This is a genomic window from Paraburkholderia sp. SUR17, assembly GCF_029536165.1.
Classification (GTDB): domain Bacteria; phylum Pseudomonadota; class Gammaproteobacteria; order Burkholderiales; family Burkholderiaceae; genus Paraburkholderia; species Paraburkholderia kururiensis.
This window is the reverse complement of record NZ_CP120509.1, coordinates 1,896,787-1,954,457: the sequence shown is the minus strand read 5'-3', so window position 1 is coordinate 1,954,457 and position 57,671 is coordinate 1,896,787. Positions and strand designations below refer to the sequence as shown.

Sequence of the window (57,671 nt, the reverse complement as noted above, 5' to 3'; positions counted from 1 at the left end):
GCGAAGGCCGGTGTGGGCGAGATCAACGGCATCGGCGATGGCCTTGCGGCCTGGTACGGCCGCGACTTCGACGACGTGAACCGCATTCTGCGCGCACCGCAATCGGGCGCGACGCTCGACGAGCAGGCCCTCGCGTTTCGTCAGGTGCTGTCGCTCCTGATCGCGCAGCGCTCGCCGTCGCGCTTCCTCCTGCACGGCAACGCGGATCTGGAACGGCTCACGGACAGCTATCTGCGTCTGCTCGCGAGCGGCGGCGTGATTACGCCCGCGCTGCGCGACGCGGCACTGGCGGCGCATCTACAGCTGAGCACCGCGCGGCCCGCGCATACCGCACAGTCGTTCGTCGCGCGCAAGGCCGTGAACGCGGTGCGCACGTACTTGATGACCACGCTTGGTGTGAGCAACGTCTACGATCTCGACCGGCTCGACCTGACCGCCACCTCCACGCTCGACAACGCCGTTCAGCGCGCCGTGAGCGATCGCCTCGCGCAGGCCGCCACGCGCGACGGCGCGAACGCCGCGGGCCTCGTGGGCTTCGAGATGCTGACGCCGCGCGACGACCCCTCGAAGATCGCCTACAGCTTCACGCTGTTCGAAAAGCGCGGCGACTCCAACGTGGTGCGCGTGCAGACCGACAGCGTGAACCAGCCGTTCGACATCAATCAGGGCGCGCGCCTGAACCTCGGTTCCACGGCGAAGTTGCGCACGGTTGTGACGTACCTGCAGATCGTGAGCGATTTGCACGCGCGCTATGGCGCGATGACGCCCGCGCAACTGAAGCAGGTGAAGCCCGATCCGTCCGACGCACTGACACGCTGGGCCGTGGACTACCTCCAGCACACGCCGGACCATTCGCTGCGCGCCATGCTGGACGCCGCGGTGGAGCGCAAATACTCGGCGAACCCCGGCGAAACCTTCTACACGGGCGGCGGCGCGCAGAGCTTCAACAACTTCGAGTCCAGCGACAACAGCCGCATCCTCACGGTCCACAAGGCGTTTCAGCACTCGGTGAACCTGGTGTTCGTGCGGCTCATGCGCGACATCGTCCACTACGAGATGATCCAGACCTCGGGGCCGCCGTCGCAATGGCTCGACGACCCTGCCGTGCGCCGCTCGTACCTCACGCGCTTCGCCGATCAGGAAAGCCGCGTGTACCTGAAGCGCTTCTACCTGAAGTACCACGGCAAGTCCGCCAGCGACTCGCTCGCCACGTTGCTGCACGACGTGCGCAAGTCGCCGCCGAAGGTGGCCACCGTGCTGCGCAGCGTGGCGCCTGACCAGCCGCCGGTCTGGTTCAACGCGCAGATGCGGGCGGCCCTGAAGGGCACGCCGGGCCAGTGGCTTACCGACGACGACCTCGCGAACCTCTACACGAAGTACGGCGTGGACCGCTTCAACCTGAACGACCGGGGCTACATCGCGCGCGTGCATCCGCTCGAACTGTGGAGCGTGGACTACCTGCGCACGCACCCGGACGCAACGCTTGCGCAGGCCCAGGATGCCAGCGCCCAGGTGCGCGCCTACACGTACTCGTGGCTCTTCAAGACGCGCTATCACGGCACGCAGGACCGGCGCATCCGCCGCATGGTGGAAGAACGCGCCTACGAGGCGATCGGCCAGTCGTGGCAGGCGCTCGGCTATCCGTTCGCGTCGATCACGCCTTCGTATGGCACGGCGATCGGCGCATCGGGCGACCGGCCCGCCGCGCTCGCGCAACTCATCGGGCTCATTGCGAACGGCGGCAACAAGCTGCCGACGCACAGCATCGAGTCGCTCGAATTCGCGCAGGGCACGCCCTACGAAACGCGCTTCGCGAGAACGGCGACGCCGCCGCAACCGTTGATCTCGCCGGAGATCTCGGCGGTCGTGCATGGCTTGCTGGGCGACGTGGTGCAAGGCGGGACGGCGCGCCGGCTGGCCGAGGGCATGACGTTCCCCGACGGCCGCACGCTACCGGTGTACGGCAAGACCGGCACGGGCGACCAGCGCTTCAATGTCTATGCGCGCGGGGCACGGCTCATCGAGTCGCGCAAGGTGAACCGTTCCGCAACGTTCGTGTTCGCGATGGGCGACCGCTTTTACGGCACGCTCACGGCCTGGGTGCACGAGCCGTATGCCAGCCGCTACTCGTTCACGAGCGCGCTGGCGGTGCAGTTGCTGAAGTCGCTGGCGCCGGCGTTGCAGCCGCTCGTGGATGCGCCGGCGAAGGCGGCGGGGAGTACGCAGGTGGCGAATGCAGCTGGGCAGAGTGAGCCGCTGCCGGGCGTGCCAGGCGATGCCGCAACGCTGCAACGTGTGGCGGCACCGGCCAATGCAGCGCAGCGGTAGCGCGGCGTCGCAGTCTCGCAGTTTGCATCGCAGCGCTGATCGAAGCGAGGCTTGAAGAGGCTAAAGAGGCTAAAGAGGCTAAAGAGGCTAAAGAGGCTAACGCCGAGGCATCTGGCACAAACGCCACATGCCTCGCGCCGCCGCCGTCAGTAGTCCGGCTGCGTAGCGGGCTTGAGAAACAGCTCGTGCGTGGGCGCGAAATGCGCGTAGAGCGGCAGAATCGCGCCGCCCATCGCACGCGCGTCGGCGCCGATGGTGCCTTCCAGCAGTTGCGGGCGCACCATGCCTTCCCATTCGAAACGGTCTAGCACGCGCTCGGTGCGGCGGATGATCTCGCGCAGCAGTTGCCGGTCGAGTTCGCCGTCTATCACCACGGCTTCCAGATCGAGCAGCGCCGCCGCGTTCGTGAGCGTCGCCGCGATGGCGGGGCAGGCGGTGTCGAGCCATTGTTCCGTCAGGCGCCACAACTCCGCGGATAACGCGCGGTGGTCGTGCGCGGCCGTGGGCGGCGCGCCTGCCGCAGCGAACAGACGTTCCAGTACGAAGCCCGAGGCGGCATGCAGCAATTGCCGGGCAGGATCGGCCGTTGCGTCCTGTGGGCCCGTTGCGCTGCCGGCCAGCGGAATCGAGCCCACCGCGCCCGCGTTGCCGTGCGGACCGCCGTGCAGGCGCCCGTCGATCACGAGCCCGCCGCCGATAAACGTGCCGACGAACAGATACAGGAAGTGATTGATGCCGCGCCCCTGGCCCATCACGAGTTCGGCGGCGCAGGCGGCCGTGGTGTCTTTTGCGAACTCGACGGGCAGGCCCGTCATGGTTTCGATGCGCGTGCGAATGTCGATATCGTTCCATGCCGCGAGCGCTTCGGGCGGCGCGCCGAGAAAGTCGCGCCAGCCGCCCAGCCACAGCGGCGCCGCCACGCCCACGCCCACAATCTTCTTCGCGTGCGCGCCCAGTTGCGCGTTCACGCGCGCGAGCTTGGCTTCGAGCGCCGGAAACAGCATGTGCGGATCCGGGTATTCGTACTCCAGCACGTCGCGTGTGCGCACGTTGCCCATGAAGTCCATGGCGAGCACGTCGAGGCTGCGCCGCCCCACCTTGATGCCGATGGTGAACGCGCCGTCGGGTGCAAGCGCGATAGGCACCGACGGCTGACCGATACGGCCGCGCACGCGCGGCTGCCGTGCAAGCAGGCCGTCGTCGATCAGCCGGTCGACGATCATCGAGACCGTCTGCATGGAAAGCCGCGTGAGCCGGCCCACGTCCGCCTTCGCGAGCGGACCGCGCAGCCGGATGGCCTGCAGCACGATGCGCTCGTTGAACTGCCGCATGCCGACCTGATTCGAGCCGACAGGTTGCCTGCCGGGCTGCATGACCGGTTGCTTGAGCGGGGTACGGTGGCCGTTTTCCATTGCGGGGGAGCGGGCTGGGCGTGCGGGAAATGAGAGCGAAGGGGCTGGCGCGCAAAGACGTTCAGGCAATTGCCTTCACGTCGGCTTCTTTCGCGCCCGTCATGATGGCCACTGCTTCGGACATATGAATGTCCTTCGTTTTCACGAGCGCCGCGCGCCGCCCCAGCCGCTGGATGTGGATGCGGTCGGCCACTTCGAACACGTGCGGCATGTTGTGGCTGATGAGGATCACGGGCAGGCCGCGATCGCGCACGCGCCGGATCAGCTCCAGCACCATGTTGCCTTCCTTCACGCCGAGTGCCGCGGTGGGCTCGTCGAGAATCACGACGTGGCGCGCGAAGGCCGCGCTGCGCGCCACGGCCACGCCCTGGCGCTGGCCGCCCGAGAGCGTTTCCACGGCCTGCTTCATCGAACGGATGCCGATCTGCAGGCCCTTCATGTGCGCCGTGGCTTCTTCGAGCATGCGCCGCTTGTCGATCATCTTGAGCAGCTTGCCGCGCCAGCCCGGCTTCACGAGTTCGCGCGCGAGAAACAGGTTCTCGGCGATGGTCATGGCCGGCGCCACCGCGAGGTCCTGGTAGACGGTTTCGATGCCGTGGTCGCGCGCGTCGAGCGGGCTGCGGAATTTCACGGCGCTGCCGTCCAGCAGGATCTCGCCTTCGTCGGGCACCGTGGCGCCCGAAAGCGCCTTGATGAGCGACGACTTGCCCGCGCCGTTGTCGCCGATCACGGCGAGAATTTCGCCGGGCATCACTTCGAAATCGCAGCCGTCGAGCGCCGTGACCTGGCCGTAGCGCTTCACGAGGCCACGCGCCGCGAGCACGGGCGTGGCGGCCGAAGAGGAGGGGAATGTCGACATCGCTTGCTCCTTGCTTGCGAGACGTAGGCTGAGGCTGAGACCGAGGCTGGACTCGTACCGTCGCGCGTCAGGCGCGGCGATGCGAGAGCTTGTCCGCGGCCACGGCGAGAATCACGAGAATGCCGGTGATCAGCACCTGGTACACCGACGACACGCCGATCAGCGTGAGCCCGTTGCGGAACACGCCCACGATCAGCGCACCCAGCAGCGTGCCGACAATCGTGCCGCGTCCGCCGAAAAGGCTCGTGCCGCCCAGCACCACGGCGGTGATGCTGTCGAGGTTTTCCGTCTGCCCGGCCTGCGGATCGCCCACGCCTGTGCGTGCCACCGAAAGCAGCGCCGCGATGCCGTAGATGGCGCCCGCGAGGCCGTAGACGGTGAGCAGGATGCGTTGCGACGAGAGCCCCATGAGCCGCGCCGCTTCGGCGTTGTTGCCGAGCGCGTAGAGATGCCGGCCCGGCACCGTGTCGCGCAACACGAACCACGTGAAGAGGTACATGAAGAGCGTGAGCACCGTGCCGTACGTCACCTGCGCGTGCCCCAGGCCGAACGTGTTGCCGAAGAACATGATCGCGTTGGGCAGGTTCGACACGCTCTCCGCGTTCGAGTAGATCTGCGTGAGCGCGAACGCGATGTTCAGCGTGCCGAGCGTCACGATGAACGGCGGCAGCTTGATACGCGTGATCAGCACGCCGTTCAAGAGCCCGAACAGCGTGGTGGCCGCGATGCCGCAGGCGATGGCGAGCACCGGCGGCAGGCCGAGTATCACGGCGAAGCGCGTCATCACGATGGAGCCGAACGCCATCACCATGCCGCAGGAAAGATCGATGCCGCCCGTCAGTACGATGAGCGTCTGACCGATCGCGATCACGGCGACCACCATCGTCTGCTGGAGAATCAGCGAAAGATTCTCGAACGAGAGGAAGCGGTTGCTCTGCGAGATAAAGAACGCGCACGCGAGCACGAGCGCGAGGAACGGCCCGACGTCGGCGATGGACGGCAGGTGGTCTGCGAAGTGATGCTGGCGCGGGCTCGGCGCCGGCGCGGTTGGAGTCGGCATGATGCACTCCTCTCAGGCAATGACAGCGGGAAGAACGGAAAGCGACACGGCGCCGGCGCTGCTTACTTGTTGCCCCAGCAGTTCTCCAGCCCGAACTTCGAGTCCTTGCTGTCGACGCCGGACATCGGCTTGTCGGTAATGAGCGTGACGCCCGTGTCGTGATAGCCGCTCGGCTTCTTGCCTGTCTTCGCGTACTCCACGCCCGCGTTCACGCCGAGTTCGGCCATCTTGAGCGGATACTGCTGCGAGGTCGCCGCAATGGCGCCGGCCTGCACGTTGCGCACGCCGTCACAGCCGCCGTCGATCGAGACGATCATCACGCTCTTGTCTTTGCCCGCGGCCTTCAGCGCGCGCCAGGCGCCCGCCGCGGCCGGTTCGTTGATCGTGTAGACGACGTTGATGTCCGGCGACTTCTGCAGGCAGTTCTCCATCGCCGTCTGGCCCTTCGCCTGGTCGCCGCGCGTGTCCTGGCTGCACACGATGGACGCGTCGCCTTCCTTGATGCCGAAGCCCTTCAGAAAGCCGTTGTGGCGCAGCACGCCCACCGAGATGCCGGGCGCGAGGTCGAGCGTCGCGATCTTCGCGGGCTTGCCGGCCATCGCCGCCTTCGCGTATTCGCCGATCAGCACGCCGGCCTTGAAGTTGTCGGTGGCGAAGAGGGCGTCGGTGGCGTCCTGCGGCTCGGTCGGCGTATCGAGCGCGATCACGATGGCTCCTGCCGCGCGCGCCTTCTTGATGCTCGGCACGATGGCCTTGGTGTCGCTCGGCGTGATCAGAATCGCTTTCGCGCCGGCCGTGAGCATGTTCTCGATGGCGGTGACCTGGCTTGCGTTGTCGCCGTCGAACTTGCCCGCCGCCGTGAGCAGCTTCGCGCCGTTCTTCTGCGCGGCGGCCTCGGCACCCTGACGCATCTTCACGAAGAACGGATTGGTGTCCGTTTTCGTGATGAGGCCCACCACGACCTGATCGGCGGCTTGCGCGGACGCCGCGCACCAGATGGCGGAAACGGCGACGCTCAAGGCGGCACACCGGGCGAAGACTCGCCGGCTGACGGGATGCAGATGAAGTCTCATGGAACGCTCCTCCGGTTTCTTGATTGACGGCTGTGGGGTGGCCGGCTGCGTGGCTCGGCTCTGCGGGAGTAAATCAATTGGTTTGATTTAGTACAGCAGTCCCATGCGGCGTCGTCAAGGAACGCTAAACGATGCAAGGCGTCAGGGATCGTTAGAACGAAGGGCGAGAAGCCTTGCGACACAAGGCCTCCGAAATGTCGTGCGTTGCAGCAGGACGAATGCCGGGATTGGGGTAAATCAGGAGGGCCTTGACGGTGCGTGGCCCGCTTTGGAACGGGCGTGCGGGCGAATTGGCGTGCCGTGTTTGTTGTCGGCTTTCGTTGGCTTTGGTTGGCTATCGTTGGCTTTCCTCAGCTTTTATCGGCGGCGGCCGACGCGTCGCGCGACTGCGTCTGCATAGGCCCGAACACGTCGCGCAGATCGACGTTGCCGTGCGAGGGCCGGTCGAGCATCTTCACCTCGACGCTGCGCAGATGGCGCGACATGAGCTCGGCGGCTTCGGCGGCGTGGCCGGCTTCGAGGGCGGCGACGATGGCGGCGTGGTCGTCGAAGGAGCACGGGCTGCGGCCCAGCGATTCGTAGAGTGCCGAGATCAGGGTGGACCGCGCGACGAGGCCATTGAGGCAGTCGCAGAGCACTTCGTTGCCCGTGAGCGTCGCAAGCTCGGTATGGAACTGGCCCGAGAGGCGAATCCATTGTGCGAAGTCGCGGCTCTCGAACGCCTTGCGCTCCTGGCCGATCAGGCTCTTGATCGTCTTGAGATGCCGCGGCATGCCGCGTTCGCCCACCACGCGCTCAATCACGGCCTGCTCGATGATGCGTCGCATCTCGAACACTTCATGCACTTCCTTCAGCGACGGACTCGCCACATAGGCACCGCGGTTCGGCTCCAGATCGACGAGCCGTTCGCTCGCCAGCTGGGCGAGGGCGAGGCGGATGGGCCCGCGCTTCACGCCGAAGATGTCGCACAGTTGCGCTTCGGTGAGCTTGGTGCCTGGCGCCAGGCGGTGTTCGAGAATGGCGGTGCGGATGTGAGCGGCAATCGCATCGGGTTTCAGATTGCCGGTTCCGTTGGTATTCGTTTCTGTCATGGCGGGCAGGGTTCGGATCGCGCTCCATCGTAGCGCGAATACAAAGACTGTCAACAATGTGGGATGCGGCGGAAACGCATCTTCGCGACCAGGATTGTTATCAATATAAAGTGCGAGTCATGCCACGTCGCGGTGCAAATGCACCGGAATAGCGCGGCATTCAGCATTTGTTTACCTTTTGACCCTGCCTTGAGGCGTCGAAATGATTCGATCTGCCAGGAAATTTGTTGACAATCTTTTTGGCCACTTTACGATGGGCCTCCAGCAACTCGGGTAATACGCGTCGGCCGCCGCGTGTGCCCCGCAGTCCATGCTTGCAGTCGTCGTTTGCAGATTGGCAGTGAATGCAGTCGCAGCGCCGCTCTACCTATTTTTCCAACCGGCAGCACCGAAGTACCCCCGCGCTTTCTTCGCCGAAGGCGCGGCGCTGCATCGTCCGTTCGCAGCGCCGCGCAGGGTGGCGGGAGAGTCCATTTCGATCCGGCGCGATCGAGGCCGCCCCTCTACGCAGGCCTCGCAGCGCGCTCCTTTCGACTGGAGGCCGTCATGGCTGATCTCATCAATTCCGCCGCTATTCCGGGGCGGCCTGCGGATGCGCAGGACGACATCGCGGCGCACGCCGGCTACAGCGAGCGCCTGTGCAACGACGACCTCGCGCCGCTCAAGGACCAGCACTGGGGCGCCTACAACATCTTCGCGTTCTGGATGTCCGACGTGCACAGCGTGGGCGGCTACGTGTTCGCAGGCAGCCTCTTCGCGTTGGGACTGGCAAGCTGGCAGGTGCTCGTTTCGCTGATCGTGGGCATTGCGATCGTGAACGTGTTCTGCAACCTCATCGCCAAGTCGAGCCAGAAGCACGGCGTGCCGTATCCCGTGATCTGCCGCGCCACGTTCGGCGTGCTCGGCGCAAACGTGCCCGCAGTGATTCGCGGGCTCATCGCCGTGGCGTGGTATGGCATCCAGACCTACCTCGCGTCGAGCGCGTTCGTGGTGGTCGTGCTGAAGTTCGCGCCTTCGCTCATGCCGTACGCGGACGTGCATCAGCACGGCTGGCTGGGTCTCTCGTACCTGGGCTGGGCCGGCTTCATGGTGCTGTGGCTCTTGCAGGCGCTCGTGTTCTGGAACGGCATGGAGACCATCAAGAAGTTCATCGACTTCGCGGGGCCAGCCGTCTACGTCGTGATGTTCGTGCTTGCCATCTACATGGTGGCGCGTGCGGGCGTCTCGAACATCGGGCTCAACCTGGGCCAGGTGAAATACAGCGGCTGGGACGGGCTGCCCGTCATGATCACCGCGATCTCGCTGGTGGTCTCGTATTTCTCGGGGCCCATGCTCAACTTCGGCGACTTCTCGCGCTACTGCAAGAGCTTCGGCAGCGTGAAGCGCGGCAACTTCTGGGGGTTGCCGGTCAACTTCCTGGCGTTCTCGGTGATCACGGTCATCACGACGTCGGCCACGCTGCCTGTGTTCGGCCAACTTATTACGGATCCCGTAGAAACGGTGAGCCGCATCGATCAGCCGTTCGCGGTGGTGCTCGGCGCGCTGACCTTCATGGTGGCCACCATCGGCATCAACATCGTTGCGAACTTCGTTTCGCCCGCGTTCGATTTTTCCAACGTTGCGCCCAGCCGCATCAGCTGGCGCGCGGGTGGCATGCTGGCGGCCGTGGCGTCGGTGTTCATCACGCCGTGGAACCTGTTCAACAATCCCGAAGTGATCCACTACACGCTCGACGTGCTGGGCGGTTTCATCGGGCCGCTGTATGGCCTGCTGCTGGTGGACTACTTCCTCGTGAAGCGCCAGCAGGTCGTGACGGACGAGCTTTACTCGATGTCCCCGCAAGGCGCCTACTGGTACAGCAACGGCGTGAACTGGCGCGCGGTGGGCGCGTTGCTGCCGGCCGCGGCGATTGCGGTGGCGTGCGCGTTCGTGCCTTCGCTGAAGGCGTTCGCGAACTTCTCGTGGTTTATCGGCGTGGCGTTGGGTGGGGTGTTCTACTGGGTGCTGGCGCGCCGTTGATGTTTGCGTGCGGCCGCGCGATTGCTCTCGCGGCCCGCGCGCATGAAAGCTTCCGCGCTGCGCCCCGTTTCGTGATGAGACGCGGGCGCAGCGCGCTTCGCGTCTACTTCGCGAACAGCGACGCCTTATCCGCGAACGCCTTGATTTCCAGTGCGTTGCCCGACGGATCGAGAAAGAACATCGTCGCCTGTTCGCCCACTTCGCCCTTGAAGCGGATATGCGGCTCGATGATGAAGTCGATGCCCGCCGCCGTCAGCTTTGCCGAAATCTGTTCCCACTCGGGCATGGAAAGCACGACGCCGAAATGGCGGACGGGCACGGCATCGCCGTCCACGGCGCTTGTCTTGCGATGCCCGACTTCCTCGGGCGCGAGGTGCGCAACGATCTGGTGGCCGTAGAAATTGAAGTCCACCCAGGCGTCCGAGCTGCGTCCTTCGGGGCAGCCCAGCAGCGCGCCGTAGAACTCGCGCGCGGCGGCGATGCTGTGAACAGGGAAGGCGAGGTGGAACGGCGGAATGGAGGTGGATGCGGCGTTGGAAGCGGCGGCAGTCTGGCTCATGGCGATGGGCGGCTGTGCGATGTGACCGGTTAGAAAACGCCCAGTCTACTCATGACGGAAATTGGCGAGAAACGATATATTTTCGTGCTCAGCACAAAATTTATCGATGAATTGCCATGCTTCGCGAACTCAAGACTTTTCTCGCCGTGGCCGAGCACGGCACGTTTTCTGCGGCCGGCGCGCGCATCGGGCTCACGCAGTCCGCGGTGAGTGCGCAGATGCAGCGGCTCGAAGAGGAACTCGGCGTCGCGCTGTTCGATCGCACGGGACGTTCGGCGCGGCTCTCGCCCGCAGGTCGCGAGACGCTCGCGCTAGCCGGCGAATTGATGACGCTCTACGCGCGCCTCGGCAAGCGTGGGGCGGCCGCGCAGAAGACCGGCGTGCTGCGCGTGGGCGCAATCGCTTCGGCGCAGACGTCGTTTCTCGTCGGCGCCATCCATGCCTTTTGCGGCCAGTGGCCGGGCTGGCGCATTCGCGTGGTGCCGGGCGTGTCGCTGAATCTGCTTGGGCAGGTGGACGCGGGCGAGATCGACGCCGCCGTCATCATTCGCCCGCCGTTTGCGCTGCCTTCCGAACTCGAGTGGCGCACGCTCGCGGTCGAACCGTTCGTGCTGCTCGTGCCCGATGCGCTTGCCGCCACGGACTGGCGCACCGTGCTCAAGACAGCGCCGTTCGTGCGTTACGACCGCAGTTCGTTCGGCGGGCGCGTGGTGGACCGCTTTCTACGCCGTACGCGGATCACGGTTCGCGACGTGGTGGAACTCGATGAACTCGACGCCATCGTGCAGGTGGTGGCGCATGGCGTGGGTTGCGCGCTGGTACCGAAGACGTTGGGGCTCACGGCATGGCCGCCGGGCGTGACGGCCCTCGATGTTGGCGACCCGTCGTTCTGCCGTGAGATCGGCCTGGTAGAGCGGGCGCCGCACAGCCGCAGCGAGGCCGCGCATGCATTTGCCGATGCGGTGAGCCTTGCGGCACAGTCGTGGCCGGCGCGGGCGGCGAGACTGGAGAAACCGGGCAGGGCGAAGAAGACGGCGCAGCCGCAGCCGCTGCCACGTGGGGTGAAGCCCCAACCCGCAGCCACACCGCGCGCCGCAAAGGCGCGGGGAGCACGCTAATCCCGCGCGCCCGCGGCGGACCTTTCTCTTACGCTTCGAGCGCCAGCGTCGCAAACGTGGCGAGCCAGTGCTCGCCCATGTAGTCGCCGGCCACGTGATCCAGTGCGGTCGCCAGATGCGTTTGTGCGGCGTCGAGCAGCACCGGCACGCGCGGGTCGGCGGGCGGCAGCACGCGCGCGAGCGACCGTTGGCACCAGGCGCGGCTCAGGTTGAGGCCATCGAGATGCGCAATCTTGCCGTCGCTGCGGTCCGTGACCGTCGCGGGCGTAAAGAGCGTGGCAGGCTCGCGTGCGTCGAGCTCAGGCAGGAAGCGTGTAAGCCACGACTCGAATTCGCGCGGCGTCAGTACGCGGCTCATCAACTCCGCTTCCATCAGCGCGGGCGAGAGGAACTCGTCGCCGGAGGGCTCCCATGCCTGGCACGCCGCGTCGTTCAGGTACCAGCGCCTCGCCGTCTCTTCGATCAGCGCGGCCAGCGAATCGCGCGACGTGCGCCGCGCGAAATCCAGCGCCAGCGCGAGCGCGAACGCCGTATTGAAGTGCGTGCCGACGCGCAGCGGATACGTCGCCTTCGGCAGGAATTCCTCGAAGCGTTCGACGAAGGCCTCCGTGAGCGGCGCGAGCGTCTGCGACCAGCGCGGCGCCTGCGGCACCCTCAATTCCGCGGCTTCGGCCGCGAGCGCCAGCAGCCATGCCCAGCCGTAGGGCCGCTCGAAGCCGCGGTTGTGCGGCAGGTCGAGGTAGGCGCGCTCGCCGGCCACTTTTTCCTCGGTGAAATGCTCATCCACCACGGCGACGATCTGCGGGGCTTCGGGCAGCCCCGGAAAGCGGTCGATCAAGCGCAGCACGAGCCAATAGCCATGCACGCACGAATGCCAGTCGTAGCTGCCGTAGAAGATGGGATGCAGCGCACGCGGCCCTTGCACGTCCTGCGGGCCCGCGAGCGAATGCGTGAGCTTGTTGGGGTACTCGCGCGTGAGGTGCCCGAGCGCGAGCGTGGCGAATTTCGATGCAAGGGCGGAGGTGAGTTGTGCGGACATCGGCGCCTCGTGGGGATTGGGGGATCGTGGGGAGCGGGTACGGGGAAGAGCGGAAGAGCAGCGGCGAATCTTACACGACAGATTATCGATAAATAATCGATAAAGTGAAGCGAGGGGAAACGCGGGTGGCGTGACGAGGCGGCTCGGGTGCTCGTTACCAGGCGCGGTCAGCTTCGCGCCCGGGCTAGCGTGGCCGGCGCCCAGGCACCCCCGGCCACGCTAGCCGCCAGGCGCCGCTACGGCAGACGAGGCGCAATCGGCGCAATCGGCCGCTGGGGCGGCACCCCGTCACCCGCACCGCTCAATCGTCCCGCACCGCTGCCGCGCCGTCGCGTTGAACGCTTGCCCGTCCGGACTGGGCCGCCCGCGCCGCCTCCAGCCGCTTCGCGGCTTCGCCCACCTCCTGGCTGAACTGCACGAGCGCCGCGACTGCCACGTCGGGCGGCTGCAAGGCGGCCCAGAGCACGTCGATGAGCCGCTCGGCGGTGGTTTCGATATCGATGCGGCGGTTCGCCAGCGTGGCGTCCCATAACACATGCTCCATCGGCCCGAACACAAGCGAGCGCAACAGCCGCAGCGGCATGTCGGCGCGCACCTGTCCACCTTGCTGGCCGCGCGCGAGCACGCGCATGAGCGGCGCCGTGTAGCGGCGTTGCAGGTCCGTGAGCGCTTCGGACAGATCGTGGTGGCGTGTGCGGCCTTCGGAGAGCACTAGCGCGCACAGGCCCGTGCCGTTCACGAGCATGAGCCGCAAATGCGTACGCACGATGAACGCAAACTGCTGGCGCACGGTGCCGTCGCGCGGCAGGCCTGTTTCGATGGCGTCGATGATTTCGTCGTACCAGTCGCCGATCACGCGTGCGCATAGCTCCCGCTTGCCGCGAAAGTAGCTGAACACGGTGGCCTCGGAAATGCCGAGCCGCTGCGCGATCTCCGCCGTAGTGGCGCGTTCGTAGCCTTTTTCCGAGAACACGTCGCGCCCGGCCTGAAGAATTTCCTTCACGCGCTGCTGCGACTTGCGTCCGGCAGGCTGCCGGCGCGAAGCGGGCGAGGGCTGGGCGGCTGGGGTGGCGGGCGACATATGAGTAAGGGTCACTTTTAGATAGGCAGTTCAGGCGGATGCGCGCGACTATCTGCGAAGGATAGCCCATGTTACAGGCCTGCAGAGATTGATCAAGAAATCTGAGTCTGGCTCAGAAATACCTATTGACGTATACGTAAATGTGGCGTGAAATTCGCGTTGACCGGCGCGCTCAACGTGCGCCCCAAGCGCCCCATGCGTCTTTACGGCGTCTTTGAGCGCCCTCACAAACACCAGGAGACATCGATGACCAACGTGCCCGGCCTGCAATTCCCGCTCGGTGAAGAAATCGAAATGCTGCGCGACAGCCTGGCCGGCTTCGCGGCGAAAGAGATCGCGCCGCGCGCCGCCGAAATCGATCGCACCGACCAGTTTCCGATGGACCTGTGGCGCAAGTTCGGCGACCTGGGCGTGCTGGGCATGACGGTCTCCGAGGAATACGGCGGCGCGAACATGGGCTACACGGCCCACATGGTCGCGATGGAGGAAATCTCGCGCGCGTCGGCGTCCGTTGGGCTCTCGTACGGCGCGCATTCGAACCTTTGCGTGAACCAGATCCACCGCAACGGCACCGAAGCGCAGAAGCGCAAGTACCTGCCGAAGCTGGTGTCGGGCGAGCACGTCGGCGCGCTCGCCATGAGCGAACCCAACGCGGGCTCCGACGTAGTGAGCATGAAACTGCGTGCCGACCGCAAGGGCGACCGCTACGTGCTGAACGGCACGAAGATGTGGATCACCAACGGCCCGGATTGCGACACGCTCGTGGTCTACGCGAAGACCGACCCCGAAGCGGGCGCGCGCGGCATGACGGCGTTTATCGTCGAGAAGGGCATGAAGGGTTTTTCGGTGGCGCAGAAGCTCGACAAGCTCGGCATGCGCGGTTCGCACACGGGCGAACTCGTGTTCCAGGACGTGGAAGTGCCCGAAGAGAACATCCTCGGCCAGCTCAACGGCGGCGTGAAAGTGCTGATGAGCGGCCTCGACTACGAGCGCGCCGTGCTGGCCGGCGGCCCCATCGGCATCATGGTCGCGGTGATGGACGCCGTGGTGCCCTACATCCACGACCGCAAGCAGTTCGGCCAGTCCATCGGCGAATTCCAGCTCATCCAGGGCAAGGTGGCCGACCTCTACACCACGCTCCAGGCTTGCCGCGCGTATCTCTACGCCGTGGGTCGTCAACTGGACACACTGGGCCGCGAACATGTGCGTCAGGTGCGCAAAGATTGCGCCGGCGTGATTCTCTACACCGCCGAAAAGGCCACGTGGATGGCCGGCGAAGCCATCCAGATTCTGGGCGGCAACGGCTACATCAACGAGTACCCCGTGGGTCGCCTGTGGCGCGACGCGAAGCTCTACGAAATCGGCGCGGGCACGAGCGAGATTCGCCGCATGCTGATTGGCCGCGAGTTGTTCGCGGAAACGATGTAACGCGCTACCGAACAAGGCGCGACCTGACAACAGGCACTCAAACAGCAACCCAGCGGAAAACTCACGCGATGCCGATCATCGAAACGAAGCTCAATCCGCGCTCGGACGACTTCCGGGCCAATGCGGCGGCGCTCGAAGCGCTCGTGGCCGACCTGCGCGAGAAGGTGGGCAAGCTTGCGCTCGGCGGCGGCGAGGCGGCGCGCGACAAGCATGTCTCGCGCGGCAAGCTGCTGCCGCGCGACCGGATCGCGCAACTGCTCGATCCGGGCACGCCGTTTCTCGAACTCTCGCAGCTCGCGGCGTACGGCATGTATCACAACGATGCGCCGGGCGCGGGCATCATCACGGGCATTGGCCGCATCGCGGGCCAGGAATGCGTGATCGTCTGCAACGACGCCACCGTGAAAGGCGGCACCTACTACCCGGTCACGGTGAAGAAGCACGTGCGCGCGCAGGAAATCGCGGCGGAAAACCGGCTGCCGTGCGTCTATCTGGTGGACTCGGGCGGCGCGAATCTGCCGAACCAGGACGAAGTGTTTCCCGACCGCGACCACTTCGGCCGCATCTTCTACAACCAGGCGAACCTCTCGGCCGCGGGCATTCCGCAGATCGCCGTGGTGATGGGCTCGTGCACGGCGGGCGGCGCCTACGTGCCGGCGATGAGCGACGAGTCGATCATCGTGAAGAACCAGGGCACGATTTTTCTGGGCGGCCCGCCGCTCGTGAAGGCCGCGACGGGCGAGGAAGTGAGCGCCGAAGACCTGGGCGGCGGCGACGTGCACACGCGCCTCTCGGGCGTGGCCGACCATCTCGCGCAAAACGACGCGCATGCGCTTGCGATTGCGCGCAGCATCGTCGGCAACCTGAATCGCTCGAAGGCGGCCGGACTCGCCTTGAAGCCACCGGTGCCGCCGCGCTTCGACGCAAAGAGCCTCTACGGCGTGATTCCCGCCGACACGCGCAAGCCCTTCGACGTGCGCGAGGTGATTGCGCGCATCGTGGACGACTCCGCCTTCGACGAATTCAAGGCCCGCTACGGCACCACGCTCGTCACGGGCTTCGCGCACATCTGGGGGCACCCGGTGGGCATCGTCGCGAACAACGGCATCCTCTTTTCCGAGTCGGCGCTGAAGGGCGCGCATTTCATCGAGCTGTGCTGCCAGCGCAAGATTCCGCTCGTGTTCCTGCAGAACATCACGGGCTTCATGGTGGGCCGCAAGTACGAGAACGAAGGCATTGCGCGCAACGGCGCCAAGATGGTGACGGCCGTGGCCACGGCGAAGGTGCCGAAGTTCACGGTGATCATCGGCGGCTCGTTCGGCGCGGGCAATTACGGCATGTGCGGACGCGCTTACTCGCCGCGCTTTCTCTGGATGTGGCCCAACGCGCGCATCTCCGTGATGGGCGGCGAGCAGGCCGCGTCGGTGCTCGCCACGGTGAAGCGCGACGGCATCGAGGCGAAGGGCGGCGCATGGTCCGCGGAAGAGGAAGAAGCGTTCAAGCAGCCCATTCGCGATCAATACGAGCGCCAGGGGCACCCGTACTACGCGAGCGCGCGCCTCTGGGACGATGGCGTGATCGATCCGGCGCAAACGCGCGACGTGCTGGGTCTCGGCCTTGCCGCCGCGATGAACGCGCCCGTGGAAGAGACGCGCTTCGGCGTCTTCCGCATGTGATGGCGCATGTAATGGCGCATGTGACGACCGATCTGACGGAGAAGCGGCGATGCAATACGAAACTCTCGGCGTAACGTTCGCGGGCCACGTGGCGACGGTCACGCTGAATCGCCCCGACGTGCGCAACGCGTTCAACGAGAAGATGATCGCGGAACTCACGGCCGTGTTCGGGCTGCTCGACACGCGCGACGACGTGCGCGCCGTCGTGCTCGCGGCCAACGGCAAGGCGTTCTGCGCGGGCGCGGACCTCAACTGGATGAAGAAGATGGCCGGCTTTTCCGACGAGGAAAACCGTGCGGACGCACTGCGCCTCGCGCACATGCTGGCGGCCATCTACCGCTGCCGCAAGCCCGTGATCGCGCGCGTGAACGGCGACGCCTACGCGGGCGGCATGGGGCTGATCGCGGCATGCGACATTGTCGTGGCCGTGGAAACGGCGCGCTTCTGTCTCTCCGAAGCACGGCTCGGGCTCATTCCGGCCACGATCGCGCCGTACGTGATCCGCGCGCTCGGCGAACAGGCCGCGCGCCGCTACTTCACCACGGCCGAGGCGTTCGACTGCGCGACAGCGCTGCGCCTCGGTTTCGTCAGCGAAGCGGTGCCCGAAGACCAGCTCGACGCCACAGTCCAGCAGATTGCCGATTCGCTCGCCACCAACAGCCCGAACGCGGTGCGCGAATGCAAGCGGCTCGTGCAGGACATGGCGGGCCGCACGATCGACGAAGCGCTGATCGAAGACACGGCCGCGCGCATCGCATGCATTCGCGCAAGCGAAGAGGGCCGTGAAGGCGTGGCGTCGTTTCTCGAAAAGCGCACGCCGGCGTGGCGCGCGGGGTAAGAACCGCCAGACCTTTCATGGCGCAGCGAAATCACTGAACCCACACGGCGCGGGCGCCACGCGAACCCCACGTCGAAACCTCACAACAACACCAGGCAGCACGACCCTGCTCCAGCGAGACAGCTCATGTTCAACAAGATCCTGATAGCGAACCGCGGCGAGATTGCCTGCCGCGTCGCCGCCACGTGCAGGCGGCTCGGCATCGCCACCGTCGCCGTGTATTCGGATGCCGATGCCGGCGCAAAACACGTGGCCGCCTGCGACGAGGCGGTGCATATCGGCGGGTCGGCTGCGGCCGAAAGCTATCTGCGCATCGAACGCATCATCGAGGCCGCGCGCGCCACGGGCGCCGAGGCGATTCATCCGGGCTACGGCTTTCTCTCCGAGAACGAGGACTTCGCGAGCGCCTGCGAGCGGGTAGGCCTCGTCTTCATCGGGCCGCCGGTGGAAGCCATTGCCGCGATGGGATCGAAGGCGGCGGCCAAGGCGCTCATGCATGCGGCGGACGTGCCGCTCGTGCCGGGCTATCACGGTGATGACCAGGACGCGGCGCTGCTGCAGCGCGAAGCGGACCAGATCGGCTACCCCGTGCTGCTGAAGGCCAGCGCGGGCGGCGGCGGCAAGGGCATGCGCGTGGTCGAGCGGCACGAGGACTTCGCGGCGGCGCTCGCGTCGTGCAAGCGCGAGGCGGCGGCCAGCTTCGGCAACGACCGCGTGCTGATCGAAAAGTATCTGACGCGTCCGCGTCACGTCGAAGTGCAGGTCTTCGCAGACCGCCACGGCCACACCGTCTACCTGTTCGACCGCGACTGCTCGGTGCAGCGGCGCCACCAGAAGGTGCTCGAAGAAGCGCCCGCGCCGGGGCTTGCCGCCGACGTGCGCCGTGCCATGGGCGAAGCGGCGGTGGCCGCGGCGCGCGCGGTGGGCTACGTGGGCGCGGGCACGGTCGAGTTCATCATGACCGGCAGCGGCGCGTTCTATTTCATGGAAATGAACACGCGCCTTCAGGTGGAACACCCCGTCACGGAAATGGTGACGGGCCTCGACCTCGTGGAGTGGCAATTGCGCGTGGCGGCCGACGAGCCGCTGCCGCTGCGCCAGGACGCACTGACGTGCACGGGCCACGCCATCGAGGCACGCATCTACGCTGAGCATCCGGCGCGTGGTTTTCTGCCGTCCACGGGCACGCTCAAGCATTTGCGCATGCCGCAGGGCGCGGCGTTCGCACTGGGCACGGCGGGTGAGCGCGCGGCGGTGCGCATCGACAGCGGCATTCGCGAAGGCGACACCATCACGCCGTTCTACGACCCGATGATCGCAAAGCTGATCGTCTACGGCGCCACGCGCGACGAGGCGCTGGCGCGTATGAAACGCGCGCTCGAAGCGTGCGAGGTGGTGGGGCCGCATACCAACGTCGAGTTCCTGCAGCGCCTCGTCACGAGCCATCCGTTCATGACGGGCGAACTCGATACGGGCCTGATCGAACGCCATGCCGATTCGCTGTTCGGCGTGCACGAGAAGCCCGTGCGCGAAGCACTGGCGCTGGCCTGCGCGGCGTTGCTCTCGCGCGAAGGCGGCATGCCGCAGGGCGGCTCGCCGTGGGACGCGCTGTCGCACTGGCGGGTCAACGGCGCTTACACGCAAAAGCTCGCGTGGCGCGATCCCGAATCGGAGGCGGCGTTCGACGTCGTCTTCTCGCGCGACGGCGACACGCAGACGCTGCATGACGGCGGCAAGAGCGAGCCGTACCGCTGGTGGCGCGGCGAGGGCGCGCACGAGTACGGCGCGACCATCGGCGACGGCGTGGCCGAAAGCCGTACGACGGGCCGCGTTTTCGCCGACGGCGACGTCTTCCACGTCTTCTGCAACGGCGCGGCGCTCGCATTCGAGTGGCAGAACCTGCTCGCGCACGCGGCGGACGCCGAGCACGGCGAAGGGCGCCTGACCGCGCCGATGCCGGGCAAGGTGATCGCGGTGCTCGTGGAGCCCGGCGCGATAGTGGAGAAGGGCGCGCCGCTTATCGTGATGGAAGCGATGAAGATGGAGCACACCATCGGCGCGCCGGCTGCCGGCAAGGTCACTGAGGTGCTCTACGGTGTGGGCGATCAGGTGGCCGACGGAGCGCAGTTGCTGGTGATGGAAGCGCAGTGAACCGGACGCAGTACCGGCGGCCCGGCGCGTTTGCGTCGGGCGGGCTTTCGTTCCAGCCGGTCGCGACGCATCCGCATTGCGTTGCTTCGGAACCCCTTTCGCGTCACGCGAGGTGCGGATAGCCGGCTGCTTCGGCCTCTCGCGCAAGCGTCACGATGCGATCGTAGGCATTGGCGGCCGGCACCGAAAAGCCCTTTAGACGCAGGACCCGCGCGCGGTTGGGGTCGGCTTGCAGCGCGATGTCCAGCGCACCGCGCAGACGCTCGAGCAACGCCGCAGGCGCCGTGCGCGCGGCCACGAGCGGCAGCCCCGGTGCGGGCTCGGTCCAGCCGATGCTGCGCACCGTCGCGGCGAGCGCCGGCAGGCTGTCCTGCACGAAGGCGAAGGTCACGCAGTCGATGGCCGCCACGTCCGCGCGGCGTTCCCCCAATGCCTGCAACGAGCCGAGGTGCGATCCCGTTTCCAGCACTTCGCGGAAGAAGCGGCCGCCGCGCGCGAGCGGCGCAACGGCGTGCCGGAACAGGTTCATGCCGCTGTTCGAATCGTCCTGATTGAACGCGGCGCGCGCACCGCGGCACGCTTCGAGCGACCGGTACGGCGCGTCGGCGCGCACCACGAGCAGGCTGCGGTAGTGGAGGCCGTCGCAGCCCGGTGCGTCGAAGTGCGGCGTCGCGACCACCTGCACGGTATCTGCAAGCGAATGCATGAGCGGATAGCCGCATGTCTGCGAGAGCAACAGGCGGTCGTCGCGCCAGAGTGCGTAGAGGTCATCGTCGCGCGCTTCGATGCGTGCGCCCGGCGCTGCCACGCGCAGCGTATCGGCGAGCAGCGCGCGCCAGTGCGAGGCCAGCGCGGGCGTGACGTTGTACATCGGCAGCGATGCAATCCAGTTCATGCGGGCGATTCTGGCACATCAGCCTGCGAGCCGCGCCGGGGTGTCGTTGGCCGCAGGCGCCGGGCCATGAACGGATGGCGCCGGTAGGCGTTCGTGTAAAAGCGCAGGCGCAGGCGGCGCGCCGAACGAGAGCGTCTGCGTTTGTGCGGGATCTGGGAACGGACGTACCCCAGGATGCACCGCATGCGCCACGGGCGTCCACGCGTGATGCCGGAACCATTCGCCGTAGCCCTTCACGAGAAAGCCGCCGTTGCGCGCGAGGTAGTCGTCGCGACGGTCGAGATACACGGCGCGTAGCGCGAACCACGGCACGAACGGCAGGGCGTGATGCACGGCGTGATAGTTGTTGTTCAGAAACAGCAGGCGCCAGAACAGCCCCGCTTCGTTGATGGCCGAGCGCTGTTCATGCGCGTGATGCGGCCGATGCTCGCGAAAGGCCCGCACGGCGGCAAGCGCAAGCGACCCGTAGCCGATCACGAAAACGAAGAGCCACGGCGGAATCGCGCACCGGCGATCGAGCCAGCTCGCGAGCATGGCGAGCGCCGCGCCGTGGGAGAGCCACGCCGGCACGTCGCGATAATCGCCGCGCGCGATCTTGCGAACGGCACTCGCCGCCGTCGCGGCGATCGACCACGCCGGCCCCGTCAGCACGCGACCGGCCAGGGTATTCCTCGCCATCAACAGCGCGCGAACCAGCGGCGACGCCCGACGCCAGGTGTTTGCCGTCACGAACCAGCTTTCGGGGTCCGCGCCGGGATGCGTGAGATGCGGATCGTCGTGATGCTGCAAATGCGAGTCGCGATAGATCGCATAGGGAAACCACACGGCGAGCGGCGCGAACCCGATGATCGCGTTGACACGGCGCCAGCGTGTGGGGTGGCCGTGCAACAACTCGTGCTGCAGCGACGAATACCCCGCACCGAACACAATGAGCAGCACGGTTGCGAGCGGCAGGCCGAGCGCGGCGGCGTGAAGTGCTGTGCCGAACCATCCGCCGTAAATGACGACGATGGCGAGCCACGTCGGCCAGCGCGTGCGCCAGGTCCAGCTGCGGGCAAGGCGCGCGAGCGCGTCGCGCTGATCGGTGTCCAGATAGTTCGCCATGCCGCCGATCCTACTGACCGCACGGTGCACGCGGAACCAATTCGTTGCGCAAAGCTTTTGCGCGAGTGAAGAAAAAGCAAATGACGGGAGACGTGAGAAGCCGGGAAGGCAGACCGGAAAACGCAGTTGGAACGTGGTTAAAGCGCGCGCGGCTAAAGCCTGGTTGCGGCCTGGTTGCGGCCTGGTTACAGCCGGGTCATAGCGTGGTTAGAGGCCGGTTAAAGCGGCGTTAAAGCGGCGTTAAAGCGACATTAAAGCGCAATCGAGAACAGCGACCCGGCGCGAGGCGAATGAAAGCCTCGCTGTCATTCGTCCTGTGCCGAACCCACCGCGGCAAGCGGCAGACTCACGGCGAGCCGGAAACCGTTGCCCGGCGAGGTATCCACGAAGACGTCGCCGTCCAGCAGCCGCGCGCGCTCGCGCACGCCGAGCAGGCCAAACGAGCGTTCCTTGCGTTGGGCATCGGGCGCCATGCCGACGCCGTCGTCGGCGATCCGCAAACTGCATTCGTTCCCGGACGCAACCAGTTCCACGTGCGCATGCTTCGCGTGAGCGTGGCGCGCCACGTTCGTGAGCGCCTCCTGGGTCATGCGGAAGATTGCGGTGGCGGCAACTTCGCTGAACGCGACATCGTCGGCGTCGAAGTGCAAGGTGGCCTGCACGCCGTAGCGGCGCGTGAAGTTCTCCGCCATCCATTCGAGCGCGGCCTGCAAGCCGAGGTCGTCGAGTATGGGCGGACGCAGGTCGGACGCGATGCGCCGCAGCGCGGCGGCCATGCCGTCCATCTCGCCTGTGAGGTCGGCCAATGCGGCGCGCGTTTGCCGGGCCGGCTCGTCGTCGCCCAGTTGGCCTTCCAGCAGCGCGATGCTCATTTTCATGGCCGTGACGCGCTGGCCCAGGTCGTCGTGCAATTCGCGTGCAATGCGCGTCTGCTCGCTTTCCCGCACCTGGTCGATGCGGGCCGAGATGAGCCGCGCGTGTTCGAGTTCTTCGAGCCGCCTGCGCTCGGTCATGTCGCGCGTCACCTTGGCGAAGCCGAGCAGTTCGCCCGACGCGTTGCGCACAGCCGTGATGAGCACGTTGGCCCAGAAGCGCGAGCCGTCGCGGCGCACGCGCCAGCCTTCGTCTTCGACGCTGCCTTCGGTTGCCGCCGTGCGTAGCTCACGCTCGCACTTGCCGGCGGCAACGTCCTCTTCGGGATAGAACACGGAGAAGTGGCGGCCCACGATCTCGTCGGCGCGATAGCCCTTGATGCGCTGGGCGCCCGCGTTCCAGGTGGCAACCGTGCCGTCGGGAGCGAGCAGGAAGATGGCGTACTCGCGCACCGTCTCGACGAGGATGCGGTAACGCTCGTCGACGGGAACCCTGGCCGCCGTGGCAACCGGGTCGTTCGACTCAGACGCTTTGTTGGTGGGGCTCAAATGCGTCACCTCGCAAAAAGCGTTGTTGCACGGGCCTGCGAGCGCGACTCGCGTGGCTGCGCGGGTCATAAAAAGCGTTATATCAATTCCCTTCGCGCTATTCCAGTAGACAAATCGAGCAGAACCCATGCCTGAGGGAAGAAGCCTTTACCCTCGGGCATGTGTCCATTCGCCTTGCATGTGTTCGCGCGTCAGAACTGCGGTCCTTCGGGCGGCCGCCTGCGAATCGCCACGGCAATCGAGCTGCCCACGATCAACGCGATGCCGGCGAGCGACACCACACCAATTGCCTCGCCCCACGCCACGTAGCCGAAGAGCGCGGCCCACGCCACGCTCGTGTAGTTGTAGGGGGCGAGCACGCTCGCATCGGCCTCACGGAACGCCACGGTCATCAGGTACTGGGCGACGGTGGCGAACGCACCCAGCAGCGCCATGACGGCGAGGCCATCCAGCGCGGGCGTACGCCACGAGAAAGGCAGCGACGCGCCCATTACCACGGTGCCCACCGATGTGAAAAAGAGCACCGTGAGGGCGGAATCGTCGCGTGCGTGAATGCGCTTGATCTGGATGATCGAGAGCGCGCCGCACAGCGCACTGCACAGCAGCAGCACCGGGCCGAGCCAGCTCGACTGGCCGCCACCCGGCCGCACCACGAGCAGCACGCCCGCAAAGCCGACGAGGGCAGCGAGGGCGTCGCGCGCCGTCAGCGGTTCTTTGAGGAGAAACGGCGCAAGCACGATGACGAGCAGCGTTTCCGAGTACGCAATGGAGACCGCTTCGCCAAGTGGCAAATACGGCAAGCCCGCGAAGAACAGCGCTGACGCGCCGAGCAGGGTGATGGCGCGGATGGTCTGCCCGCGCACGTCCATGCCTCTGAGCCGCGCGGAGAGCGGCGTGCCGCGCATGCAGAGCGCGAGTGCCGGAACGAGGCCGAACAGCATCCGGAAGAACGTCACCTCGTTGGCCGGGTAGGCAAGCGCCACGAACTTGCCGAGCGCATCGACCACGGCGAAGCAGAACATGGACGCAAGAACGAGCGCGATGCTGCGCAGTGGGACGGTACGCGCGGATGCGGTGGCGATGGGCGGCATAGGCAGACGGAGTGGGCGGGCGGAGTGGGCAGACGGCAGTGGAGGGCAGGTTCGATCTTATCGCTTGCCGACCGCGCGCTGCGGCTCGCGATTGCGCGCCTCGTCGAGGCAAACGTGCAACGGGGAAAGAACGGGAGGACAAAAGAAAAGCGCCGCGTTTTTGTTCGCGGCGCGCGGTGTTCGTGACATGCGATGACATGGCCGCCCCGAAGTGGAGCGGCGTGTCATCGCGTATTCACATCGGCAAAGCCGCAGGCGTCAGACTGCAGCCACCGTCACCGACTTCGTCACGAGATACGGCTCCAACGCTTCCGGGCCGCCTTCCGAGCCATAGCCCGAGTCCTTCACGCCGCCGAACGGCATCTCCGGCCACGGCGTGGCGGGCTGGTTGATCCACAGCATGCCCACTTCAAGCCGCTGCGTGAGCAGATGCACGTTGCGGAACGAGCGCGTGAACGCGTAGCCCGCGAGGCCGTACGGCAGGCGGTTCGCTTCAGCGATGGCCTCTTCGAGCGAATCCACGCCACGAATCGCCGCGATGGGGCCGAACGGTTCGTTGTTGAAGACGTCGGCCGTGAGCGGCACGTCGGTCAGCACCGTGGGCGCGAAGAAGTTGCCGTCGCCCGCAAGACGCTCGCCGCCCGTCGCAACGGTGGCGCCTGTCGCGCGTGCGTCTTCCACGACCTTCGCCATCGCCGTGAGGCGGCGCGCGTTCGCGAGCGGCCCGAGCTGCGTGCCGTCGGCGAGGCCGTCGCCCACTTTCAGGCTTTCCGCATGCTTGACGAGCGCCCGCGCGAATTCTTCACGCACGCTGTTGTGCACGAGAAAGCGCGTGGGCGAAATGCAGACCTGGCCCGCGTTGCGGAACTTTGCGCCGCCCGCTGCCTTGACTGCCAGTTCGATGTCCGCGTCTTCCGCGACGATGACGGGCGCGTGACCGCCCAGTTCCATCGTGGCGCGCTTCATGTGCTGGCCCGCGAGCGCGGCGAGCTGCTTGCCCACGGGCGTGGAGCCCGTGAAGGTCACTTTGCGGATCACCGGATGCGGAATCAGATAAGCCGAGATTTCAGCGGGGCTGCCGAACACGAGGCCCACCACGCCGGCGGGCACGCCCGCATCGACGAACGCGCGCAGCAGTTGCGCAGGCGAAGCCGGCGTTTCTTCGGGCGCCTTCACGAGGAATGAGCAACCGGTGGCGAGCGCGGCGCACAGCTTGCGCACGACCTGATTGACCGGGAAATTCCACGGCGTGAACGCGGCGACCGGGCCCACCGGCTCCTTCACGACCATCTGCTGCACCGAAAGATTGCGCGGCGGCACGATGCGGCCGTAGGCGCGGCGGCCTTCGTCCGCGAACCATTCGATGATGTCCGCCGCGGACATCACTTCGATACGTGCCTCGACAACCGGTTTGCCCTGCTCCTGGGTCATGAGGCGCGCGATGGTGTCGGCACGTTCGCGCACGAGCGCGGCTGCCTTGCGCATGGTCGCCGCGCGCTCGTGGGCGGGCACGTTGCGCCACACTTCGAAGCCGCGTTGCGCGGCCGCGAGCGCACGATCCAGATCCGCAATGCCGGCGTGGGCCACCGTGCCGATGACCTTGCCCGTTGCCGGATTCACCACGTCGATCGTCTTGCCGCTTTCGGCGTCGCACCACTCGCCGTTGATCAGTAGTTGCGTATCCGCGTAGCCTGAAACCGCCATACCGTATCTCCCGTTCTTCGTTCAGATAAACCGCCCGGCGCGCCGGGACCTGCAGAGCGCCTGCTTGCCGGGGTGTTCGGGACACCGGGCCGGCAGCCGGCGGGCAAACATGCACTTTCGCATAAATCCGGAGTTTCGGCAGGAAGGGCGAAAGGGCCACAAGGCGCCTACCCAGGCTCGCTGTCCCGACCCTGCGTACAATGTGGCCGCACTTCCACGGCTACGGCCATCGACTCCCACGTCCCACCACGCATGCGGCTTCCGACCATCCCCACGGCCCCGTTCTGTCCTTCCGAAGTGAAGGGCAGCATCGTCATCGACGCGGGCGTTTCCCGCTGGACCAAGCTCCGCCGCTTCGCCGGCCCGGGGTTTCTGGTCGCGATCGGCTACATGGACCCCGGCAACTGGGCGACGGATATCGAAGCGGGCTCGAAATTCGGCTACGCGTTGCTGTGGGTCGTCGCGATGTCGAGTCTCGCCGCCATCTTCTTGCAGATGCTCGCCGCGCGCCTGGGTCTCGCCTCGGGCATGGACCTCGCGCAGGCCAGCTACACCCGCTATGGTCCGTTCGGCAAAGTCCTGCAATGGATCACGGCGGAAATTTCGATCATCGCGTGCGACATCGCGGAAGTGCTCGGCTGCGCGCTGGCCTTCAAGCTGCTGCTGGGCGTGCCGGTTGCCTGGGGCATCGTGCTGACCGCGCTGGATACGATGATCGTGCTCGGCTTGCAGGGCAAAGGCTTCCGGCAGGTGGAAGCGATCGTGCTCGCGTTGATCGGCACCATGATGTTCTGCTTCGTCGCCCAGCTCGCCATGGTGCCGCCTGACTGGCACGCGGTCGCGCGCGGCCTCGTTCCGGGCGCGCCCCCGCACGACAGGAAAGACGCCATCGTGCTCGCGCTCGGCATCGTGGGCGCCACGATCATGCCGCACAACCTTTATCTGCATTCGTCGGTGGTGCAGACGCGGCGCGTGGTGGGCGGCGTGCGCGGCGACGTGCATGAGACGCTCGCGCTGGTGCGCGTCGATACGTGGGTGTCGCTGCTGGTCGCAATGCTCGTGAACGCGGCCATCCTGATACTCGCGGGCGCCGCGTTTCATGCCACGGGCCAGACGGGCGTGAACGACATCGAGCAGGCCTACAAGCTCATTACGCCGATCGTGGGCGGCGGCGCGGCATTGCTGTTCGGCCTCGCGTTGCTTGCCTCGGGTCAGAGTTCGACGCTCACGGGCACCATCGCGGGCCAGGTCATCATGGACGGCTTCATGCACGTGAAGATTCCGTGCTACCAGCGTCGTCTGATCACCCGCGGTCTTGCGCTCGTGCCGGCGCTGATCGGCGTGCTGTGGCTGGGGGACGGGGCGGTCGGACAGTTGCTGGTCTGGAGCCAGGTGCTGCTCAGTCTGCAATTGCCTTTCGCGATGTGGCCGCTCATTCGCTCCGTGAGCGACCGCGCCGTGATGAAGGATCACGCAATCGGTCTGCCCACGCAGATTGCCGCGTGGGTGCTCTTTGCGGTCATTACGGGGACGAACCTGATGCTGATTGCCGGCGTGGCGGGGTAGCGCGGCGACGGGTCCGCTTCAAAGCTTCAAAAGGACGAGGCCCGGTGGCGTCCGCCACCGGGCCTCGTTCGTTTTCCGCTGCTCCGAAGGCCGTGTCCAGGTGGCCGCATCGGGGCGACCGACCTGGAGGCGGCCAACCCAAAGGCGGCCACCGCCGGTGTCCAGGCAGACACCCGACAAGACCGTCAGTGCGGAATCATCCCCGTCAGCACATAAGCCTGCAGCAGCGTGATGACACCTACGATTGCCGCAAAGAACAGGCTGTGCCGCACGGTGAACCGGAACAGCGACGCTTCCTTGCCGACGAGACCCGTCGCGGCGCAGGCCACCGCGATGGACTGCGGCGAGATCATCTTGCCGCTCACGCCGCCCGACGTATTGGCCGCGACCAGCAGCGTGTTCGATACGTTGATCTGATGGGCAGTCGTGTTCTGCAACGACGCGAAGAGCGCATTCGACGAGGTGTCCGAGCCGGTCAGGAATACGCCGAGCCAGCCGAGGAACGGCGAGAAGAACGGGAACGCGGCGCCCGTTCCGGCGAGGGCGAGTGCGAGCGTCGACGAGATGCCCGAATAGTTCGCGACGAACGCGAAGGCGAGCACGAGGCCGATCGACAGCACCGGGCGGCGCAGTTCGCCCACGGTCGCGAAGAACGTGGCGACGGCGGCGCGCGGCTTCATGCGCAGCAGAACGATGGAGATGAGCGCTGTCAGCAGGATCGCCGTGCCGGTTGCCGAGATCAGGTCGAGCTTGAACACGGCGTCGAAGGGCTTGGCCGACGAGACGATGGGCGCGGTGCGGATCACGAGCTTGTCGAGCGCGGGCACGTGAATGCTCAGGATGGTTCCGGCGAGCGCACCCTTCGCGGCGAACAGCGCCTTGAACGTCTTCGTGCTCCAGACGGTGACAACCGCGGTCAGCAGCAGGAACGGCGCCCATGCGCGCACGGTCTGCGCGGCCGAGTACGGCGACGCCTTACGCGAGCCGGTGCCGAATGAGGCACCAGCGGACGCACCACCACCGAAGCCACCACCCAGCGCCGCGGCGCCGCCGCTCACGCCGATGGACGATGCAGCCGCAGCGCCCGCGCGGCGCGGCTGCCACACCTTCAGGAACGAGGCGAGCGCGACGAGACTGACGAGCGACGACGTGATGTCCGGCAACTCGGGCCCGATGTGGTTCGACGTGAAGTACTGCGTGACGGCGAAGCTGCCGCCCGCGACGAGCGCCGCGGGCCACGTTTCCTTGACGCCGCGCTTGCCGTCCATGATGAACACGAGCCAGAACGGCACGAACAGGGAGAGCAGCGGCAGTTGACGGCCCGCCATCGCGCCGATCAGGAACGGATCGATGCCCGTCACCTGGCCCGCCACGATGATCGGAATGCCCATGGCGCCGAACGCGACCGGCGCGGTGTTCGCGATCAGGCACAGGCCCGCGGCATACAGCGGCTCGAAGCCGAGGCCGACCAGCAACGCGGACGTGATGGCGACCGGTGCGCCAAAACCCGCTGCGCCTTCCAGGAACGCGCCGAACGAGAAGCCGATCAGCAGCAGTTGCAGCCGCTGGTCGTCGGTGATCGAGAGGACCGACGCGCGGATGATGTCGAACTGGCCCGTCTTTACGACGATCTTGTAGAGGAACACCGCGGTCACGATGATCCACGCGATGGGCCACAGGCCGTATGCAAAGCCGAAGCCTGCCGAAGCGAGCGCCATTTTCACCGGCATGCCGTACTCGAAGATCGCGACGGCGAGCGCGAGCAGCAGCGTGATCGCGGCCGCGACGTGGCCTTTCAGCCGCAGTCCCGCGAGCGCGATGAAGAAGAACAGGATGGGAATCGCCGCAATGGCGGCGGACAGCCACAGGCTGCCTGATGGGGTGTAGCTCTGGGTCCAGGGTTGCACAGGGTCTCCTCCCGAAGGGATGGTTCAGAAATCGTGGGATCGTGGAAATCGTGGTTTACGCGCCGCGTTCTCCGGCGGCTCGCGTGAAGCAGGCGGCCCGCGCACGTCCGTCGCGATCGACGGGGTGCGCGAGCCGCACATGGATCAGGTGTCTGCTACTCCGGTTGGCCGCGTTCGCGCAGTAAGTCATGCAGGCTGCGCGGCGCGGGTGTGAGCGGTGTGCGATGGCGAGTCCAGCCCATCTGCTGCGAGGGCGCGAATGCGCGCAGACGCGTCGCCGCCCAGCGCAGCACGCGAAACGCGCGCGGATGCGCGAACGCGCCGCTCCAGAAGCGCCATACAAATTCTTCGCCGCGACTGTGACGGGCGCCCTGACCGCGCAGCGGATGCGCAACCGCTTCATCGGGCGCGCGGTTCGACTCGGTGCGCAGGCGCACGAGCAGTTGCGGAATCGGAATGCGCACCGGGCACACCTCGCCGCATGCGCCGCACAGGCTTGACGCGGTCGGCAGATCCGCGGTGGCGTCTAGCCCGAGCAGGTGCGGGGAAATGATTTTTCCGATCGGCCCGGGATAGGTCGTGCCATACGCGTGGCCACCGATGCGCGTATAGACCGGGCAATGGTTCATGCACGCGCCGCAGCGGATGCACTGCAGCGTTGTGCGCAACTCTTCGTCCGCGTAGGCCTGGCTGCGGCCGTTGTCGAGCAGCACGACGTGCACCTCGCGCGGGCCGTCGAGTTCGCCCTCGCGGCGCGGGCTGCTGATGAGGTTGAAGTACGTCGTGATCGGCTGGCCTGTTGCCGAGCGCGTGAGCAGGCTCGACAGCGGCACGATGTGTTCGAGCTTCGCGACCACCTTCTCCATGCCCATGATGGCGATGTGCACGTCAGGCACGGTGGTCGAGAGGCGGCCGTTGCCCTCGTTTTCCACGAGCCACAGCGTGCCGGTGTCGGCGGCCGCGAAGTTCACGCCTGAGAGGCCGATGTCCGCGTCCACGAACGCGCGGCGCAGCGCGCGCCGGCCCGTCTGGATCAAGGCGTCCACGTCTTCCGTGTAGGGCGTGTCCGGAATGTGCTCTTCGAACAGATGCGCGATGTCGCTCTTCGTCTTGTGGATGGCCGGCATCACGATGTGCGAGGGCTTTTCGCCCGCCATCTGGACGATGTATTCGCCCATGTCCGACTCGATGCAGTCGATGCCGCGTTCGGCGAGGTAATGGTTGAGTTCGATTTCCTCGCTCGCCATCGACTTGCCTTTGACGATGCGCTTCGCCCCGTGCCGCTGCGCGATCGCGTGGACGATGGCGTTGGCGTCGTCCGCGGTCTCGGCCCAGTGCACCTGCACGCCGTTGGCACGCAGCTTTGTTTCGAGCTGTTCCAGCAGTTCGGGCAAGCGCGCAAGTGCGTGCTGGCGTACGGCCTCGCCGAGGTCGCGCAGGTGTTCGAGTTCGTCGGCCTCGGGGAACTGCGCGCGCCGCTTGCTCTGCAAGAAGTCCATCGCGCCGCGAAAGCTCTTGCGCAACTGCGGGTCGTCGAGCGCGGCGCGGGCGCGCGCGCGGAAGTCGGCGCTGGGTACGAAATGCAGCGGGCTTTCGTGGGTGGTGCTCATGCGGCGGCCTCGTCGGTCACGATGACGACCCACAGCGCGCGCGGGCCGTGTGCACCGTAGGCGAGGGTCTGCTGGATGTCCGAGGTCTTTGACGGGCCCGAGATCATCACCAGATTGGTCGGCATGCCGTCGCACCAGCGTTCGGCGGCTACGGCTGCATGCAGGTCGAGGTGCAGCGTGTTGGCGTGAATCAGCGCGACGTGCAGCGGCGGCACGAGCGACACGGTGCGCGGCGAGCCGGCGTCTGGCTCGACGATCAGTGTGCCCGTGGCCGCGATGCCGGAGCGCACGACGGTGAAGCCCGCGTCGATGGTTTCGAAGAGTTCGTCCTTCCAGTCTTCGATGGGCCGCGCGTACGACTGCGCCGCGACGCTGTCGGGCAGCGCGCGCACGAGTGCGGCGCCCTCAGCGCGGCTCGGGTCGATCAGCACGCGTCGCACGCCCGCCGCCGCGAGCCGGCGCGCGAGTTCGGCGGCCCAGGTGTCGGCGCTCGCCCGGAATACGTCGGCGTGCGAGGCTTCGAGCATCTGCTGGAAACGATCGAGGCGGGCTGGCTGCGAATCGTCAGCATCGTCAGCACCCGGGCGACGGGTCGCGTAATGCGCGTCGATGCGACTATCGATCGAGCCGGCGGTCGATGCCGCCGAGGCAGGTGCGCTCGCGCGCAGCCGGTCGAGAATGCGTGCGCGGGCGCGGTTCGATTCGCCGGCCGCATTCGGCCGCGCGGACCCGTCGTGCAACGTCGCGGGAGCGCGGCTCATGCTGCGTTCTCCTTGCGTTGCGTGCGGCGCCACAGAAACGACGCGAGATGCTCGACCTTCAACGGCGCGTTTTTGTGCGCGGCCGCGTGACCGATGTTCAGCAGGCAGCCGCAGTCGGCGGACACCAGCCGTTCGCAGCCGGTCGCACATGCGGATGCGAGCTTGTCTGCCACCATCGCGCCGGAAATGTCCGGGTGTTTCAACGAGAACGTGCCGCCGAAGCCGCAGCATTCGGATTCGCGCTCGTGCTCCACGCGCGTCACGCCCGGCAGCGAATCGACCAGTTCGACGCCGTGCTCGCGCGTACCCATTTCGCGGCGCGCCGCGCACGAGGTGTGCAGGACGACGCGCTCGTCGGCGCCGGCGCCTGCTTCGCTGAAATCGACCTTCAACACGCGCAGCAGGAATTCGCCCAGTTCGTAGACGCGTTCGGACAGGTCGCGCACGAGCGCCGCCTGCGGGTCGTTCTCGAACAGACGCGGCCAGTGGTGCCGCATCATGCCCGCGCACGAACCCGACGGCACGATGACCGGCCACGGGTTCGCGAACAGTTCCAGTTGCGCGCGCGCGACTTCGCGCGCCTTGTCCGGGTAGCCGCTGCTATACGCGGGCTGTCCGCAGCAGCTCTGGTTGCGCGGGAAGTGAACCGTCACGCCTTCGCGTTCGAGCAGGCGCACTGCGTCGACGCCGGCCTCGGGCACGAACAGATCGACGAGGCAGGTGCCGAACAGATAGACGTCGGCGGGCGGGGTGGCGGGGTAGAGCCGTTCCTTCATGAGTCGCTGATATCCGGTTTCGTGCCGCGGCGGGGCGGCGGGGACTGTGGCGCATCATTCTCCGTTCCGCCATTTGGGACAAACTGGTTGGACCACTGCTTAAAATCGCGGCACAATGGCGACCTTGACGAGGACCGGACGATGGCGGAAACAGGGCATGCACGCGGCCGCGTGGAAGCGGTGATGCGAACCATGGAAACGGCGCTGCTGAACGGTAGCTGGCCGGCGGGTGCCCGGCTGCCGGGCGAGCGGGACCTCGCGGTGCAGTACGGCGTGTCGCGCAACACGGTGCGCGAAGCGATCCAGCGGCTTGCCGCGCGCGGGCTGCTACAGAGCCGGCACGGCACCGGCGTGTTCGTGACCGAACAGTTGCGCACGGGCGTTGCGTCGCCGTGGGGGCAGCTGATTGGCGATCATCCCGCGCTGCGCGACGACATTCTCGAGTTTCGCCGTGTGCTGGAAGGCGCCACCGCGTATTTCGCGGCGCTGCGCGCGAGCCCGGACGACATTGTGCGCATCCGCGAGGAACTGGCCGCACTCGAACGCAGCCGCGCCACGGACGACAAGGCTGCCGAGGCGAGCGCCGACACGCGGCTGCACGAGGCCATCGCGCTCGCGTCGCACAACGCGATGTTCCTGCATCTGCACACGAGCGTGCTGAGCGTACTGCGCGAGCACATCACGATTCACGGCACGGGCTTGCGCGAGCAGGGCGACGAATCGTCGGCGATGCTGCTGCAGCAACACCGCACGCTCTGCGATGCGATCTGCGCGGGCCGGCCCGAGGAGGCGCGCACCGCGATGCAGGGGCATATCGACTTCGTGCGCGGCCGGCTGGCCGACGAGGTTGCACGGGCCAAAATTGGTCGGACCTCGCCCGATTTGGCCGCGCAGCGCAGCGTTGCGCCCGCCGGTATTCGGGTAAACACAGGGGGTGCGCCGTGATGATCGGGACGTCCTAAGCGTCTCTCAGGCGCCATTTGCGCCCCGCAATTTCCTTTCGATAACCTGTCGAACCTTGCCCGGAACCGCCACACAGCGGATACTTGCACATTTCCCCTCTTCCAGACTCCATTCAGCGGTTATCCGTATGACCACAATTCTCGAAAGTCTCCCGGCCGGGCTGAAGGTCGGCATCGCGTTCTCCGGCGGCCTCGACACCAGCGCGGCACTGCACTGGATGCGGCTCAAGGGCGCCGTGCCGTTCGCGTACACCGCGAACCTGGGCCAGCCCGACGAGGACGACTACGACTCGATCCCGAAGCGCGCCATCCAGTACGGCGCAGAAGGCGCCCGGCTGATCGACTGCCGTGCCCAGCTCGTCGCCGAGGGCATCGCAGCGCTGCAATGTGGGGCATTCCATATCTCGACCGCGGGCGTTACCTACTTCAACACCACGCCGATCGGCCGTGCCGTCACGGGCACCATGCTGGTCGCGGCGATGAAGGAAGACGGCGTCAACATCTGGGGCGACGGCAGCACGTACAAGGGCAACGACATCGAGCGCTTCTACCGCTACGGCCTGCTCGTGAACCCGGACCTGAAAATCTACAAGCCGTGGCTCGACCAGCAGTTCATCGACGAGCTGGGCGGCCGCGCCGAGATGTCGGAGTTCATGCGCCGCGCGGGCTTCGAGTACAAGATGTCGGCGGAAAAGGCGTATTCGACGGATTCGAACCTGCTCGGCGCCACGCACGAAGCGAAGGACCTGGAGAGCCTGGAAAGCGGCATCAAGATCGTGAACCCCATCATGGGCGTGCCGTTCTGGCGCGACGAGGTGCAGATCGCGAAGGAAGAGATCACGGTGCGCTTCGAGGAAGGCCAGCCGGTGGCGCTCAACGGCGTGACGTACACCGACGCGGTGGAACTGCTGCTCGAAGCCAACCGCATTGGCGGCCGTCACGGTCTGGGCATGAGCGACCAGATCGAAAACCGCATCATCGAAGCGAAGAGCCGCGGCATCTACGAAGCCCCGGGCCTCGCGCTGCTCTACATCGCGTACGAGCGCCTCGTCACCGGCATCCATAACGAAGACACCATCGAGCAGTACCGCGACCACGGGCGCCGTCTGGGCCGGTTGCTGTATCAGGGCCGCTGGTTCGATCCGCAGGCCATCATGCTGCGCGAAACGGCGCAACGCTGGGTGGCACGCGCCATCACGGGCGAGGTCACCATCGAACTGCGCCGCGGCAACGACTACTCGATCCTCAGCACGCGTTCGCCGAACCTCACGTACCAACCCGAACGCCTTTCGATGGAAAAGGTGGCTTCCACGTTCTCGCCGCGCGACCGCATTGGCCAACTGACGATGCGCAACCTCGATATCAAGGACACGCGCGACAAGCTGCGCATCTATTCGCAGGTCGGCCTGCTCGCTGCGGGCGAAGCGTCGGCGCTGCCGCAGATCAAGGACGACACGAAGTAATCTGCTGTGCCCGGATGTGTGCGGGCACAGGAAGAGAAGGGGCGCTGAGGCGCCCCTTTTTTGTTGGCGTGAGGCGCGCCGATGTTGGCGTATAGCGATGCGTTTCACGCTGTCGGCCCAGCGATCGAACCGCCGAAGCCGGCTTCGGATGCCCGGCCATGTCTTCGCAATCCCCCTCCGCGCGGCGGGCATGCTGCTACGCTGGGATTCACTTTCATTCGCGCAGGAGAACCCCATGGCCGAGCGCATTCGGAGCGACTTGTCGCGGTACGGTCCGTTCGTTCCTGATCCTGCCGCGCTGGACGAATCGCCAGAGGCGCGCGCTACGCCGACGGCGCAGTCCGTTCCGGCGTTAGCGGCGCCCCTTGTCGGGCTTACGCAGATCGGGTCACGAACGCCTTCCGACGCCGTCTCGCTTGCAGCGGCCGCAGCCGTGGCGGCCGCCGCCGGAGCGGCGCCGCTTCAGGCGGCGACCTGGAACGGCGCGCAGTTTCGCATCAAGTCCGCCGAACCGGTTGTGGGAGCCTTGTTGCAGCAAGACTCCCTGCCGGTGAACGCAAAGCCGCTGTTTGAGGTCCGCACCGCAGAACGCCCCGCGTTCGACGTGCTGCGCAGCCAGGCGGACGCCATTCGTGCTGCGTTGCGCAAGGTGCTGCGCGAGCGTGACCTTGCGGCCAACACGACGCTTTTGCCGTTTGTCTTCAAGCATGCCGATGGCCGCTACCGCATAGGGATTGCGGGCAACAGCAAAGCAGCGCTCGATCTGCTGAACGACGCAAAGGTGAAGCCGCTGGTGGCGGGCCACGTCGTGGTGCCGATGCAAAAGGGCGCTGACGCGCCGGCCTACCCGCGCTCGCGCAACGACAAGCTGGACGAGACCACGGCGCACCATGCCGAACAGCAGGCGCTGCGCTGGGCGGACAACCGCGCGGACGTGCAGGGCATCGCGTATTTCGCGCCCACGGCGCACGTGTGCGAGGGGTGCCTGCAAAGCATCTACGAGCGCGCGCCATACGACCAGACCGCCCAGGCCTTCACGTTCGATCCCGATGAAGCGATCGCGCGCGAGGCCCGCGCACCGGAGTTTTTCAAGAAGGAGATATTGCCGGCGTGGCTCATTCCGGGCGGCAAGGACCGGGCGGTGAAGGCGTTGCAGCGAGCAGTCGATGGTACGAAACCGACGCTGAAAAGCGTCGCGGCGCATTTCGGCATTTCGCCTCGCACGCTCGCCAAATGGAGCAAGGAGCGTCAGCGCGACGGGAAATCGTAGCGGCGCGGTCTGGGTGCGTTGTGTTGTGTTGTAGCGGCGGCTTTCCGCCGGGAAGGCGAATCGCGACGAACCGGCGGATGTTCCCGGCGAGCGCGCGCCGGATGGACCGGGGTTACTGCGTCCCGTCGGCGCTGCTTGCGGCGGGGGCCACGTCGAAGTCCTTCGCGCGCAGGCTCACCTTTTTCGCGTAGGCCGACGAGCCGCCGTAGCTCTTCAGTGCGGCGCCCACATCGCCGCGCGCGGACTGTAGATACCCATGCAGGATGGCCGAGCCGGCTTCGATGTTGTCCGACGCCTCGTTGAGGTCCATGTTTTTGACGAGTTGCCTGTGTGCTGCGGGCACCACCTGCATGAGGCCCGTTGCGCCGTGCGCGCCGCGGGCCGTTTCCTTGAAGCGCGATTCGATCGAAATGATGGCGAGTACGAGTGCCGGCGGCAGCGAATACTTTTCGGCCGACGTCATCACCGCCGCCGAGATGCGCTGAGCCTTTTCGCGTGCAAGGCCGAACTTCGCCATCAGCATGGCGGAAATCTTGTGCATCTGGGTCGCCACGGGTCCCGCGATGGGCCCTGCCACGGGGCTGGCGTCCGATGCCGCGGTGCTCGTGGCCGATGCCAGCGGCATGCTGGCCGCGGCATCGCGGCTGTCCGCAATCGTGGCCGACGCCGTTGCTGTATCACTGGTGAGGGCATGCGCGCGCACGGGCTCTTCGGCGCCGGCGTGCAGGCAGATCCCTAACATGAACAGCAGTGCGTAAGAGGGTCGGCTCATCGGCTGAAGTGAAGTGGGGTGGACCGGCATTATAGCGGCGGCAATATCCTGCATGCTCAAGCCTCGAGGGCGCGGTTCGCATGCCGAACCGCTGCGGGGCAAGCGTTGTACTGAAGGACGAAGGAAACAGAGAAACACCTGCACCACGGTTCAGGTGGATTGCCGGCGGTACCCGTGCGCAGCCGTGACACGTCAGGCGAATGCCTGCCCGAATGCACGGCGGTGCCGGTCGCTACACTACCGCGCAACGGGAGCCCGACAGGGTGAGCGACGCATTTGCTGGAGGAGAACCATCATGCATGACAGGCAGACTGTGGCGCCCGACAGCACGGCCGTGCGGGTGGCGTTATGGCGTGCCATGCACGTTCAGGTCGACGCGCCGCCGCACGTGATCGAAGACGAAGTCGGATTGCAGCTGGCTGATCCGGACGGGAACTGGCGCGAACGTCCCGACATGCATCCGCAGGGCACGCGGGGCTATCGGGCGTCCATCGTGGGCCGGGCCCGCTTCGTCGAAGATCTCGTCGCAGAACAGGCCGGCCGGGGCGTAACGCAGTACGTCCTACTCGGCGCGGGGCTGGACACCTTCGTGCAACGCAGGCCCGAGATTGCCGCGCGCATGACCGTGTTCGAAGTCGATCAACCGGGCGCTCAGACATGGAAGCGGCAGCGTCTGGAAGAACTCGGCTTAGGCGTGCCCGCCTGGTTGCGGCTCGTGCCCGTGGATTTCGAGGCCGGCGCATCGTGGTGGGAGCGCATCGTCGCGGCGGGGTTCGACGCGGGGCGGCCCGCAATCGTGTCGTCGACGGGCGTGTCGATGTATCTGACGCGCGACGCCGTTGCCGCGATGCTGCGCCGGATCGCCGGGCTCGCGCCGGGTTCGACCTTCGCCATGACGTTCCTTCTGCCCCTCGATCTCATCGACCCTGCGGAGCGCGCCCAGCATGAAATGGTGTATGAGCGGGCGCGTGCGGCCGGCACGCCGTTCCTGAGCTTTTTCCGTCCAGAGGAAATACTGGAACTGGCACGTGCAACGGGTTTCAACGAGGCGCGCTACGTGTCCACAGAAGACATCGTTGCGCGCTATTTCAGCGGTCGAAGCGACGGGCTCCGGCCATCGAGCGGCGAGGCGTTCCTCGTGGCGACGACGTAGCGGGGCACGCTCGCGCACAGGCATCCTGCTTCACGCGGATGCACTGGCGTGCCGGCGCGGCAAGCCAGTGCACGTGATCCCACGGGCACGCTGCAGCAGCGGTTGCGTGTTTACGGATGGCGGCCCGGCGCTACCCGTTCGCGTTCATTGCCCCGCAGAGATGCCCACCTGCTCGCGCCGTCCGCTGGAAGCACTGGCCACCAGCATGCCCGCGCCGAGAAGCGCGAGACACACCACCGGAACGAGCATCGGCGCACCAGCGTTGCCTGCCACCTTGCCCACATAGGGCATCAGGTTCTGGGCAAAGAAGCCGCCAAGATTGCCGATGGAGTTGATCGCGGCGATGCTTGCCGCAGCACGCGCGCCGCTAAAAAAGCGTGGCGGCAACGACCAGAAGCACGGGTAGAGCAATGGAATGCATGCGCCTCCCAGCACGAGTGCAGCGAATCGCAGCGGCAGGCCGGGCAACACGAGGCTCAGAGCGAAGCCGATGACGCCGATGCCGGCCACGATCGCCATCGCCTTGAGCACCACGCCTTCGCGCTTGAGCCTCGCGGGCAGCCACAGCAGCAGAAGTGCACCCAGTGCCCACGGAATCATGTTCAGCAGGCCGTTCGTGGATGAAGCGATTCCACCGCTCTTGAGCAGCGTGGGCAGCCAGTACGTCACGCCATAGAGCGAAGTCGACATCAGCATATAGGCGCCCGCGAACATCAGCACGCGCCAGTCGATGAACGCGCGCCACGGATGCCCGGATACCGTGCCGGCGGGCGCTTCGCGCTTGAGTGCGGCGAGCACGACCTGCTTCTCGTCCGCGGAAAGAAAGCGTGCGCGTTCGACGGATTCGGGCAGGAACCGCAGTGCGACCAGTGCGACGATGACGGCAGGCGCGCCCGTCGCCATAAACACCCACTGCCAGCCAGCGAAGCCGAATTGGCCATCGAGCGACAGCAGGAGTCCGCCTGCAAGCGACCCCAGCATGTTCGCGAGCGCGCTGCCCAGCGTGAAGAAGCCCAGCATGCGGGTGCGCTGGCTCTGCGGGAACCACAGCGTCAGATAGAAGATCACGCCCGGATAGAAACCGGCCTCGGCCACGCCGAGCGCAAACCGGAACACGTAGAAGAGTGTCGTGGAATGCGTGAAAGCCATCGCCACCGTGATCACGCCCCACGTGGCCATGATGCGCGCGAGCCAGAGGCGGGCGCCGAAGCGGTGAAGCGCCAGGGTGCTGGGCACCTCGAACAGCAGATAGCCGATGAAGAACAGCGAGGCACCAAGGCCATACGCCGTCTCCGTCATGCCGAGTGCGTGCACCATCTGCAGCTTCGCGAAGCCGACGTTCTGCCGGTCGATAAAGGCGATCAGGAACATGACCACGAGCAGCGGCATCAGCCGGCGCGCAATCTTTTTCATGACAGCCTGCTCGGATAAGGGGGGATGGTTCACAACAGGTCTCCGGAATTGAAATTCATATATATGATTGGTTGAATTGGAATGCAGGCCAATGGGTATAAACCCGTCCTCGCTCGGCAAGGCCTGATGCACGGGTTAGTCCCTATCCGTCGAACAGCCAATTCATGCAAACATATATATGAATTAAGGAGAATCATGATGCATGCGGACGACCGGCTCCCTCGCTACCAGCAAGTGCGCGATGAACTCGTGGCACTCATCGCGGCTCACCACTGGCGACCGGGTGAGGCCATTCCCACCGAACAGGCACTGGCGAAGCAATACGACGTAGCCGTCGGCACCGTGCGCAAGGCCGTGGATCTGCTCGTGGCCGAAGGTCTGCTCGAGCGCTTCCAGGGGCGAGGAACCTTCGTGCGTCGCGCCAGTTTCGACAGCTCACTGTTCCGGTTCTTCCGCTTCCAGACGCGGCAGGGCGAACGGCGCATTCCCGAGAGCCGCATCCTGCGACGCGAGGTCGTTGAAGCACCGTCTGCCGTGGCCACCACCTTGCAGATTCCGAACGGCAGCAAGGCGATCCAGATGTCCCGGCTGCGGTTGATCGACGGGGTGCCGATGCTGACCGAAGAAATCTGGCTGCCTTTTGACCGCTTTGCTGCCTTCATGCAGCTCGAACTGGAGCAGATCGGCGATCTGCTTTATCCGGTGTATGAAGCGCAGTGCAATCAGATCATCGCGTCGGCTACGGAAACGCTCACGGTGGAGGCCATCGGGCCACTGCATGCGCGACTGTTGCGCATCGAACCCGGCACGCCCGCCGTGGTGATCGAGCGTCTCGCATATGGATACGATCGGCAGCCGCTGGAATGGCGGCGTTCCCGCGGGCCGGCAAGCGAGTTCATCTATCAGGCCGAGATTCGCTAGCACGTGCAAAGCGTTTCAATGCACGCGAATGCACTGCACTGAAATACAGCCGCACCACAACGATTAAACGATTCCCGTAGCGGAATTCAGGACATAGGAGACAGCCATGTCCGGTTGGTTCAGGGAAATATCCGCCAACGAGCGGCGCACGTTCTGGGCATGCTTCGGCGGTTGGGCGCTGGATGCGCTCGACGTGCAGATGTTCAGCCTCGTGATTCCGGCGATCATCGCCCAGTGGTCGATCAGCCGCACGGAGGCCGGTCTTGTGAGCGGCGCGACGCTCGTCGCGTCGGCGCTGGGCGGATGGATTGCGGGCATGCTCTCGGACCGAGTGGGCCGCGTGAAGACGTTGCAGTGGACCGTGGCCTGCTTTGCCGTCTTCACGTTTCTTTGTGCGTTCGCGCAGAACTATCCGCAGTTCCTCGTGCTGAAGACGCTGCAAGGTTTCGGTTTCGGCGGCGAGTGGGCCGCGGGTGCCGTGCTCATGGCGGAAACGATTCGCGCCGAGCATCGCGGCAAGGCAATGGGCAGCGTGCAAAGCGCGTGGGCAGTCGGCTGGGGTGCTGCGGTGCTGCTCTATGCCTTGATGTTTTCCGTCATGCCGGCGGCCACCGCATGGCGCGCCATGTTCGCCCTCGGCATTCTGCCGGCGCTGCTTATCGTCTATGTGAGGCGTGGTGTGCAGGAACCCGATGCAGCTGCATTGAAGTGCACCGGCCAGAACACGCGCAGTGCAGATGCATCGGCGAATGAACCGGCACTCGATGCAGTGTTCGGCATCTTCTCGCCGCAGGTGCTTCGCATGACACTGATCGGCGCACTGCTCGGCGTCGGCGCGCATGGCGGCTACTACGCGCTGATGACCTGGCTGCCCACGTATCTGAAAACCGAACGTCATCTCTCGGTGCTGGGCACGGGCGCGTATCTGGCGGTGGTCATCGTCGCGTTCTTCGTGGGGTGTCTTGTGTGCGCGCAACTGCTCGATCGCATCGGACGGCGCACGACGATTCTGGCCTTTGCGATCTGCTGCGTCGTTACGGTGGTCGTCTATCTGTTCATGCCGCTCAGCAACGCGGCCATGCTCGTGCTCGGTTTTCCGTTGGGCTTCTTCGCGGCTGGCATTCCGGCGAGCATGGGCGCGCTGTTCAACGAGTTGTATCCGCATGGCATTCGCGGAACGGGCGTGGGCTTCTGCTATAACTTCGGCCGCGTCGTGTCGGCGGGCTTTCCCGTGCTGGTGGGCCATATGTCCGCGAACATGTCGCTCGGTACAGCCATCGGCATCGATGCCGCGCTCGCTTATTCGATCGTCGTCCTGTCGGTGCTGATGCTGCCTGAGACACGCGGCCGCACGCTCGGTGGCCTGCCCGCGGGCTCATCCGACGAAGCCGCGCGCGAAGCGGAAGGGGCGCATCGGTTTTCGCAGGCGCATCGTCACTGAGCGCGCCTCGCCGTAGCAACGCCTGCCGAGCGGCGGCAAGAGAATGTGTAGTGGAGGAACCTCAATGATCGTAACGTCCGGTGCGGCTTCGGTTCGCCGTGATGCGGAGCGGCCCGCACGCGAGCCGTTTGCCGTGACCGCCATCGACGCGCACGCGCACGTGTTCGAACGCGGCCTGCCGCTCGCCGCGCAACGCCGGTATGTGCCCGACTACGACGCGCCGCTCCCGGCGTATTTCGCGCAGCTCGACGGCTGCGGCGTATCACACGGCGTGCTCGTGCAACCCAGTTTTCTCGGAACGGATTGCAGCTATCTGCTGGCCGCGTTGCGCCGTGAACCCCGGCGGCTTCGCGGCGTTGCCGTGATCGAGCCCGACTGCGGCTTCGGCACGCTCGCAGCGATGGCCGAAGCAGGGGTGGTCGGCATTCGGCTGAACCTGATCGGCTTGCCGGACGCGCCACTCTCAAGTCACATTGCGCCGGGCACACTCGCGCACATTCGCGAACTGGGCTGGCATGTCGAGGTGCACGCGGAGGCCGCGCGCATCGAGGGGATCGTTGCGCCGCTATTGGAGCGCGGCGTGGAGGTGGTGGTCGATCATTTTGGTCGACCGGAACCTGAACTCGGCGTGAGAGACCCAGGGTTGCGTCGATTGCTCGAAATAACGCGAAGCGGGCGGGTGTGGGTCAAAGTGTCCGCGGCGTATCGCAACAGCGTGGGCGACTCGGGCGAAGCGTTCGCGCGTGAGGCGTTGTCTCTCTTGAAGGAAGCTGCGACAGTGGAGCGGCTCATGTGGGGCAGCGACTGGCCACACACGCAGTTCGAAGCATCCGCGAACTTTGCGTCGACCTTCGGTATCGCGCAGCGGCTCTTCAGCGAGGAAGCCGAGCGCCGTGCGGTGCTGTGCGCCACAGCGGCACACTTCTACGGCTTTTGCGAAGCAACTGTGCGCTGACCTGTCGATACGAATCGACGTGCGAGGGCGGCAGCCGCTTTCATTCATACCCTCGCACGCATGGCGGCCCGCTTATCCCTTCACGCCCTCCACGAGCACCGCGCGATAGCGCGAACCCTTGAAACGATGCTGGGCAACCTGCTGGTAGGCCGGGCTGTCGTACCACGCGCGCGCTGCCTGCGTATCGGGGAATTCGACGACTACCACGCCTTCGGGCGCATCGCCTTCAAGCACCTGCTGCGGTCCGTATGCCGCGAGCACCTTGATCGGATGGCCCTTGAACGTCTCGCCCACCTTCTTCATGTAAGTGTCGAGTTCGCCCTGATCCTGCGTGCTTTCGCGCGTGAACACGATGTACGTCGCCATGGCCTGCCTCCTTTCTCCGTTTGGGGTCTGGCGATGATGCCACGAAACCGCGAGCGCTGTTGAAGGCGGCGCCGCCCACGCAAGAGGCGCGGCAGCGCAGCGGCGTATCGCGTTCAGCGTGGCTTGCCGGCGTCTTCGAGCACCGCCACAAGATCCAGCTCCACCGTCGCGTTCTTCGGCAACTGGTACACGCCCACCGACGTTCGCGTATGCCGCCCCGCGTCGCCCAGCACAGCGTGCAGCACGTCCGACGCACCGTCGGCCACTTCGCTTTGCAGCGTGAAGTCCGCTGCGCATTGCACGTAGACGGTGATCCGCAGGATGCCGCGTATGCAATCGAGCGACCCGGCTTCGCGCGCCAGCAGTGCCAGCGCGCGCATCACGCAAACCTGCGCGGCGCGTTGCGCATCGGCAAGCGAGACGTCAGCGCCTGCGCGTCCCGTTACGACCACCGCGTTGTCTACACGCGGAATCTGTCCTGAAACATAGACCTCGCTGTCGTTGCGCATGACAGGCACGTAGTGCCCGCCTACCTTGATTTCGCCGTCGAAGCGATAACCGAGCGTGGCAGCGATGTCGTCGAATCGGGTTTGTCGTGAAGAGGTCATGTCGCAGGCATGCGGCTGAATGGAAGAGCGTGCAGCGTAGCATTCCGGATGCATGGCCGCCGCGGCCGTCGGCACGATCAGCGTGCGATGCGGCATCAAGCGTCAATAGCGGCAGGCGCCATCGCTCTCGAAAGCCGTATAGTCCGACAAATCGACGCGGTCGCAGCGTGCACCGCGTCTGGGCATCTCTTGACGCGAATCCGCACACGAACGCTCACGCCCGTCAGCCGGAGTGCCTATACTTCACACGCTTTGCGCGCATTCTGGTCGAACCATCGCCGTGACGCGGACACCATCCGTGTAAGCCCGACTCAACCATGCCGGGATCCTGCCGTTAACGGACAGGGGAGCAATCCAATCATGAAGCGTCCAATGAGCGCAGATAAGGACACGGGGTCAGGGGCCAGCAAGGCTCGCTACGGTTCGGCTCTTGCCGAAGAAGTGCTCGCCTCCGAGCAGACGGTGCTACGCCTCATCACGCGCAACACGCCTTTGCCAGCGTTGCTCGAGGAGGTGTGCCGCCGCGCAGAGGCGCTGCTCGGCCACGAGGCGCGATGCTCGATCCTCCTGCTCGACGCCGAAGGGCGTCACATGCTGGTGGGCGCAGCGCCGTCGTTGCCGAAGGACTACAGCAACGCGATAGAGGGGCTCGAGATCGGCCCTGACGTCGGGTCGTGCGGCACGGCAATGTTCGAGCGGCGCATGGTGATCGTCGAGGACATCGCGACCGATCCGCTATGGGCGCCGTTCAAGGCGCTGGCTTTGCCGCATGGCTTGCGCGCGTGCTGGTCCGTGCCTTTCGAAGACGAGTCGGGCAAGGTGTTGGGCGCATTCGGCGTCTATTACCGCACGCCGCGCGGGCCTACTGCGCAGGAAGAAGCGATTCTGCGCGACATCAGCAGCAGCGTGGGCCTTGCCGTCCATCAGGACGCCATCGCGCGGCGGCTCGCACAGAGCGAGGAATACCACCGGCTCGTCGTCAATCATCTCAACGAAGGCATCGTGGTGCAGACGCCCGCCGGTGAGGTCATTGCGTGCAATCCCAGCGCGCATCGCATGCTGCATGCGAGCGGCAATCTCGTGGGACGGCAGATCGGCAGCGTCATTCTGCGCGCGTGCCGCGAAGACGGAACCGTCATCGAGGAAGCGGACCAGCCGACGCGCTGGGTGCTCGCGAGCGGCAAGCCTCTCGTGGGCCTTACGCTTTCGCTCGATCTCGTGGACGGCGACACGGTGTGGATTACCGAAAACGTCGTGCCCATCATCAAGCCGGGCGAGAGCGAGCCGAGCGCGGTGTTGATCTCGTTCAACGACATCGGCCCGGTTCGCGCGGCCCAGCAGCAGCTTCGATATCTCGCCACACGCGACTCGCTCACGGGGCTCTACAACCGCGCGTATCTCGCAGACCGCATGCGCGAGATGCTCGACCCCGCGGGCGCGCCCGATGTGCTGGACGCGTTGGCGAGAGCGGCCCGGCCCGAGCATGCCGCGGTGCTTTTCATCGACCTGGACGGCTTCAAGAAAGTCAACGACACCGCCGGCCACGATGCAGGCGACGCGTTGCTCTGCAGCGTCGCGCAGCGGCTGGCGGGCTGCGTGCGCGCGGAGGACACGCTTGCGCGCGTGGGCGGAGACGAGTTCGTGATGCTCGTCGCCGATCATGGCGGCCCGGACGCGCTCGCGCGGCTCGCGCGCCGCGTGGTGGACACCGTGGCCGTACCGTTCGCGGTGGCGGGCAACGAGTACTACCTGGGCGCGTCCATCGGTATCAGCCTCTTTCCCGAGCACGGCCGCGATGCGACCACGCTGATGCGCAACGCCGACGCCGCGATGTATCACGCGAAACAGCACGGTCGTAATCAATTCCAGTTCTTCACGGAGCAGTTGAACCGGCATCTGCAACGCCGCTTCACGATCGAGCGTGCACTGCGGCGTGCAATGGCAGCGGGCGACCTGAGCCTCGTCTACCAGCCCATCGTCGACGGACGATGCAGCCGCACGGCCGGCGCCGAGGCGCTGCTGCGGCTCAACGACCCGGAACTCGGCCCCGTGACGCCCGCCGAGTTCATCCCCGTAGCAGAAGACACCGGGCTCATCGTGCCGATGGGCCGCTGGGTGATCGAACAGGCCTGCGCGCAGGCCGCGGAATGGCGCCGCACGCTCGCGCCGGACCTTGTGGTCGCCGTGAATCTCTCGCCGCGTCAGCTCAACGACGACCTCGTCGAGCACGTCGCGCAGACGTTGGCGCGCACGGGCCTCGCGCCGGCCGCGCTCGAACTCGAAATTACCGAAGGCCTGCTGATGCGCGACAGCGAGACCGTGCTGCCCATGCTGAAGGCGCTCACGGACATGGGCGTGCACATCAGCGTGGACGACTTCGGCACGGGCTACTCGTCGCTCTCGTATTTGAAGCGCTTTCCGCTGCACAACCTCAAGATCGATCGTTCGTTCGTGAATGGCTTGCCCGATCATCGCGATTCGGTGGCAATTACGAGCGCCGTGGTGGCGATGGCGCATTCGCTCGGTATGACAGTGACGGCCGAAGGTGTGGAAACACGAGAACAGGCGCTATTTCTTCGGTCTATCGGCTGCGACAAGCAGCAGGGCTACTTCTTCAGCCGGCCCATGCCCGCATGCACCTACGCGGAGCGGCTGATGGCGCCGCCTGTCGGGCTGGGCGTGCTCAACGAAATGAGCGCCTGACTGTGGCGGTTGAGGTTGCGCAGGCACACTGACGCTGTGCCCGATTGCCGCGTTGGCCGACCCTTTTCGGCCAGATGCGGTATTTTTGTGTTTTGTTTACTCCACGAAGACTATGCTCTAGCCATCTCCACTGGCAGGGCAACCTCGCAGAACACAATGGCTCCGATTCAACCGGCCCGGGCGTTCGAGAGCGGCGCAGACCGCAATGAACCCCGCGCCCCGCGCAACAACGTCATCCCGTTTCCTTCTTCCCGCGTCCTGCTGCCCATTACGCTCGATTGCGCGAATGCCGCATCGACGCGCGAGCGACTCACGGCGCTGCTCCATTCCGCGCTGGGCGTGTACGTCGCGCATACGCAAGCCGTGCATGACGGCACACGTGTCGGGGTGCGCGTGCACCTCGACATCTCGCCCGACGATCTCGACTTTGCCATTCATACGTTGATTGCCACGGTGCCCGAGGCGACCATCGGGCATGTGAGACGGCGCACGGCGTAAGCGCTGCGCGTGTGACGCGGCGGGTGACAGGCCGGACGTTTGTTCGTGAAGCGCGACGGGCTGCGCGTTCAGGCGTCGGTAGAGTCGTTGCCGCTAGTGTTGCCGCTGCGGTTTTGCGGGAGCGGGACGATGACCTGCGAGCCGGCGATCGATGTGCCCCGTTGAGCCGATGCGTCAACGCCGTTATCTTCGTTCGCTTCGCCTGGCGGCGATGCCGATGTGGCGTTTGTCCCAGACTTTCGTTCATACGCGCTTTGTTCATACGCGCCGCCGAACAACCGGCATACCGCAGTCGCGTCGGCACATGCGTGCAGTTGATCCCGAAAGCGCTGATCGCAAAAGCGCTGCGCGACGTCTGCGAGCAGATGCAGGTGCGTGCTTGTCGCCCATTCGGGCACGAGCAGCATCACGACGTCGCGCACGGGCTTCGCGTCGGGCGCATCGAACGCGATAGGCGTGGCTAGCCGCGTGTAGAGCGCCACGGCTTCGCGCAATCCTTTGACCTGCCCGTGCGGCACGGCCACCCCCTGACCCAGACCCGTCGACCCCATTGTTTCGCGCGCGGCGAGCGCCGACGTGACCGTATCGGCGGGCAGGCCCGCTTTGTGTTCGGCGAGTTCGCCGAGCCGTGCGAACAGCGTTTCGCGATCCGCGATTTCCAGATCGAGCAGCACACGTGCGGGCGAAAGCAGCCGCGCCAGCGCCGCGCCGGCCTGTGCGGCCTCTTGGCTGGTTGAGTCTGCGGTCGATTCGGCGCGCGCACGCGCGTCGCCGTGGATGAGGTCCTGCCAGGCGCCAGTGGGCGCGGCCGGAATTTCGAGCAACCGACCGATTTCGGCCGTGGGCGCCAGATGTGCCACGCGCAGCATCGCGCCGCTCACCGCGGACTTCGGCAGATACAGCGAAAGCCGCACGCGGCCGGTGGCGTGCAGGGAGGTGAGGCGTAACGTCCAGGGCTGGTCGCAGCAGTCGCGGATCAGCGCCTTGCGCAACGGCGTGGCGTGCTGCGGGTCCACGGTGACGTGCATCATCACGTAGCGGCTCGTGGATGGGGGGCGACGGGTGTCGGGGGTGATGGGCGGTTTGGATGCGATCGGGTTGCCGTGGCGCGCCGTGCCGGCGATGTCGGTTCGCGGTTTGCGGATTTTCAGGAGAGCCATTTTCAGGAGAGCCCCAAGGGCGCGCAGGGCGGACAGCGGGTGCGTCATGGGGGACTCGTGGTGCTGGGGGGAGGTTTGAAGACTATACGGGAGGTGGGGGCGTTATCGGACCCGGAGCGGTCCTCATCAGGATAGTTGCGGGCGTCTCCTGCCGGAAAGCGCTTGCACTCCCGTCCGATTTGAATATACGATTAATATATGTTTCGTATATGGAGGGGCGAGTGGGCATTGTCAATATCGACGACGATTTGCACGATCAGATACGAAAGGCAAGTGCAGTGTCGTGCAGGTCAATTAACGCGCAAGCTGCTTTCTGGATCAAGGTCGGCATGTTGTGCGAAATGAATCCGACGATGGGTTTCAATGAGATCGTCGCACAGGAAATGCGAGCCGCTGGCGTTGTAGCACCAGCCATCAAGGCGACTTCGATATGACCAAGAGACCGGAAGAAATCGCATTACTGGCGGAGTCGGGCAAGTTGCTGGCGAATGTGTTCGGCTATCTGGATCAATTGAGCTTGATCGGCATGTCCACGATGCAGGTGAACGATCTGGTCGATAGCTTCATCGTCAATGAACTCGACGCACGCCCAGCAAGCAAAGGACAGTACGGGTATGCCTACGCGCTCAATTCTTCCCGCAACAACGTGGTCTGCCATGGCGTTCCGTCCACGACAGATATCTTGCAAAGCGGGGACATCGTTAATTTCGACATCACGTTAGAGAAAAATGGCTATATCGCTGATTCCAGCAAAACGTACCTTGTTGGTGACGTGTCGCCGCGGGCTAAACAGCTCGTGCAAGTGACTTACGAAGCGATGTGGAAGGGGATCAGCGCCGTTCGTCCAGGCGCGAGGCTTGGCGATGTGGGTTATGCCATTGAGCGGCACGCTCGCAGAAACGGCTATTCGGTCGTAAGAGAATATTGCGGGCATGGCATTGGGCGGGAAATGCACGAGGATCCACAGGTGCTGCACTGGGGGAAACCGAAAACGGGTTTGATGTTGCGGGAAGGCATGGTATTCACCATCGAACCGATGATTAACCAGGGACGTTCCGCCGTTTGGACTGAAGACGATGGCTGGACGGTTGTTACACGCGATGGGCAACTGTCCGCGCAGTTCGAGCACACCGTAGCCGTGACCCGAAACGGCGTACGTGTCTTAACGCTGCGTCCCGAGGAAACGATGCTCAATTGACGGCTCGGCAACCACGCGTTGGCGCATACGGGCGCGAGGTCGTCATTCGTGGCGGCTCGCCGATCGTCAATGGACATCGGTCGGGCGATTGAGTAAGTCTGCTCATGGCCGGCTCGCGTCCGATGCCGAGTGCGGCGATCGGCGGGGGCGCGGCCAAAGGGCATAGATCGACCCGTTGTTGCCGGTCGGAATCGCATTATCCGGCGTCGGCATTAGAGCCGACAGCAGCCATTTAGACGATAATTCGATGACTAAATGCCCCCACGTCGCGCACATCCCACAGCGATGCTGCCGATAAACCACGCCTTGAGCAATTGAACCGCCTGTTTGGTTCCGGCACTGGCGGGATGGACGAGGTAGTATCCGGCGTCCAACGCCAGCGCATTATCGAATGGCTCGATCAGTTCTCCACGAGCCAGTTCCGCTTCTACCAGCAGGGGGCTGGTAAGCACAACGCCTTGCGCGCGCACTGCGGCGTCGATCGCCATCAACGACTGGTCGAACCTGATACCGGTAATGGTTTCAATCCGCGAACCGTCGAGACCGCTGAATCGAGCAAGCCACGCGGCCCAGTGCGGGTGTAGCGTGTTATGGAGCAGTGTCGCCGTGCGCAAATCGTCGGGGCGCTTCAATCGGCGCTGTTTCGCGTATGCCGGATGGCAATACGCGCGGGCCTCGTCATGGCACAGTAGTTGAACGGATAGTCGTGCATCCATCCCGTCGAAATGCCTAACCGCGAGATCGACTCCATCCAGTTCGAAGTCGACCATCGTTGTCGATGTGCTCAGGCTCAGCGCAATCCCGGGGTTTGCCTGCAGGAAGTCGGCCATGCGTGGGGCGAACCACTTGGCAGCGAAGCTCGGCGGCATCGACAACCGCACGCCGCTACCGCGACGCTCACGAATGCGATGGCTCGCATGAATGAGGTCGGCCAAGGCGGGTTGAATCTGCGCGAAGTAGGCGCGACCATCCTCTGTGGGCGTTACCTGCCGTATCTGGCGTACGAACAGGGCAACGCCGAGCCATTCCTCAAGCTTCTGAATCTGCTGCCCTATCGCACCAGGCGTCACGTTCAGTTCCCGGGATGCAAGAGTAAAACTGCCGAGCCGCATGGCAGCTTCGAATGCAGGCAGGGCTTTCAGTGGAGGAGTCAATCCCATAACTCAGTTTTTCTATTCCATAGTCGACATTAAATCATTTGTAGCGCATGACCGGGCCGAACACAATCAGGACTTCATCCGCTTTCCGGTGCGCTGTCATGAACCCCGCTTATTTCGCCTTCGCCGCCCTCGGACTGATCTGGGGCACCAATTTCCTGTTCATGAAGTGGGCGAGCGTCGATCTGGCTGCCAGCCAGATCGTGTTTCTGCGCGTGCTTTTCGGCTTTATCCCGCTGCTGGCCGTCGCGCTTTTCAGTAAGGCACTCAAATGGCGCCATCTCCGGCACGCTCACCATTTCGTGGTGATGTCCCTGCTCGCGACGGTGATCTACTACTACGCATTCGCGAAGGGAGCCGGCCTGCTGTTCTCGAGCATTGCTGGGATGCTAAGCGGCGCCATCCCGCTTTTTTCCTTCCTGTGCGCATGGGCGCTGCTGCGTGAGGAGCGCCCGAACGCGCGAATGATCGCGGGCATCGTCTGCGGATTCGTCGGCGTACTGCTGATCGCGCGTCCGTGGAATGCGCACGCGGCTGGCGTCAACCTCCTCGGAGTCGGCTATATGATCGCCGGCTCGCTGAGCGTGGGCTGCTCGTTCGTGTACGCGCGCCGCTTTCTTTCCGGCCTGGACCTCTCACCGCTCGCCCTCTCGACGTGGCAGATCGGCTTCGCACTGGTCCTGATCGGCTGCGTCACAGATTTCCACGGCATCGTGCGTGTGACCGGCGATGCGCGAGCGCTGCTCGGCCTCGTGCTGGGACTCGGTCTGACGGGCACCGGGATCGCTTACATCCTTTATTACTTCATCGTCGGACGGCTCGGAGCAGTGGCGGCGTCCAGCGTGACGTACATTCCGCCGGTCGTTGCGTTGCTGATGGGTTCGTGGCTCGCGCAAGAACCGATCGGCGCAGTCGAACTGTTCGCGATGGGCGCAATCCTCGGTGGTGTGTTTCTGCTGCAACGCGGCCGGCAACCACGCGCAGCCGCGGCGCGCGGTCCGGCGAAGGCAACCGGTCAGGGCCGCAGTGTCGTATGAATGCTTCGATGAAATATCGCGCGGACCGCAATTCGGCATCTCGACGGAAGTCCACGGGCGAGTGGTCGGCGTACGGGTGCCCGATGCCATATGAAGCTGACATCCGTGCCATTGGCGCGCAGCGCCCGGTCAGCAAATCTATCCAACTCATACCAGCGTGAACAAACATGTCTTCACGGGTTCCCTCGACCATATTCGTCATCGGTGGAACGGGCGCACAGGGATTGCCCGTCATCCGGGCGCTCGTCGCCGACGGCAAATATGCCGTGCGCGCCTTGAGCCGAGATCCTGAATCGCGAAGGGCCATCGAACTCTCCACTCTGGGGAACGTCTCGATCGTGAAGGGCACGTTTGCCGATGAAGCGGTTCTGCGTGACGGTTTTCGTAATTGCAACGCAGCGTATATCAATCTCGATGGATTCAACACCGGCGAGAAGACTGAGATTTATTGGGCCATCCGATGCTATGAAATAGCCATCGAAGAAGGTGTCAAGTTCTTCGTATATGGAAACCTCGATTACGCGCTCAAAAGGTCCGGATACGATTCCCGGTTTCGGACAGGCCACTATGATGGCAAAGGCCGCGTAGGGGAATGGATTCTGTTCCAGAACCTGACAAACCGGGACCGGATGGGCGCCGCGCTGCTTACGACCGGCCCGTATATGGAGATGGCCATCTCGGCAATGACACCGATGACGCCGTCCGTGGAAAACGGCGTCGTTACATGGCGGGTGCCGCTCGGTGACGGCGCCGTCCCGCATGTAGCGCTTGAGGACTGCGGGTACTACGCACGTTGGCTTTTCGACAATCCGGAGCGTGCGAATGGCATGAATCTCGAGGTCGCGATCGATCATGTCGAGTATGCGAAGCTTGCCGAGGCGTTCGAAGCCGTGACCGGACATCCCGCGCAATATATCGATACCGACCTCGAAGCATACTGGAGCGGACCGCTCAAAGCCGCGGCCGATTTGCCTTCCGGATATAACGCCGATCTCCGCGACAAAAGTACGATGAGCTTCCGCGAAAACTTCACCGGCTTCTGGAATCTGTGGAAGTACGGGATCGTCAAGAGAGACTACGCATTGCTCGACGAAATTCATCCTGGGCGAATCAGGACGGTCGAACAATGGCTCAGGCGCGAAGACCAGTTGGGACGAGCACTGGGCAACGGAGGCCTCTGGGAAAGGGTTCAGCCTGAAAATCTGCTCAGGTCGCCGCCTGTCTTGAAGCTGTCCGAAGACAAGAGGAAGGGCGCGTTATAAGTTCCTCGCGAACGTCTGGTTCAACTGCAAAACGCCTCACTACTTGCCACGCGCTTTCTCACGCTGCGATGCCGGCGAAGATCGTCGACGCTCAACGTCCGAAGCTGTCGCCAAGGCGGCCGACGAGGAACGGCATGCCAATGTCCGGACATGGCCGACCAGAGTCCGACGACCGAGCGCGACGATCGTCTCTGCCATGACTCGATGCAAAAGGCATCAAGCGACCCTTCTCAGCCGCTCGACACTTGTCTGGTTCTAGGTCCTTTCGTGAGGTACAGCAGCCATTCGCCAACTCACCCTTTATGGATCGGCCTTCCAAGCCGAGGGGCGGGGGTTCGAGCCCTTCCTCCGCGCCAGAAAACATTTTTGATACAATGACTTGTGTTTTTGCTATGCGACCGGCGGATTGCTGGTTAGTGGTCTGAATGCACTTCAATTGCAGCCAAACTGCAGCTAGATTCTACCGCCCTACGAGCAAACGAACACACGCCAAAGGCTAGGGTCGCTGATCATCTCGCATAGCTGGTATGAACCAAGTCTTGCTGAACGTCGGGTTAATGTAGCGGCCGAGTTGTGGTGATCCACGACTCAGCGCGATACCCTTGTATGTATTGGCCATACCCGAAATGAAGCCAAGCACGCCGTCGAACTCGTCATCATCCGGTGCACCGTTCCAACAACCATCAGAGCATTGAATGGAGTATTCACGCCCGGCTACACAGATAGCAGCTAGATAGGGTGTCTCCGTCGCAGCCTCGTAGATTTCTCGGTATCGCTCGGCTTCTTTTTTGCCGTTCTCCGAGAGGTCGGAACGCAGGGCGAAGATTGTACTTACAGCGGGGCTGGGAGTGCTCACAGTCGCTGCTTGGTATAGAAACCCGCGCAAATTCTTCGCCGCGTTGTGGGCTTGTTCCAAATCGCCCTTTGTCAGCGTTGATTTAATTTCGACCGTGTACAGAACGGACTCGATTGGAAATACCCCAATCTGATAGTCGTGCAAGAGCGGCGGCAATAGCGATCTGTCGAAGAGGACCACGTCCATTTGGCTAGAGCACTGTCCGCCCACGCTAACTATCTGGCCGGTCCCGATTCCGATGTCTGCCGGGAGGAGGGGTCTAAATAGCTCACGAATAAGTGTCTCTCGAACGCTGCCCTTCGTCCCACTGTGCGTGTACGCTTCAGCGGCCTTGGCTTGAATGATTGCCGCTTTTACTCGCGCTCGAAGCAAAGTTTGATAGGCATTCTTATCCGGCATGATTGGACCATACGTTGAGTTAGACCAACGTTTTCAAGTAGTTGACAAACGCTGTGCATGCCAGCAGAAAGTATTTGGCATCTTCGGCGGTGAGGTTTTGGTCGTCCATCAGTGCATGACGGATACCGTCCGCGTCGCTGGCATAGCCGTACAGGGCCGTGTAACTTTTCCGTAGCGCGCCGTGCAGCTTGCCTTGTTTCTCTAGGGCTGCGAGAGCGTCCCCGAGTTCAGCTTTATCTTTGCCGCTGACGATCTTGGCCATTGATTCAACAGCCGAGATCGACTCTTTGATGGAATTGCGATAGTCCGGGTTTTGTCGGTTGCTTAGATGGGTCAGTGCCGTTACCAAGTGGTCGCTTACTGGCGCAAATCGGCCCTTCTCGTTCAGCACCTCCTCAAGTGCATCGACTTCCTGTTTTGATGTGATCTGCGCGAACTGTCCGTCTATCACCCGATAAGCTGCTAATTCGCGCTCAAGTATCCAGTTGACTCCCCGTCCAAGTTCCATTCCGGAGAATTGCCGCAATCCGATAACGAACTCCAAAAAATCGTACACGCCGAACCATTTCACTCCAAAAAAGTGATCGCGAACTTGCCGCCATGCACCGTAAAAGGAACGGCCGCCGTAGCCGGAATCGGGCCGCAAAGTATCAATCGGCTGTTTCCAGTAATTCCGCCAAATCGAAGCGAGAAGCTGGTCCTCGATTTTGTGCTGGCTCCAGTCCAGGAAAACGTTCCAGAGCGAGTTGCGCAATGCGTCTGGCATCGCGTCCGGCTTAAGCGCCTCAGGTACGGGATTTATGCCCATACGTTGACTGAATTTCATCCTTTCCCTTCAAGGTAGTGGAAGGCCGGCAGCATCCGGTTAATGGGTCAGCGAGATGAATTGTACTGCGCACCCGGACCCAATTTTGATGGAGATTTCTGCGGGACCGTACGCCGCCCGTTTGCGCCTGCACGCCCCCATGCGCCCGTCCGCGCGTGTCTTGATAGCAGAGCGGGCCACGCTGCCCGATCGATGGTGGTTCGGCGAGCGTGCAGCGAGCCCTGCTCGACGCGCATGCGGCTGGCGTACAGCGCAGCCAGCGCGCACCTCGAACAAGCACCCTACGCGGATTGTCGGCGGCAACCTCTGCGCTAGGTTTATTGGAGTGACGACGGCAGTTGACACTGCGCAGCCTGCAAGCGCCTCGTGCTAATCAGGGACAGTGGCGCTTTAAACAGCCCCTGATAATGGCGTCAACTCGCTACGTAGGGGCTGTGCTAGAGGCCGCAGAATGCGCCTGCTTCGTTGCATTCTTGTTCAACAAACGATCGTTATCTGGACGTAGCCGCCGCTTTAGCGTCTATCGGCAGCGCTGGCCAACGTCCGCAGATGGCTGCCCTGAGTCCGACAGCGTGCGGATCGGGGCATCGCTAGACGTGCGATCAACGTGCACCGAACGCCGGCAGTGGTTAGTTGCGGTTTGGTTACGTGAGATTCAAACCACCGTCCGACAGCAGGATTTCGCCCGTTAGATAATCCGAAGCGACTAACAAGGCAACCGCCTGAGCAATATCCTCTGGGCTTGCGGCGCGCCGCATCGGGGAACGCTCTTTCCAGAGTTGCTGAACCTGCGTCCACTCCGCCGTGAGAGGCGTATCGACCAAGCCAGGCGCAACAGCATTTACTCGTATGTCTGGGGCGAGCGAAAGGGCAAGCAAACGTGTCACATGGTTTAACGCCGCCTTCGTCGCTGCGTAAGGAATGGACGCACCTTTAGGTCGCACTCCGGCATGCGAACTCACGTTGACGACGCACCCCACCTTTCCTCGCACCGCAGCTTCACGCAGCGCCGATTGCGCTTCGGCTACAAGGCGAAACGGCGCGACAACATTGACTTCATACAACTCGTGCCAAACGTCTGGCGAGGCAGCCATCAGATCATTATGGGGGATAACTCGACTGATGCCGGCGTTATTGACCAGAACGTCGAGTCGGCCCCAAACGCCGATTGCGTCACGGATGAGATTCACTCTCTCCGCATCGTTGGCTAGATCGGCTTGCAAGTACGCGGCGGAACCGAGGTCCCGAGCCAACGCGAGCCCTGCATCGACAGAACTGCGCGAGTGGAGAACGACAGAGAATCCATCCTTTGAAAGCCGTCGCCCGATTGCAGCCCCAATCCCGGACGTCGAGCCGGTTACAAGAGCGACAGGAGCCGAGGTTTTCACAGTGGCCATGCGGTCCTCTAAAAGCCAATCGTTGGTTGGCGATTGTCGGCGATTCAAAGCCCTGTGTCGAATGTCTCAAAGTAGCGACGATGTACCAGGTTTTTCGATCCAGGTCCCGAGTCAGTTGTCACCGGTCGCCCGGAGTAGAATCGCGACCGTGCCTGTGACGCGTCGACCAGCACGCTGATCTTCTCCCGAGCGCTGATCGTCGCTGCGCGCAGCGTTGTTTTGCGCACCCGTCGCGTCGCTCTCATACATCCGCGTGAACAACGGGTCCATGTGCTTGAGCGCGTCGTTCAGTCACGTGCGAATTGGGGCGCATCGGGTGATTGGCCGACGCGAAGTCATGCAGACGCGCCATCGTGAACATCGTCTCGATGTAGCCGTCGGCTCCGCGCATCGCTTCGGTCCCAGGGTTGTCCAGTTACTTGTTTCAACCTTACCGCTCCCGGACGGATGACGACGGTGTGGGATATTTCAACGGCCTGCTAAAGCAGCACATCGTCGTAGACTCGCGAGAAATTGCGCTTGTCCACCCCGGCGGTGTCGCGTCTGAACAGCCGGTTCCGCAAACCTGCGGGCTAACCGCATGCGCAAAAGGGCGATGACTTTGCCCCGTGCCGGTGCCACCGGAAGCCGCACGCAATCACGGCCCGTCTCGCCCACAGCGGTGTAGAAGACAAGAACGACCTGGACGGAATCACTAGTTCGTCACGCACACGCATGCCTGGTTTGCCGAATCCGGCAAACCAGGCAATCTATTCGAGCGCCGTTCCGACACTCATGTTGCGTGGCCTATCCCCGGCTGTCGCCGTGGTCTGCGCGCGCTTCGTAGGTGACTTGTGTCCGTCCTTCTTACACGTCCACCGTATCCTGCCGGTCCTGCATCGCGATCGCCGCTGGCGAGGCGGTGATGGAGTGCGGCAGTTCCGTCACGACGCGCATCGCGGCCGGATCGCTGAAGCTGCTCCTGCCGGTCTCCACGTGACCGGCGGCGCGCCAGGCAAAGGCGGCGCCGTCCGATACCGTCAGGTCGTACCATTGGTGGCTGTGCCGGAGAGCCCAGACTTCCTCGACGAACCCTTCCGACGGAATCGCGAAGTGACGCGTCTGCGCGCCATACGCGTTGTCCGTGACGGACAGCCTGACGGCTTCGCGCCCTTTGTTTGCAATCCTGAGCACTACGTTGCCGTTGGTCTCGTCATACCCGACGACCACCGTCGGCCTGGCCGACTGGTGCCGCACCTTCTTGTCCTGCGCAATGGCGCCGACGAACTGGCGCACGAAGCCGTTCGG

48 protein-coding genes and 1 pseudogene (2 of these 49 only partly in view) are annotated in these 57,671 nt (G+C 64.8%); 21 read left to right on the top strand and 28 right to left on the bottom strand.

What is annotated here, in order from left to right:
- Positions 1-2,328 carry the 3' portion of a transglycosylase domain-containing protein gene (locus tag P2869_RS26045; RefSeq protein WP_277598388.1) on the top strand. It extends 825 nt beyond the left edge of the window, so 2,328 of the gene's 3,153 nt are visible here — the last part of the coding sequence; its start codon lies beyond the left edge, outside the window; the stop codon is at positions 2,326-2,328.
- A gap of 146 nt (positions 2,329-2,474) precedes the next feature.
- Here P2869_RS26045 and P2869_RS26040 read toward each other — a convergent pair whose 3' ends face one another.
- The 5 genes from P2869_RS26040 to P2869_RS26020 all read right to left on the bottom strand — a co-directional run bounded on the left by P2869_RS26040 (position 2,475) and on the right by P2869_RS26020 (position 7,823).
- On the bottom strand, positions 2,475-3,740 hold the full coding sequence (locus tag P2869_RS26040; RefSeq protein ID WP_277598387.1) for an ROK family transcriptional regulator: 1,266 nt from the start codon (positions 3,738-3,740) through the stop codon (positions 2,475-2,477).
- 61 nt (positions 3,741-3,801) lie between these two features.
- Positions 3,802-4,599, bottom strand: coding sequence for an ATP-binding cassette domain-containing protein (locus P2869_RS26035; protein WP_017775451.1), 798 nt, complete (start codon positions 4,597-4,599; stop codon positions 3,802-3,804).
- A gap of 67 nt (positions 4,600-4,666) precedes the next feature.
- On the bottom strand, positions 4,667-5,659 hold the full coding sequence (locus P2869_RS26030) for an ABC transporter permease (protein WP_017775452.1): 993 nt from the start codon (positions 5,657-5,659) through the stop codon (positions 4,667-4,669).
- 62 nt (positions 5,660-5,721) lie between these two features.
- Positions 5,722-6,732 (bottom strand): sugar ABC transporter substrate-binding protein, encoded by a 1,011-nt coding sequence (locus P2869_RS26025; protein ID WP_277598386.1) that lies wholly within the window; start codon positions 6,730-6,732, stop codon positions 5,722-5,724.
- Between the two features lie 350 nt (positions 6,733-7,082).
- Complete coding sequence (locus P2869_RS26020; RefSeq protein WP_277598385.1) at positions 7,083-7,823, bottom strand: GntR family transcriptional regulator; 741 nt, start codon at positions 7,821-7,823, stop codon at positions 7,083-7,085.
- Positions 7,824-8,369: 546 nt separating this feature from the next.
- Here P2869_RS26020 and P2869_RS26015 point away from each other — a divergent pair.
- Complete coding sequence (locus tag P2869_RS26015) at positions 8,370-9,842, top strand: NCS1 family nucleobase:cation symporter-1 (RefSeq protein WP_199542457.1); 1,473 nt, start codon at positions 8,370-8,372, stop codon at positions 9,840-9,842.
- Between the two features lie 103 nt (positions 9,843-9,945).
- On the opposite strand, the gene P2869_RS26010 is transcribed toward P2869_RS26015, so the two are convergent.
- Positions 9,946-10,401, bottom strand: coding sequence for a VOC family protein (locus P2869_RS26010; protein WP_277598384.1), 456 nt, complete (start codon positions 10,399-10,401; stop codon positions 9,946-9,948).
- 116 nt (positions 10,402-10,517) lie between these two features.
- Here P2869_RS26010 and P2869_RS26005 point away from each other — a divergent pair, with 116 nt between their 5' ends.
- Complete coding sequence (locus tag P2869_RS26005; protein ID WP_277598383.1) at positions 10,518-11,519, top strand: LysR family transcriptional regulator; 1,002 nt, start codon at positions 10,518-10,520, stop codon at positions 11,517-11,519.
- Between the two features lie 28 nt (positions 11,520-11,547).
- Here P2869_RS26005 and P2869_RS26000 read toward each other — a convergent pair whose 3' ends face one another.
- The gene (locus tag P2869_RS26000) at positions 11,548-12,558 is read right to left on the bottom strand and encodes a DUF2891 domain-containing protein (RefSeq protein WP_277598382.1); all 1,011 of its coding nucleotides are present in this window, start codon (positions 12,556-12,558) and stop codon (positions 11,548-11,550) included.
- Positions 12,559-12,859: 301 nt separating this feature from the next.
- The gene (locus P2869_RS25995; protein WP_277598381.1) at positions 12,860-13,639 is read right to left on the bottom strand and encodes a TetR/AcrR family transcriptional regulator; all 780 of its coding nucleotides are present in this window, start codon (positions 13,637-13,639) and stop codon (positions 12,860-12,862) included.
- A gap of 246 nt (positions 13,640-13,885) precedes the next feature.
- Between P2869_RS25995 and P2869_RS25990 the strand changes: the two genes are divergently transcribed.
- The 4 genes from P2869_RS25990 to P2869_RS25975 all read left to right on the top strand — a co-directional run bounded on the left by P2869_RS25990 (position 13,886) and on the right by P2869_RS25975 (position 19,732).
- Positions 13,886-15,067: an isovaleryl-CoA dehydrogenase gene (locus P2869_RS25990; RefSeq protein ID WP_042303590.1), complete on the top strand. Its 1,182-nt coding sequence runs from the start codon at positions 13,886-13,888 to the stop codon at positions 15,065-15,067.
- Between the two features lie 68 nt (positions 15,068-15,135).
- On the top strand, positions 15,136-16,743 hold the full coding sequence (locus P2869_RS25985; RefSeq protein ID WP_017775461.1) for a carboxyl transferase domain-containing protein: 1,608 nt from the start codon (positions 15,136-15,138) through the stop codon (positions 16,741-16,743).
- A 49-nt stretch (positions 16,744-16,792) separates the two neighbouring features.
- A complete protein-coding gene (locus P2869_RS25980) occupies positions 16,793-17,581 on the top strand; it encodes an enoyl-CoA hydratase/isomerase family protein (protein ID WP_277598380.1) in 789 nt (262 codons plus the stop codon).
- Positions 17,582-17,707: 126 nt separating this feature from the next.
- A complete protein-coding gene (locus tag P2869_RS25975; protein ID WP_277598379.1) occupies positions 17,708-19,732 on the top strand; it encodes an acetyl/propionyl/methylcrotonyl-CoA carboxylase subunit alpha in 2,025 nt (674 codons plus the stop codon).
- A gap of 103 nt (positions 19,733-19,835) precedes the next feature.
- On the opposite strand, the gene P2869_RS25970 is transcribed toward P2869_RS25975, so the two are convergent.
- The 5 genes from P2869_RS25970 to P2869_RS25950 all read right to left on the bottom strand — a co-directional run bounded on the left by P2869_RS25970 (position 19,836) and on the right by P2869_RS25950 (position 25,947).
- Positions 19,836-20,627: a PhnD/SsuA/transferrin family substrate-binding protein gene (locus P2869_RS25970; protein WP_277598378.1), complete on the bottom strand. Its 792-nt coding sequence runs from the start codon at positions 20,625-20,627 to the stop codon at positions 19,836-19,838.
- A gap of 18 nt (positions 20,628-20,645) precedes the next feature.
- Positions 20,646-21,731, bottom strand: coding sequence for a fatty acid desaturase (locus P2869_RS25965; RefSeq protein ID WP_277598377.1), 1,086 nt, complete (start codon positions 21,729-21,731; stop codon positions 20,646-20,648).
- Positions 21,732-22,036: 305 nt separating this feature from the next.
- Positions 22,037-23,221 (bottom strand): PAS domain-containing sensor histidine kinase, encoded by a 1,185-nt coding sequence (locus P2869_RS25960; protein ID WP_277598376.1) that lies wholly within the window; start codon positions 23,219-23,221, stop codon positions 22,037-22,039.
- Between the two features lie 122 nt (positions 23,222-23,343).
- Positions 23,344-24,243 (bottom strand): DMT family transporter, encoded by a 900-nt coding sequence (locus P2869_RS25955; RefSeq protein WP_277598375.1) that lies wholly within the window; start codon positions 24,241-24,243, stop codon positions 23,344-23,346.
- A 258-nt stretch (positions 24,244-24,501) separates the two neighbouring features.
- On the bottom strand, positions 24,502-25,947 hold the full coding sequence (locus P2869_RS25950) for an NAD-dependent succinate-semialdehyde dehydrogenase (protein WP_017775468.1): 1,446 nt from the start codon (positions 25,945-25,947) through the stop codon (positions 24,502-24,504).
- 252 nt (positions 25,948-26,199) lie between these two features.
- Between P2869_RS25950 and P2869_RS25945 the strand changes: the two genes are divergently transcribed.
- On the top strand, positions 26,200-27,513 hold the full coding sequence (locus P2869_RS25945) for an Nramp family divalent metal transporter (RefSeq protein ID WP_126878772.1): 1,314 nt from the start codon (positions 26,200-26,202) through the stop codon (positions 27,511-27,513).
- 185 nt (positions 27,514-27,698) lie between these two features.
- Here P2869_RS25945 and P2869_RS25940 read toward each other — a convergent pair whose 3' ends face one another.
- The 4 genes from P2869_RS25940 to P2869_RS25925 form a co-directional block, all read right to left on the bottom strand.
- Positions 27,699-29,420, bottom strand: coding sequence for a lactate permease LctP family transporter (locus P2869_RS25940; RefSeq protein ID WP_277598374.1), 1,722 nt, complete (start codon positions 29,418-29,420; stop codon positions 27,699-27,701).
- 155 nt (positions 29,421-29,575) lie between these two features.
- Complete coding sequence (locus P2869_RS25935; protein ID WP_199544985.1) at positions 29,576-31,030, bottom strand: LutB/LldF family L-lactate oxidation iron-sulfur protein; 1,455 nt, start codon at positions 31,028-31,030, stop codon at positions 29,576-29,578.
- Complete coding sequence (locus P2869_RS25930) at positions 31,027-31,791, bottom strand: lactate utilization protein C (RefSeq protein WP_277598373.1); 765 nt, start codon at positions 31,789-31,791, stop codon at positions 31,027-31,029. Before P2869_RS25930 ends, P2869_RS25935 begins: the two co-directional genes overlap by 4 nt.
- Positions 31,788-32,567 (bottom strand): (Fe-S)-binding protein, encoded by a 780-nt coding sequence (locus tag P2869_RS25925; protein ID WP_277598372.1) that lies wholly within the window; start codon positions 32,565-32,567, stop codon positions 31,788-31,790. Before P2869_RS25925 ends, P2869_RS25930 begins: the two co-directional genes overlap by 4 nt.
- A 141-nt stretch (positions 32,568-32,708) precedes the next feature.
- On the opposite strand from P2869_RS25925, the gene P2869_RS25920 reads away from it, so the two are divergent.
- The 3 genes from P2869_RS25920 to P2869_RS25910 all read left to right on the top strand — a co-directional run bounded on the left by P2869_RS25920 (position 32,709) and on the right by P2869_RS25910 (position 36,262).
- Positions 32,709-33,512: a FadR/GntR family transcriptional regulator gene (locus tag P2869_RS25920; protein ID WP_277598371.1), complete on the top strand. Its 804-nt coding sequence runs from the start codon at positions 32,709-32,711 to the stop codon at positions 33,510-33,512.
- A gap of 145 nt (positions 33,513-33,657) precedes the next feature.
- Entirely contained in the window at positions 33,658-34,992 is a 1,335-nt protein-coding gene (gene argG / locus P2869_RS25915; RefSeq protein ID WP_277598370.1) for an argininosuccinate synthase, read from the top strand.
- A 97-nt stretch (positions 34,993-35,089) separates the two neighbouring features.
- Positions 35,090-36,262 carry a hypothetical protein gene (locus P2869_RS25910; RefSeq protein ID WP_277598369.1) on the top strand — a complete coding sequence of 391 codons (1,173 nt, stop codon included), beginning with the start codon at positions 35,090-35,092 and terminating at the stop codon, positions 36,260-36,262.
- A gap of 112 nt (positions 36,263-36,374) precedes the next feature.
- Here the strand turns inward: P2869_RS25910 and P2869_RS25905 are convergent, their stop codons facing one another.
- Positions 36,375-36,887, bottom strand: a complete 513-nt coding sequence (locus tag P2869_RS25905) for a transglycosylase SLT domain-containing protein (RefSeq protein ID WP_346833761.1) — start codon at positions 36,885-36,887, stop codon at positions 36,375-36,377.
- 442 nt (positions 36,888-37,329) lie between these two features.
- Here P2869_RS25905 and P2869_RS25900 point away from each other — a divergent pair, with 442 nt between their 5' ends.
- Positions 37,330-38,187, top strand: coding sequence for a class I SAM-dependent methyltransferase (locus tag P2869_RS25900; protein WP_277598367.1), 858 nt, complete (start codon positions 37,330-37,332; stop codon positions 38,185-38,187).
- A gap of 144 nt (positions 38,188-38,331) precedes the next feature.
- Here P2869_RS25900 and P2869_RS25895 read toward each other — a convergent pair whose 3' ends face one another.
- Entirely contained in the window at positions 38,332-39,600 is a 1,269-nt protein-coding gene (locus P2869_RS25895) for an MFS transporter (protein ID WP_277598366.1), read from the bottom strand.
- A gap of 198 nt (positions 39,601-39,798) precedes the next feature.
- Between P2869_RS25895 and P2869_RS25890 the strand changes: the two genes are divergently transcribed.
- The 3 genes from P2869_RS25890 (at position 39,799) to P2869_RS25880 (ending at position 42,917) form a co-directional block, all read left to right on the top strand.
- A complete protein-coding gene (locus P2869_RS25890) occupies positions 39,799-40,521 on the top strand; it encodes a GntR family transcriptional regulator (RefSeq protein ID WP_277599852.1) in 723 nt (240 codons plus the stop codon).
- Between the two features lie 106 nt (positions 40,522-40,627).
- Positions 40,628-41,962 (top strand): MFS transporter, encoded by a 1,335-nt coding sequence (locus P2869_RS25885; RefSeq protein WP_277598365.1) that lies wholly within the window; start codon positions 40,628-40,630, stop codon positions 41,960-41,962.
- Between the two features lie 64 nt (positions 41,963-42,026).
- Complete coding sequence (locus P2869_RS25880; RefSeq protein WP_277598364.1) at positions 42,027-42,917, top strand: amidohydrolase family protein; 891 nt, start codon at positions 42,027-42,029, stop codon at positions 42,915-42,917.
- Positions 42,918-42,989: 72 nt separating this feature from the next.
- Here the strand turns inward: P2869_RS25880 and P2869_RS25875 are convergent, their stop codons facing one another.
- Positions 42,990-43,283: a DUF1330 domain-containing protein gene (locus tag P2869_RS25875; protein ID WP_017775482.1), complete on the bottom strand. Its 294-nt coding sequence runs from the start codon at positions 43,281-43,283 to the stop codon at positions 42,990-42,992.
- A gap of 113 nt (positions 43,284-43,396) precedes the next feature.
- A complete protein-coding gene (locus P2869_RS25870) occupies positions 43,397-43,891 on the bottom strand; it encodes a RidA family protein (RefSeq protein ID WP_277598363.1) in 495 nt (164 codons plus the stop codon).
- Positions 43,892-44,263: 372 nt separating this feature from the next.
- Between P2869_RS25870 and P2869_RS25865 the strand changes: the two genes are divergently transcribed.
- Together P2869_RS25865 and P2869_RS25860 are read left to right on the top strand one after the other, a co-directional pair.
- Complete coding sequence (locus P2869_RS25865) at positions 44,264-46,594, top strand: EAL domain-containing protein (RefSeq protein WP_017775484.1); 2,331 nt, start codon at positions 44,264-44,266, stop codon at positions 46,592-46,594.
- 156 nt (positions 46,595-46,750) lie between these two features.
- Positions 46,751-47,092 (top strand): hypothetical protein, encoded by a 342-nt coding sequence (locus P2869_RS25860; RefSeq protein WP_017775485.1) that lies wholly within the window; start codon positions 46,751-46,753, stop codon positions 47,090-47,092.
- A gap of 68 nt (positions 47,093-47,160) precedes the next feature.
- Here P2869_RS25860 and P2869_RS25855 read toward each other — a convergent pair whose 3' ends face one another.
- Entirely contained in the window at positions 47,161-48,252 is a 1,092-nt protein-coding gene (locus P2869_RS25855) for a PTS sugar transporter subunit IIA (RefSeq protein ID WP_233425724.1), read from the bottom strand.
- A 221-nt stretch (positions 48,253-48,473) separates the two neighbouring features.
- Between P2869_RS25855 and P2869_RS25850 the strand changes: the two genes are divergently transcribed.
- Complete coding sequence (locus P2869_RS25850; RefSeq protein ID WP_017775487.1) at positions 48,474-48,686, top strand: ParD-like family protein; 213 nt, start codon at positions 48,474-48,476, stop codon at positions 48,684-48,686.
- Positions 48,683-49,450, top strand: a complete 768-nt coding sequence (gene map / locus P2869_RS25845) for a type I methionyl aminopeptidase (protein WP_017775488.1) — start codon at positions 48,683-48,685, stop codon at positions 49,448-49,450. The genes P2869_RS25850 and map overlap by 4 nt, the downstream gene beginning before the upstream one ends.
- Positions 49,451-49,701: 251 nt before the next feature.
- Here map and P2869_RS25840 read toward each other — a convergent pair whose 3' ends face one another.
- The gene (locus tag P2869_RS25840) at positions 49,702-50,610 is read right to left on the bottom strand and encodes a LysR substrate-binding domain-containing protein (RefSeq protein ID WP_026121599.1); all 909 of its coding nucleotides are present in this window, start codon (positions 50,608-50,610) and stop codon (positions 49,702-49,704) included.
- Positions 50,611-50,708: 98 nt separating this feature from the next.
- Here P2869_RS25840 and P2869_RS25835 point away from each other — a divergent pair, with 98 nt between their 5' ends.
- Together P2869_RS25835 and P2869_RS25830 are read left to right on the top strand one after the other, a co-directional pair.
- The gene (locus P2869_RS25835) at positions 50,709-51,644 is read left to right on the top strand and encodes a DMT family transporter (RefSeq protein ID WP_017775490.1); all 936 of its coding nucleotides are present in this window, start codon (positions 50,709-50,711) and stop codon (positions 51,642-51,644) included.
- Positions 51,645-51,811: 167 nt separating this feature from the next.
- Complete coding sequence (locus tag P2869_RS25830; RefSeq protein ID WP_026121600.1) at positions 51,812-52,906, top strand: NmrA family NAD(P)-binding protein; 1,095 nt, start codon at positions 51,812-51,814, stop codon at positions 52,904-52,906.
- A gap of 496 nt (positions 52,907-53,402) precedes the next feature.
- Here the strand turns inward: P2869_RS25830 and P2869_RS25825 are convergent, their stop codons facing one another.
- The 5 genes and pseudogenes from P2869_RS25825 to P2869_RS25805 all read right to left on the bottom strand — a co-directional run.
- Positions 53,403-54,161, bottom strand: coding sequence for a DUF6602 domain-containing protein (locus tag P2869_RS25825; RefSeq protein ID WP_277598362.1), 759 nt, complete (start codon positions 54,159-54,161; stop codon positions 53,403-53,405).
- A gap of 19 nt (positions 54,162-54,180) precedes the next feature.
- Complete coding sequence (locus P2869_RS25820) at positions 54,181-54,987, bottom strand: hypothetical protein (RefSeq protein WP_026121601.1); 807 nt, start codon at positions 54,985-54,987, stop codon at positions 54,181-54,183.
- Between the two features lie 644 nt (positions 54,988-55,631).
- Complete coding sequence (locus tag P2869_RS25815) at positions 55,632-56,384, bottom strand: SDR family oxidoreductase (protein WP_277598361.1); 753 nt, start codon at positions 56,382-56,384, stop codon at positions 55,632-55,634.
- A 207-nt stretch (positions 56,385-56,591) separates the two neighbouring features.
- A pseudogene (locus P2869_RS25810) lies at positions 56,592-56,775 on the bottom strand (IS5/IS1182 family transposase); the annotation flags it as partial.
- Between the two features lie 455 nt (positions 56,776-57,230).
- Positions 57,231-57,671, bottom strand: the 3' portion of a protein-coding gene (locus P2869_RS25805; RefSeq protein ID WP_277598360.1) for a phospholipase C, phosphocholine-specific. The gene runs 1,743 nt beyond the window's last position; the window shows 441 of its 2,184 coding nt (coding positions 1,744-2,184); its start codon lies beyond the right edge, outside the window — the gene reads right to left on this strand; its stop codon occupies positions 57,231-57,233.

Coding starts and splice junctions, on each gene's coding strand:
- P2869_RS25830 (WP_026121600.1), top strand. CDS start 51,812: ATGTCTTCACGGGTTCCCTCGACCATATTCGTCATCGGTGGAACGGGC.
- P2869_RS26000 (WP_277598382.1), bottom strand. CDS start 12,558: ATGTCCGCACAACTCACCTCCGCCCTTGCATCGAAATTCGCCACGCTC.
- P2869_RS25890 (WP_277599852.1), top strand. CDS start 39,799: ATGCATGCGGACGACCGGCTCCCTCGCTACCAGCAAGTGCGCGATGAA.
- P2869_RS26035 (WP_017775451.1), bottom strand. CDS start 4,599: ATGTCGACATTCCCCTCCTCTTCGGCCGCCACGCCCGTGCTCGCGGCG.
- P2869_RS26030 (WP_017775452.1), bottom strand. CDS start 5,659: ATGCCGACTCCAACCGCGCCGGCGCCGAGCCCGCGCCAGCATCACTTC.
- P2869_RS25875 (WP_017775482.1), bottom strand. CDS start 43,283: ATGGCGACGTACATCGTGTTCACGCGCGAAAGCACGCAGGATCAGGGC.
- P2869_RS26015 (WP_199542457.1), top strand. CDS start 8,370: ATGGCTGATCTCATCAATTCCGCCGCTATTCCGGGGCGGCCTGCGGAT.
- P2869_RS25820 (WP_026121601.1), bottom strand. CDS start 54,987: ATGAAATTCAGTCAACGTATGGGCATAAATCCCGTACCTGAGGCGCTT.
- P2869_RS25995 (WP_277598381.1), bottom strand. CDS start 13,639: ATGTCGCCCGCCACCCCAGCCGCCCAGCCCTCGCCCGCTTCGCGCCGG.
- P2869_RS25825 (WP_277598362.1), bottom strand. CDS start 54,161: ATGCCGGATAAGAATGCCTATCAAACTTTGCTTCGAGCGCGAGTAAAA.
- P2869_RS25965 (WP_277598377.1), bottom strand. CDS start 21,731: ATGGCGAACTATCTGGACACCGATCAGCGCGACGCGCTCGCGCGCCTT.
- map (WP_017775488.1), top strand. CDS start 48,683: ATGACCAAGAGACCGGAAGAAATCGCATTACTGGCGGAGTCGGGCAAG.
- P2869_RS25955 (WP_277598375.1), bottom strand. CDS start 24,243: ATGCCGCCCATCGCCACCGCATCCGCGCGTACCGTCCCACTGCGCAGC.
- P2869_RS25925 (WP_277598372.1), bottom strand. CDS start 32,567: ATGAAGGAACGGCTCTACCCCGCCACCCCGCCCGCCGACGTCTATCTG.
- P2869_RS25910 (WP_277598369.1), top strand. CDS start 35,090: ATGCGTTTCACGCTGTCGGCCCAGCGATCGAACCGCCGAAGCCGGCTT.
- P2869_RS25970 (WP_277598378.1), bottom strand. CDS start 20,627: ATGAACTGGATTGCATCGCTGCCGATGTACAACGTCACGCCCGCGCTG.
- P2869_RS25840 (WP_026121599.1), bottom strand. CDS start 50,610: ATGGGATTGACTCCTCCACTGAAAGCCCTGCCTGCATTCGAAGCTGCC.
- P2869_RS25930 (WP_277598373.1), bottom strand. CDS start 31,791: ATGAGCCGCGCTCCCGCGACGTTGCACGACGGGTCCGCGCGGCCGAAT.
- P2869_RS25905 (WP_346833761.1), bottom strand. CDS start 36,887: ATGCCGCTGGCATCGGCCACGAGCACCGCGGCATCGGACGCCAGCCCC.
- P2869_RS25860 (WP_017775485.1), top strand. CDS start 46,751: ATGGCTCCGATTCAACCGGCCCGGGCGTTCGAGAGCGGCGCAGACCGC.
- P2869_RS25990 (WP_042303590.1), top strand. CDS start 13,886: ATGACCAACGTGCCCGGCCTGCAATTCCCGCTCGGTGAAGAAATCGAA.
- P2869_RS25880 (WP_277598364.1), top strand. CDS start 42,027: ATGATCGTAACGTCCGGTGCGGCTTCGGTTCGCCGTGATGCGGAGCGG.
- P2869_RS25935 (WP_199544985.1), bottom strand. CDS start 31,030: ATGAGCACCACCCACGAAAGCCCGCTGCATTTCGTACCCAGCGCCGAC.
- argG (WP_277598370.1), top strand. CDS start 33,658: ATGACCACAATTCTCGAAAGTCTCCCGGCCGGGCTGAAGGTCGGCATC.
- P2869_RS25945 (WP_126878772.1), top strand. CDS start 26,200: ATGCGGCTTCCGACCATCCCCACGGCCCCGTTCTGTCCTTCCGAAGTG.
- P2869_RS25855 (WP_233425724.1), bottom strand. CDS start 48,252: ATGGCTCTCCTGAAAATCCGCAAACCGCGAACCGACATCGCCGGCACG.
- P2869_RS25985 (WP_017775461.1), top strand. CDS start 15,136: ATGCCGATCATCGAAACGAAGCTCAATCCGCGCTCGGACGACTTCCGG.
- P2869_RS25865 (WP_017775484.1), top strand. CDS start 44,264: ATGAGCGCAGATAAGGACACGGGGTCAGGGGCCAGCAAGGCTCGCTAC.
- P2869_RS25975 (WP_277598379.1), top strand. CDS start 17,708: ATGTTCAACAAGATCCTGATAGCGAACCGCGGCGAGATTGCCTGCCGC.
- P2869_RS25815 (WP_277598361.1), bottom strand. CDS start 56,384: ATGGCCACTGTGAAAACCTCGGCTCCTGTCGCTCTTGTAACCGGCTCG.
- P2869_RS26040 (WP_277598387.1), bottom strand. CDS start 3,740: ATGGAAAACGGCCACCGTACCCCGCTCAAGCAACCGGTCATGCAGCCC.
- P2869_RS25870 (WP_277598363.1), bottom strand. CDS start 43,891: ATGACCTCTTCACGACAAACCCGATTCGACGACATCGCTGCCACGCTC.
- P2869_RS26025 (WP_277598386.1), bottom strand. CDS start 6,732: ATGAGACTTCATCTGCATCCCGTCAGCCGGCGAGTCTTCGCCCGGTGT.
- P2869_RS26020 (WP_277598385.1), bottom strand. CDS start 7,823: ATGACAGAAACGAATACCAACGGAACCGGCAATCTGAAACCCGATGCG.
- P2869_RS25900 (WP_277598367.1), top strand. CDS start 37,330: ATGCATGACAGGCAGACTGTGGCGCCCGACAGCACGGCCGTGCGGGTG.
- P2869_RS25835 (WP_017775490.1), top strand. CDS start 50,709: ATGAACCCCGCTTATTTCGCCTTCGCCGCCCTCGGACTGATCTGGGGC.
- P2869_RS26005 (WP_277598383.1), top strand. CDS start 10,518: ATGCTTCGCGAACTCAAGACTTTTCTCGCCGTGGCCGAGCACGGCACG.
- P2869_RS26010 (WP_277598384.1), bottom strand. CDS start 10,401: ATGAGCCAGACTGCCGCCGCTTCCAACGCCGCATCCACCTCCATTCCG.
- P2869_RS25950 (WP_017775468.1), bottom strand. CDS start 25,947: ATGGCGGTTTCAGGCTACGCGGATACGCAACTACTGATCAACGGCGAG.
- P2869_RS25885 (WP_277598365.1), top strand. CDS start 40,628: ATGTCCGGTTGGTTCAGGGAAATATCCGCCAACGAGCGGCGCACGTTC.
- P2869_RS25895 (WP_277598366.1), bottom strand. CDS start 39,600: ATGAAAAAGATTGCGCGCCGGCTGATGCCGCTGCTCGTGGTCATGTTC.
- P2869_RS25960 (WP_277598376.1), bottom strand. CDS start 23,221: ATGACCCGCGCAGCCACGCGAGTCGCGCTCGCAGGCCCGTGCAACAAC.
- P2869_RS25920 (WP_277598371.1), top strand. CDS start 32,709: ATGGCGGAAACAGGGCATGCACGCGGCCGCGTGGAAGCGGTGATGCGA.
- P2869_RS25980 (WP_277598380.1), top strand. CDS start 16,793: ATGCAATACGAAACTCTCGGCGTAACGTTCGCGGGCCACGTGGCGACG.